This window comes from Candidatus Zixiibacteriota bacterium, from assembly GCA_022865345.1.
Classification (GTDB): Bacteria; Zixibacteria; MSB-5A5; order MSB-5A5; family RBG-16-43-9; genus RBG-16-43-9.
This window is the reverse complement of sequence record JALHSU010000045.1, coordinates 1-46,664: the sequence shown is the minus strand read 5'-3', so window position 1 is coordinate 46,664 and position 46,664 is coordinate 1. Positions and strand designations below refer to the sequence as shown.

The 46,664-nt window shown below is 43.5% G+C and carries 43 protein-coding genes; 36 read left to right on the top strand and 7 right to left on the bottom strand.

Annotated elements, in window-relative coordinates:
• From MUP17_01970 to MUP17_01855, 24 genes are all read left to right on the top strand, one after another.
• A partial coding sequence (locus MUP17_01970; protein MCJ7457742.1) for a tetratricopeptide repeat protein occupies window positions 1–1,462 on the top strand: 1,462 nt, incomplete at its 5' end.
• Between the two features lie 189 nt (window positions 1,463–1,651).
• A complete protein-coding gene (locus tag MUP17_01965) occupies window positions 1,652–2,779 on the top strand; it encodes a glycosyltransferase family 4 protein (protein ID MCJ7457741.1) in 1,128 nt (375 codons plus the stop codon).
• Between the two features lie 22 nt (window positions 2,780–2,801).
• A complete protein-coding gene (locus tag MUP17_01960) occupies window positions 2,802–3,824 on the top strand; it encodes a flippase-like domain-containing protein (protein ID MCJ7457740.1) in 1,023 nt (340 codons plus the stop codon).
• 358 nt (window positions 3,825–4,182) lie between these two features.
• Window positions 4,183–4,941, top strand: coding sequence for a class I SAM-dependent methyltransferase (locus tag MUP17_01955; GenBank protein ID MCJ7457739.1), 759 nt, complete (start codon window positions 4,183–4,185; stop codon window positions 4,939–4,941).
• Window positions 4,942–4,972: 31 nt separating this feature from the next.
• Complete coding sequence (locus MUP17_01950) at window positions 4,973–5,941, top strand: class I SAM-dependent methyltransferase (GenBank protein ID MCJ7457738.1); 969 nt, start codon at window positions 4,973–4,975, stop codon at window positions 5,939–5,941.
• Between the two features lie 10 nt (window positions 5,942–5,951).
• Window positions 5,952–6,689 carry a glycosyltransferase family 2 protein gene (locus tag MUP17_01945; protein MCJ7457737.1) on the top strand — a complete coding sequence of 246 codons (738 nt, stop codon included), beginning with the start codon at window positions 5,952–5,954 and terminating at the stop codon, window positions 6,687–6,689.
• Window positions 6,690–6,692: 3 nt separating this feature from the next.
• On the top strand, window positions 6,693–8,549 hold the full coding sequence (locus MUP17_01940; GenBank protein MCJ7457736.1) for a glycosyltransferase family 39 protein: 1,857 nt from the start codon (window positions 6,693–6,695) through the stop codon (window positions 8,547–8,549).
• Window positions 8,550–8,646: 97 nt separating this feature from the next.
• Window positions 8,647–9,594 carry a glycosyltransferase family 2 protein gene (locus MUP17_01935; protein ID MCJ7457735.1) on the top strand — a complete coding sequence of 316 codons (948 nt, stop codon included), beginning with the start codon at window positions 8,647–8,649 and terminating at the stop codon, window positions 9,592–9,594.
• Between the two features lie 31 nt (window positions 9,595–9,625).
• Window positions 9,626–10,822 carry a glycosyltransferase gene (locus tag MUP17_01930; GenBank protein MCJ7457734.1) on the top strand — a complete coding sequence of 399 codons (1,197 nt, stop codon included), beginning with the start codon at window positions 9,626–9,628 and terminating at the stop codon, window positions 10,820–10,822.
• A 43-nt stretch (window positions 10,823–10,865) separates the two neighbouring features.
• Window positions 10,866–11,753, top strand: a complete 888-nt coding sequence (locus MUP17_01925; GenBank protein ID MCJ7457733.1) for a flippase-like domain-containing protein — start codon at window positions 10,866–10,868, stop codon at window positions 11,751–11,753.
• 175 nt (window positions 11,754–11,928) lie between these two features.
• On the top strand, window positions 11,929–14,376 hold the full coding sequence (locus MUP17_01920) for a YfhO family protein (protein ID MCJ7457732.1): 2,448 nt from the start codon (window positions 11,929–11,931) through the stop codon (window positions 14,374–14,376).
• Window positions 14,373–15,086: a polyprenol monophosphomannose synthase gene (locus MUP17_01915; protein MCJ7457731.1), complete on the top strand. Its 714-nt coding sequence runs from the start codon at window positions 14,373–14,375 to the stop codon at window positions 15,084–15,086. Before MUP17_01920 ends, MUP17_01915 begins: the two co-directional genes overlap by 4 nt.
• On the top strand, window positions 15,083–16,015 hold the full coding sequence (locus MUP17_01910; protein ID MCJ7457730.1) for a glycosyltransferase family 2 protein: 933 nt from the start codon (window positions 15,083–15,085) through the stop codon (window positions 16,013–16,015). Before MUP17_01915 ends, MUP17_01910 begins: the two co-directional genes overlap by 4 nt.
• A 29-nt stretch (window positions 16,016–16,044) precedes the next feature.
• A complete protein-coding gene (locus MUP17_01905) occupies window positions 16,045–17,100 on the top strand; it encodes an undecaprenyl/decaprenyl-phosphate alpha-N-acetylglucosaminyl 1-phosphate transferase (GenBank protein MCJ7457729.1) in 1,056 nt (351 codons plus the stop codon).
• A gap of 26 nt (window positions 17,101–17,126) precedes the next feature.
• Entirely contained in the window at window positions 17,127–18,131 is a 1,005-nt protein-coding gene (locus MUP17_01900) for an acetyl-CoA carboxylase carboxyltransferase subunit alpha (GenBank protein ID MCJ7457728.1), read from the top strand.
• A gap of 106 nt (window positions 18,132–18,237) precedes the next feature.
• Entirely contained in the window at window positions 18,238–18,690 is a 453-nt protein-coding gene (locus tag MUP17_01895) for a PTS sugar transporter subunit IIA (GenBank protein ID MCJ7457727.1), read from the top strand.
• Window positions 18,691–18,871: 181 nt separating this feature from the next.
• Window positions 18,872–19,690: a rod shape-determining protein MreC gene (mreC, locus tag MUP17_01890; GenBank protein ID MCJ7457726.1), complete on the top strand. Its 819-nt coding sequence runs from the start codon at window positions 18,872–18,874 to the stop codon at window positions 19,688–19,690.
• Window positions 19,691–19,702: 12 nt separating this feature from the next.
• Entirely contained in the window at window positions 19,703–20,212 is a 510-nt protein-coding gene (gene mreD / locus MUP17_01885) for a rod shape-determining protein MreD (GenBank protein MCJ7457725.1), read from the top strand.
• Between the two features lie 15 nt (window positions 20,213–20,227).
• On the top strand, window positions 20,228–22,045 hold the full coding sequence (gene mrdA / locus MUP17_01880; GenBank protein MCJ7457724.1) for a penicillin-binding protein 2: 1,818 nt from the start codon (window positions 20,228–20,230) through the stop codon (window positions 22,043–22,045).
• Window positions 22,046–22,048: 3 nt separating this feature from the next.
• On the top strand, window positions 22,049–23,272 hold the full coding sequence (gene rodA, locus MUP17_01875) for a rod shape-determining protein RodA (GenBank protein MCJ7457723.1): 1,224 nt from the start codon (window positions 22,049–22,051) through the stop codon (window positions 23,270–23,272).
• Between the two features lie 133 nt (window positions 23,273–23,405).
• On the top strand, window positions 23,406–24,221 hold the full coding sequence (lgt, locus tag MUP17_01870; protein ID MCJ7457722.1) for a prolipoprotein diacylglyceryl transferase: 816 nt from the start codon (window positions 23,406–23,408) through the stop codon (window positions 24,219–24,221).
• A 244-nt stretch (window positions 24,222–24,465) separates the two neighbouring features.
• Window positions 24,466–25,218, top strand: a complete 753-nt coding sequence (locus MUP17_01865; GenBank protein ID MCJ7457721.1) for a ComF family protein — start codon at window positions 24,466–24,468, stop codon at window positions 25,216–25,218.
• 117 nt (window positions 25,219–25,335) lie between these two features.
• Window positions 25,336–25,767 (top strand): thioredoxin family protein, encoded by a 432-nt coding sequence (locus MUP17_01860; GenBank protein ID MCJ7457720.1) that lies wholly within the window; start codon window positions 25,336–25,338, stop codon window positions 25,765–25,767.
• Window positions 25,768–25,800: 33 nt separating this feature from the next.
• Window positions 25,801–25,986: a thioredoxin family protein gene (locus MUP17_01855; protein ID MCJ7457719.1), complete on the top strand. Its 186-nt coding sequence runs from the start codon at window positions 25,801–25,803 to the stop codon at window positions 25,984–25,986.
• Window positions 25,987–26,165: 179 nt separating this feature from the next.
• Here MUP17_01855 and MUP17_01850 read toward each other — a convergent pair whose 3' ends face one another.
• The 3 genes from MUP17_01850 to MUP17_01840 all read right to left on the bottom strand — a co-directional run bounded on the left by MUP17_01850 (window position 26,166) and on the right by MUP17_01840 (window position 28,422).
• Window positions 26,166–26,714: a 4Fe-4S binding protein gene (locus MUP17_01850; GenBank protein ID MCJ7457718.1), complete on the bottom strand. Its 549-nt coding sequence runs from the start codon at window positions 26,712–26,714 to the stop codon at window positions 26,166–26,168.
• Between the two features lie 162 nt (window positions 26,715–26,876).
• Window positions 26,877–27,830, bottom strand: coding sequence for a WG repeat-containing protein (locus MUP17_01845; protein MCJ7457717.1), 954 nt, complete (start codon window positions 27,828–27,830; stop codon window positions 26,877–26,879).
• Window positions 27,831–27,936: 106 nt separating this feature from the next.
• Window positions 27,937–28,422 (bottom strand): hypothetical protein, encoded by a 486-nt coding sequence (locus tag MUP17_01840; protein MCJ7457716.1) that lies wholly within the window; start codon window positions 28,420–28,422, stop codon window positions 27,937–27,939.
• Between the two features lie 176 nt (window positions 28,423–28,598).
• Between MUP17_01840 and MUP17_01835 the strand changes: the two genes are divergently transcribed.
• A complete protein-coding gene (locus tag MUP17_01835; protein ID MCJ7457715.1) occupies window positions 28,599–29,366 on the top strand; it encodes a citryl-CoA lyase in 768 nt (255 codons plus the stop codon).
• Between the two features lie 202 nt (window positions 29,367–29,568).
• A complete protein-coding gene (locus MUP17_01830; GenBank protein MCJ7457714.1) occupies window positions 29,569–30,516 on the top strand; it encodes a transcriptional regulator in 948 nt (315 codons plus the stop codon).
• A 355-nt stretch (window positions 30,517–30,871) separates the two neighbouring features.
• Here the strand turns inward: MUP17_01830 and MUP17_01825 are convergent, their stop codons facing one another.
• Together MUP17_01825 and MUP17_01820 are read right to left on the bottom strand one after the other, a co-directional pair.
• Window positions 30,872–31,624, bottom strand: a complete 753-nt coding sequence (locus MUP17_01825; protein ID MCJ7457713.1) for a CPBP family intramembrane metalloprotease — start codon at window positions 31,622–31,624, stop codon at window positions 30,872–30,874.
• Window positions 31,621–31,860, bottom strand: coding sequence for a DUF5668 domain-containing protein (locus MUP17_01820; protein MCJ7457712.1), 240 nt, complete (start codon window positions 31,858–31,860; stop codon window positions 31,621–31,623). The genes MUP17_01825 and MUP17_01820 overlap by 4 nt, the downstream gene beginning before the upstream one ends.
• Window positions 31,861–32,276: 416 nt before the next feature.
• Here MUP17_01820 and MUP17_01815 point away from each other — a divergent pair, with 416 nt between their 5' ends.
• The 3 genes from MUP17_01815 (at window position 32,277) to MUP17_01805 (ending at window position 34,044) form a co-directional block, all read left to right on the top strand.
• Window positions 32,277–32,924, top strand: coding sequence for a sigma-70 family RNA polymerase sigma factor (locus MUP17_01815; protein ID MCJ7457711.1), 648 nt, complete (start codon window positions 32,277–32,279; stop codon window positions 32,922–32,924).
• A gap of 49 nt (window positions 32,925–32,973) precedes the next feature.
• Window positions 32,974–33,261, top strand: a complete 288-nt coding sequence (locus MUP17_01810; protein ID MCJ7457710.1) for a hypothetical protein — start codon at window positions 32,974–32,976, stop codon at window positions 33,259–33,261.
• A 234-nt stretch (window positions 33,262–33,495) separates the two neighbouring features.
• Window positions 33,496–34,044 (top strand): NTPase, encoded by a 549-nt coding sequence (locus tag MUP17_01805; GenBank protein ID MCJ7457709.1) that lies wholly within the window; start codon window positions 33,496–33,498, stop codon window positions 34,042–34,044.
• Between the two features lie 209 nt (window positions 34,045–34,253).
• On the opposite strand, the gene MUP17_01800 is transcribed toward MUP17_01805, so the two are convergent.
• Window positions 34,254–35,255 carry a zinc-dependent alcohol dehydrogenase family protein gene (locus MUP17_01800; protein ID MCJ7457708.1) on the bottom strand — a complete coding sequence of 334 codons (1,002 nt, stop codon included), beginning with the start codon at window positions 35,253–35,255 and terminating at the stop codon, window positions 34,254–34,256.
• Window positions 35,256–35,574: 319 nt separating this feature from the next.
• Here MUP17_01800 and smpB point away from each other — a divergent pair, with 319 nt between their 5' ends.
• The 7 genes from smpB to MUP17_01765 all read left to right on the top strand — a co-directional run bounded on the left by smpB (window position 35,575) and on the right by MUP17_01765 (window position 46,051).
• The gene (gene smpB / locus MUP17_01795; GenBank protein ID MCJ7457707.1) at window positions 35,575–36,093 is read left to right on the top strand and encodes an SsrA-binding protein SmpB; all 519 of its coding nucleotides are present in this window, start codon (window positions 35,575–35,577) and stop codon (window positions 36,091–36,093) included.
• Complete coding sequence (locus tag MUP17_01790; protein ID MCJ7457706.1) at window positions 36,090–37,568, top strand: N-acetylmuramoyl-L-alanine amidase; 1,479 nt, start codon at window positions 36,090–36,092, stop codon at window positions 37,566–37,568. Before smpB ends, MUP17_01790 begins: the two co-directional genes overlap by 4 nt.
• A complete protein-coding gene (murI, locus tag MUP17_01785; protein ID MCJ7457705.1) occupies window positions 37,565–38,377 on the top strand; it encodes a glutamate racemase in 813 nt (270 codons plus the stop codon). The genes MUP17_01790 and murI overlap by 4 nt, the downstream gene beginning before the upstream one ends.
• Window positions 38,378–38,705: 328 nt before the next feature.
• Window positions 38,706–39,365 carry an RdgB/HAM1 family non-canonical purine NTP pyrophosphatase gene (rdgB, locus tag MUP17_01780; protein ID MCJ7457704.1) on the top strand — a complete coding sequence of 220 codons (660 nt, stop codon included), beginning with the start codon at window positions 38,706–38,708 and terminating at the stop codon, window positions 39,363–39,365.
• A gap of 434 nt (window positions 39,366–39,799) precedes the next feature.
• The gene (locus tag MUP17_01775) at window positions 39,800–42,634 is read left to right on the top strand and encodes a T9SS type A sorting domain-containing protein (protein ID MCJ7457703.1); all 2,835 of its coding nucleotides are present in this window, start codon (window positions 39,800–39,802) and stop codon (window positions 42,632–42,634) included.
• A gap of 153 nt (window positions 42,635–42,787) precedes the next feature.
• The gene (locus MUP17_01770) at window positions 42,788–44,410 is read left to right on the top strand and encodes an FG-GAP-like repeat-containing protein (GenBank protein ID MCJ7457702.1); all 1,623 of its coding nucleotides are present in this window, start codon (window positions 42,788–42,790) and stop codon (window positions 44,408–44,410) included.
• A gap of 129 nt (window positions 44,411–44,539) precedes the next feature.
• A complete protein-coding gene (locus MUP17_01765; GenBank protein ID MCJ7457701.1) occupies window positions 44,540–46,051 on the top strand; it encodes an FG-GAP-like repeat-containing protein in 1,512 nt (503 codons plus the stop codon).
• A gap of 132 nt (window positions 46,052–46,183) precedes the next feature.
• On the opposite strand, the gene MUP17_01760 is transcribed toward MUP17_01765, so the two are convergent.
• Window positions 46,184–46,664 (bottom strand): tetratricopeptide repeat protein (locus tag MUP17_01760; GenBank protein MCJ7457700.1); only part of this gene is annotated, 481 nt, incomplete at its 5' end.

The window sequence follows — 46,664 nt, the reverse complement described above, 5'->3', positions numbered from 1 at the left end:
TTTCTGGGGAATTTTCCGGGAGCAGTATCTGGACAAGAGCTTATGGTTCATCCCGGTGCTTTTGGGTCTATTAGGGGTAGTAGAGTCGATAAGAAGAGTTAAGGGTATTGGCTGGATGCTCCTTTTCCTGGTATTAATCTCTTCAGTGGGGCTGATTTTATATTTGAATTTCGGCGATGGTACCAGAACTAATCCAGTGACCGGGGAGTTCGAGCGTTTGGAAGTCAGGGACAGAGACTATTTTTTCACCCCGGCATTCGTCTTTTTTGCCCTGCTAATGGGTTTGGGGATTTCCAGACTCATAAGTTATCTGGGCGAAGCTTTTACGAAGTTAGGCAAGTTAGGGAGCAGAAGTCTGGTTTATGGTGCTTCAGCTATTTTTCTTTTAGCGCCTTTGATGCCCTTGAATAGCGGGCTCCATTCGCCTGCCAATCGCAGGAATAATTTCATTCCTTATGATTATGGATATAATATCCTGAACTCATGTGATAAAGATGCCATTCTGTTTACTAATGGAGACAATGATACCTTTCCTTTATGGTTTTTGCAGCAGGTGGAAAAGGTCAGAACAGATGTAAGGGTTGTGAATTTAAGCTTAGCCAATACCGACTGGTATATGAGACAGCAGAAGAATATCCGGGGGGTACCTCTGAGTTTCACTGACCACCAGTTGGAAAACATGAACCTGGTTCAACTGCCGAACGGCAAGGTATTAAGGGTTCAGGACCAGATGATCATCAGTATCCTGGAGACTAACCGTTGGAAATATCCGGTCTATTTCTCTACCACCGTTTCTCCGGACAATCGGGTCTATAAAGGGGAGTCTATAGATGACCATCTGAGGATGGAGGGAATGGTTTATCTGGTAGTTCCCAAAGAGGGCAAGACAGTCAATGTCCAGAAAACTGAGGAAATCCTTCTGCAGAAGATGAAATTCAGAGGTCTTTCTGATCCTGAAGTCTATAAGGATTGGAATGAAGAAAATATGACGGTCAACTATTCCGGAATTTTTCTTAATCTGGCTGACACCTTAAGGCGGGCCAGGGAATATGAAAGAGCAATCCAGATTGCAGAGAAGAATATCGAAATTCTGCCTCAGAACTGGCAACCCTATGCCTTCATAGTCCAGGTATACGGGCAGTCAGGTGAGACACAAAAGGCTTACGAGTTTATTCAGAACTCTAAAGGGATAGAGAAAGAGAGACTTTATTTCAACTTAGGATTTACCCTTAAAAATACTGGAAAGGAAGACCAGGCTATTGAAGTTATGTATAAGATTCTTTCCTTAAATCCTAAATATGTGCCGGCTTTTAAGTTTCTTGAGGCAACCTATTATTTGAAGCAGGACAGAAATACGCTTGAAAAACTGTTAAGGGATTGGCTGGTTAAAAATCCAGAAGATGACTCCTCTGCCGCTTTACTCGGCCAGATCACCAAGCCGGGATTTACATTCCCAAGATAATAAAGTGAAGATTAGAGGATAATACAATTTAAAAAAAGCAGCATCGGGAGAGACTCTGGAGTATAAACCTTCAGGTTTATCAAGAATTAGGTAAAGCTCAAGTCTTCGCCAGGATCCTGCAGACAAGACCTTGACGGCTTTACACTCCAGAATGGGTGCCTCTCATAAGCGTCAAAAAATAGAACGAACTTGCAAATACTCGCGATAAACTGGCAGGACCTTTCCAATCCCAGAGCAGGTGGGGCGGAGATTCATTTTCACGAGATCTTCAGGCGGATAGTGCAAAAGGGTCATAACGTAACTTTACTCTGCTCGCATTATGCCGGGGCAAAAGAATATGAGGAAATCGACGGGATAAGAATCATAAGAAAGGGCTCCTGGTTTGTCTTCAACTTCTCTGCTTTCTGGGAGGTAAGAAAAATATTAAAGCGGGAAAAGTGGGATTTGGTAATAGAGGACATAAATAAGCTCCCCTTTTATTCTCACTTCTGGCACAACCTTCCGCTTTTAGTCATCGTTCATCATTTCTTCGATAAAGCCATCTTCAGAGAGGTAAATCCGGTTTTTGGAACCTATGTTTTCCTTTCAGAAAGAAGCGTTCCATGGCTGTATAGAAACAAGAGATTCTTAGCCGTATCTGAAAGCACCAAAGAAGAGCTTTTGAAAAGAGGTATTCCGGAAGAAAGGATTAAGGTAATCTATTGCGGGATTGACCATCAACTGTTTAAAATCAATCCGTATCTAACAAAAGATCCTTCTCCAACTGTTCTTTACTTGGGCAGGCTGAAGAAGTATAAGAGCGTCGACCTTCTGATCAAGGCTCTACCATTGGTATTAGATAAGGTTCCAGAGGCAAGACTGGTGATTGTCGGGGAGGGCGATTACAAGCCTGAGCTTCAAAATCTGGCGCGGAATTTGGGATTGCAGGACAGAATCGTTTTCACCGGATTTGTCGATAGCCAGATCAAAGTAGAGTGGCTCCACCGTGCCTGGGTCACAGTCTACCCCTCTATAAAAGAGGGTTGGGGTCTGACTAATATAGAGGCAAACGCCTGCGGAACGCCAGCCATAGCCAGTGATGTGCCCGGTTTGAGAGAATCAGTACTTCCAGGAAAAACCGGATTCCTGTTCAGGTATGGAGATGAACAAGACCTGGCTGATAAAATCATCAGAATTATCACGGATAACGAACTGAGGGAGAGATTCTCCAGAGAGGGTATTCTCTGGGCAAATAATTTTAGCTGGGACAAAGTAGCTTCAGAGGTGGAAGCGCTGCTGCAGGACGTGGTCGAGAACCGTAGCAATTCCAAGCCGTAATAAGGGAGAAGAAAGGAAGAAGTTGAAGAAAAGATTCCTGATAGGGCTGATCATCAGTATAATATTTCTATATTTTGCTTTCCGAGGGGTGAACTATCATGCGCTGTGGAGTGCTCTAAAAGGTGTAAACTTCTTTTACCTGCTCCTTTTTATGCTGGCAGTAGTTGTATTGATGTGGGTCAGGGCTTATCGCTGGAAGTTTATGGTCGACCCGATAAAAAAAGTCGGGGTCTACAGTCTATTCTCCTCTGCTATGATAGGTTTTATGGCTAACAACGTTCTTCCGGTCAGATTAGGCGAAGTTGTCAGGGCTTATTCACTGGGCACCAAAGAGAATATCTCCAGAAGCGCTTCTTTTGCCACCATCGTTATGGAAAGGGTTTTCGACGGTTTTGCCCTGCTTTTAATCCTCTGGCTAACCCTGCTTTTTTATCCCTTTTCCCGCTCCTCAGAGAAAGTAGGGGAGCTGGTCAGAAAGGGAGCCAATCTAACCTTAATCGCTAATTTGTTGCTATTCTTAATATTGATTTTACTGGAGCTTAAACCAGAGCCTACTTTGAAGTTTTTCCAGAAACTGTTGAGAATTATACCCGGGAAATTCTCAGAAAAAGCAGAGGGCATACTGCAGAAATTCTCCAGCGGGGTGAGGGTTTTCAGGGACGTAAAAAGAACCGGATGGATCTTACTCTGGTCTTTGATCCTGTGGGTAGGAAGCGGAATCAGCAACTACCTGGTCTTTTTAGCTTTCGGAATTCATCCACCACCGCAGGCATCTTTGATCCTGATGGTCATCGTGACCTTAGGAGTGATGATTCCTTCATCTCCAGGCTATGTGGGCACCATACAGTTCTTCACGGTGATCGCCTTAGGTCTCTTTGGGTATGACAAAGATTTCTCGCTCCCTTTTTCCATCGTACTGCACGCCTGCCAGTACATCCCGATTACGGTCTTAGGTTTGGTTTATCTTAGGCACGAGCATTTCTCTTTAAAAGTAGCAGAAAGAGATCCTGAGACTATAATTGAGAATGAAATAGACTCTGCTTGAAAGAAAAGTGAATCCTGTCGGATCACAAGGGTATCAACCCATTCATACTTTAGCAAGTATAGCATAAATCCTGAATGTAATTTTCAACTGGAGTGTAAAGCTTTAGCTTTTATTTTAATCTCAAGTGACTTGATTCACTTTCAACGAGTTTGGGGATGCCCTTCGCTTTAATTACAAACCTGAGGGTTTATACTCCAGATCATGCTACCTGCCAGAACTTTTAGGTTGACTTTATCTCTTTAGTTAATATTATAATGGCGGAGATGATATCGACATTGGTCAAATTCAATTGTTTTCTTTCAGTAAGCTCCCTTAAAACAAGTTTTAGAGAAGGGGAAGAGGATTAATCGGTGATTTCATGGCGAATTTTCAACCGATGAAAGATTATATGTTCTCCCTTCTGGATGAGTTAATTGTCAAGTATAAGCTTAAACCGCCGTTCTTAGATGCTGGCTGCGGTGGGGGAGATGTCGTATTACATTTGGCGCGCAAAGGGTGGAATGGTAAAGGGATCGACTTCTCGCCGGAGGCAATTAGCATTGCCGAACGGAATTTACAGCCCTTTTCAGATGTCAGGATAGAACGGAGGGATGTGTTTAGCGAACGCGGATCTTACTCCACCATAATCTTGTGGGATGTGCTTGAGCACGTAGAAAAAGACAGTGAACTGCTTTCTGTACTGAGTCAGAATCTGTCTACCCGGGTAGGCGGAGGGTATTTGATCATTTCAGTGCCGACGAACAAGAAGGAATGGAGATGGGATGATAAGTTTTACGGTCATTACAGAAGATACGACCGTCAGGAGATTAAGGATTTGCTGTCCCGGGCTGGTTTTGAGGTCAAGGAGTACTGGGATTTTACCTTTCCGGTTTTCTGGCTTATGCGCAGGCTTTACACGTGGCTGCTCAAAGACAAAAGCTTAAAACGCAGCCAGGAAAAAGAGGAACTTACAAAGATAAGCACCCTGAATGATGCCTGGGACATCGGCAGGATGACCTTTATTGTAAACTGGAAAATCTGGTGGAAGCCGGTTTTTTTTCTCCAGCGGCGTTTCAGGAGAACAAATTTAGGACACGAGGCACTCATTCTGGCACAGAAAGTTTCCACTGAAAGGTAACCAGTTGTGTAGATGATCTTCTGGAGAACGGATGAGCAGGACTTGTAATCTGTGTGGACAGGACAATTTTGCTGTATACCTGAATGGTTTTCCTGAAGAGAAAAGAGGTATTCTTAAGTGCCAGAATTGCGGTCTTTTGGTGACTGACCCTTTCCCCACCAGAGAAGAGTTAGTGTTGGCTTATCAAGACGAATTTTATGGTAAAAAGAGAAGCCAGAGATTTGGGAGCTTATTGGAAGAGGCGGTTTACCTTTTTCGCTGGGCAAGAGCATACAGAATCAAAAAGCTCTTCAAGCCGGGGAGGGTGCTGGATGTGGGTTGCGGAAGGGGAATCACCCTTCATTTTTTGAAAAAATGGGGATGGAATTGCACAGGTACCCAGCTGTCCAGAAATGCCGCTGAGTATGCGCGCAAGACTTTCGGGCTGAGAATACTGGAGAAGGATCTGTTAGAAACCAGATTTGAAGAGGGCTCTTTCGACCTGGTCATTTTAGCACACGTGCTGGAACACGTGCCTGACCCGTTAGCTTATTTACGAGAGATCAGCCGTATTTTGACCAGAAAAGGGGTTTTGATTCTTGAACTTCCTAATGCGGGCAACTTTCTGATCGATATTTTCAGGGAGAAATGGTTTGGCTGGGACCTGCCTCGACACCTGTATCATTTCACACCAGGAACCATAACCCGGATGTTATCTCAGGCTGGGGTTAAAGTGGTTAAAAAAAATAGATTCTCTTTAGAATATGCCCCTTATGTTCTTCTACAGAGCAGTTTGAATATGATTTTTAAGAGTAGAAATCTACTCTTTGAAATAATCAAAGCTCCGGAGATGAGAAAATTCTCCAACCTGCAAAAAAGCAGATTGATCGTTCATCTGAGCGTAGCCATTTTTCTTTTTTTACCGATATTGCTATTTTCTATAGGGGAAAGTCTTTTCGGCTCCGGAGATATAATGGGCTTCTGGAGTATCAAGAAGTCCCATCTTTCAAAAAGGATATGAGTCGTTAATTATGAAGCCTAAAGTAGTTGTGGTGATGCCAGCCTATAATGCGGCGCGAACTTTATCTTTCACCTATCAGAGCATCCCTTCAGAAGTCGTAGATGAGGTTCTGTTAGTAGATGATGCCAGCCGGGATGAGACAGTCAAGATCGCCTTAGACTTTCATCTGAAGGTTGTCCGGCATCCGCATAATGTGGGGTACGGAGGAAACCAGAAGACCTGTTATATGGAAGCTCTGAGGGATGGGGCAGACATCGTGGTGATGCTTCATCCGGACGGGCAGTATGACCCGCGACTGATACCGCAGATCATCGAGCCTATCAAAGAAGGCAAGGCAGACTTCGTGTTAGGTTCAAGGCTTAAGCAAAAAGGAGGGGCACTAAAGGGAGGGATGCCTTTGTATAAGTTCTTAGCCAATAGATTTCTGACTGGGGTCGAGAACTTGATTTTGGGTCAGAAGCTCTCAGAGATGCATACTGGTTACCGGGCTTACAGTCGGAGTTTTTTAGAAAAAGTTCCCTTTTTGCGCAACTCCAACGATTTTGTGTTCGACTCCCAGATAATAGCCCAAGCCGTAGCTTTTAAACAAAGAATTGTAGAGATTCCGGTGAGCACCAAATATTTCAAAGAAGCATCCTCGGTCAATTTCAAAGTCTCCTTAATCTATGGTCTGAAGACGCTCTGGACGGTGTTCAAATTCGCCTTTGACCGTCTGGGGATCATTCATTCCAAACTTTTCAGACCTTAAATTATGGGCAAGAAAAAGAAAGACAAAAAAGCAGAAGTACCTGAGATAAGGAAAAATAAACCCTTTCTGGAGTCCGCCTCAGGCGGATTCAAGCCACCTTTTCTTTATATACTTTTAGGGGTCATAGTCCTTTTAGGCGCGTACTTGAGGTTTTCTCATCTTTCTGCTGATCCTCCGATGGATCTGTCCTGGAGCTTAAGCCTTTACACGGATGAGGGAGCTATTGCCATAAATGCCCGGGATAAAGTATTGTTCGGTCAATGGAAGATGGATGATTTCTTCCGGATGGGGATCTCCTCGCTTCTATCCGTAATTTACTTTTTCATATTCAAGCTTTTCGGAACAGGATTTATTCAGATAAGAGTCCTTCCGGTTCTGTCCAGCTTAGGCTCGATCCTTCTGGTTTTCTTTTTACTCAAAAGAGAAAAGAGCATTTACTCTGCGGTATTTTCCTCCTTCTTCTTATCGATTGCCTATATCTACGTTATGCACAACCGCCTGGCACTGGAGGAGACCAGTCTGCTTTTCTTTCTTTTGCTTTCTCTGTTTTTTCTGCAGTTAGGGAAGGATAAAAGATTATATTTTCTTTTGAGCGGATTCACTTTCGTTTTAGCGGTTCTCTTTGTCAAAATCTCCGGGCTTTTCTTTTTAGCCATTATGTTTCTGGAGTTTGTCCGCTGGATCTGGATGGAAAAAGAGGAGAAAAAGAAAAAACTCTGGCAGAGCTTATCCTATTTTGTTCTGGGATTGGCAGGAGGAGGGATAATCTGGCTACTTTTAGTTTTGCTGCCATATAAAAGTGCTGTGATCGGATATATTCAGGCAGGTGCGCTCAAATCTCCAGCCGGGAATGCGGCGAATTTGGGCGTTTATCTTAGGAGCATTATCACCCTGGGGATAAGTGATAAGCTCTTTCCCAGGCTTTTCTTTATTTTCATTCTCTCCTTTCTGTATATTCTCTACTGGGTCAGGAATATAGGGGAGAAGATCAAATCTGGTGCTTCGATGGAATTTGTCAGCGTTTGCTGGGCCATTTGGGGAATCTTTTTCCTCTCTTATCCCAATTACCATCCGATCCGCTATCAGTTGCTACTGGTTTCGCCTTTGTGCATACTGGCTGGTTTTTTTGTGGAAAAGTTAATCCAGGCGCAAAAGCTCAGGATTTCGAGTGGCATGAATCCTCTGAGATTAATTTTACAATTTCTGATACTGGTCGTTTTCATTTACGGTATCTATTATAGCGTCAGCTTACATATACTGGTGAATTATCAAAGCTTCTACGGAATTGTCTCTTCTTTCTCCTCAGACCCGAATGGCTGGTTTCAAGGGGCTTTTGGTTTGATGCAGGACTATTCTGCCCTGATGGGAAGATCAATAATCCTGGCTTTAATAGTCTTGGGCGCTTTGATAGGGCTTTCGAGGCTTAGGAAACTCAGAGAAGGATTTGCTTTATCCACCGGGCTGAAAGGTATTCTTTTAATCCTGGTGCTCTTCTTAGTTACCTTCAGCAACTTGAAGCAGTATTCAGCCTGGACCGAAAACCTGACTTATGATCTTCCGGATATATCTAAGGATTTAAGTTCACTTCCCAGGGGGAGCATAATTGCTGGTCCCTGGGCGGCCACTTTGAGTTTAGAGACCCCGCATTATGCAATAATGATGCAGGATTTCGCCAATAAGGATAAGGTGATTGAGAGGTTCAGACCTACACATATATTAATCTCCAAGGATGGATGGGAGGACAAATATTTTCACCAAACCTACCCGGAGCTGATGTCTAAAGCAGTTTTGTTGAAGGAATATCCAGTTCGGACACAGTATAACAAGCCTCTGCTTTTGTATCAACTTCCTAAACAATAAAAGATTTCTCTGCATCTGCTATGGATTTGGTTCGGAAAATTTACGCTATATCCAAAGAGGGTTTTAGATTGACTTTTGTGATTTTAGAGATATATTAATGAAAAATTCGAATATGGCTGATAACAGAAAAGAAAACGACTATAAAATCTCCATTGTAGTGCCGGCTTATAATGAGGAGGAGAATATCCCTCCACTACTGGAGAATTTTGAGAAGATGTTCCGGGAATCCAAATTGGAAGGGGAGGTCCTGTTAGTGGATGACGGCTCCACAGATAAGACCTATGAGCTTGCCAGGGAGAGCGAAAAAAAATATCCTTTTTTGAAAGCCCTTACTACTAAAACCCATCAGGGGTTGACTTCTGCCTTGCAAAGAGGTTTCGACAACGCCAAAGGCGACATCTATCTTTTTTGGCCTGCAGATCTGCAATATATGCCAGAGGATATTCCGAAGTTTATTCAGAAAATGAATGAGGGGAATGACATTGTAACCGGCTGGAAAAAGGGAAGTTATGGATTGAAGGCTTTTGTCTCCTTTCTCTACAATATTCTGTCCAGATGGCTCTTTAAAATCAAAGTGCATGACCTTAACAGCGTCAAGGCTTTCAGGAAAGAGGTGCTGGAAGACTTGCCCTTGAGAAAAGACTGGCACAGGTATATGGTGGTAATGGCAGCGGAAAAAGGGTTCAGAGTGGATGAGGTCAGAATTCCTCTTTATCCCAGAAAGTATGGTAAATCAAAATTCGGCATCTGGAGAATTCCAATCGGGGTTTTAGACCTTTTCAGCGTAAAATTTCAGGTCTCCTTTATGCGCAAGCCGATGCTCCTTTTCGGCTCCTTAGGTTTGATCATGGTGCTCTTGGGGGTACTGGCAGGTCTTTTAGCTATTTACCTGAGGATAATTATGCATGAAGGGTTCAGACCCATTTTATATCTGGTCATCCTTTTAGTCTTGTCCGGGATTTCACTTTTCGCCTTAGGGTTTTTAGCTGAAGCGATTGTCAGCTTAAGAGAAGAGGTAGAAAGCTTAAAAAAGAACAGAGAATAGATAATAAGAAGGTTAGGAACTAAGAAATTTTATGCCAAGAGAAAAGATTTTGGTCTTAACTCATAATTTTATTCGATTCAAGGAGGACCTAGCTGGACAGTTTATCTACACCCTGATGAAGGAATTAACGCAGGATTATGAAGTTTTCGTCTTAGCGCCCCACCAAAAGGGATTAAAAGAATATGAGGAAATAGATGATCTGAAGATCTACAGATTTAGATATTGCTTTACGAGATATGAAAATTTAGCTTATCGAGGAGACATGCATGAGCAGGTCCTTCGTCACTTTTCCAACAAGTTTCTTTTCATTTTCTTCTTCTTGGCTTTCTTTTTTTATACATTGAGGATTGTCGAGAAAAATAAGATTAAATTTATTCATTGCCACTGGTGGGTGCCTGCAGGCGTAATAGGATATCTTACATCTTTTTTTGCTCCGGTTAAAATAATTTTAACCACCCATGGTTCGGATGTTTTTATATTGCGCAAATTCAGATGGTTATTGTCATTTGCTTCATTAATCTTCAGGAAGGCTGAGTTTTCGACTGCAGTCTCAAGCTATTTAAAACATCTTCTCATCAAGGAGTTGAAAATTAGAGGGGATAAGATTTTCGTTTTTCCTATGCCTTTCGATGATAAGAAATTTTTCCCTTTGAAAGAGAAAAAGGTCGAAAAGGGAAGCATCCTAAGCATCGGGCGGCTAATTCAGAGAAAGGGTTATGACTACCTTTTAGAAGCCTGCGCCAAGTTGAAAGAAGATGGACAAAAGTTTAAATTGAAAATTATCGGTGAAGGACCGGAAGAGAGAAGATTGAAAAAATTAGCTGATTTATTAGGATTGGATGAGAACGTCGATTTCATTTCTAATCTTCCTCAAAACGAGCTGGTCTATCATTACAATGCCTGCGAAATCTTCGTTCTTCCTTCTATAACCGATTGGAAGATGGAGGCTGAGGGATTAGGATTGGTTCTCTTAGAGGCGATGTCCTGCAGGGTTCCGGTGATTGGGACAGGGTCAGGTGGCATTGTCGATATCGTACAGAATGAGAAGACTGGCCTTCTAATTCCAGAGAAGGATCCCTGCGCTCTGGCTATGGCGATAAAACGTTATCTTTGGGATGAAGATTTGGAAAATAGAATGGCGGAGGGAGGATATAGATTTGCCCAAGAGAATTTCACTCCCAAGGCTACAGCGGGAAAACTTAAAGGGATTTATCAGAGGTTAAAATAAGAATATTTGTGGTAGCAGACCATCTATAATTTGAATGGCCAAATTGGAAACAAAAGTTATAAAAGTTTTTTTAAAATTTTTTATAGTCGCAGTCATCCTTTTTTTCTTCATAAGATATGTCTATGAAAACTGGCGGGTGGTCTCTTTATATCAATGGCAGTTTAAATATGGTCTGTTGGCCGTCTCCTTTGGATTAGTGTTTTTGAATTTTCTTTTTTTTATCCAGATCTGGAGAAGCTTGCTCCAAAAATTGTCTTCCAAGCTACCTTTTAAAAAAGCATTCAAGATCTGGTTCTATTCTAACTTAGGGAAATATGTCCCTGGAAAAATTTGGTCAGTGATGGGGATGGTCTATATGTGCGAAAAGGAAGGGATCCCCAAGGCGGCCACGCTGAGCTCAGCTATTCTAAATCAACTTCTGAATATCATTGGCGGGTTGATCCTGGTTCTCATCCTTTCAGGAACGAAGTTTTTAAGCGGGATGTCCAAGCTTTATTATTTACCTCTGATTTTGGTTTTTGTCATATCTTTATATCCACGGGTGATGGAGAAGATTTTGAATTGGGGATTAAAAAAGCTGAAAAAGGAACCTGTAAAGATTAATTTGAATTTCAAGGAAAACCTGTTTTTTACCCTTCTTTTTATGTTAGCCTGGGGAGTCTATGGAGTTGCCTTCAACATCTTCATAATGTCTTTAACCGATTCCCCTTTAAGCAATTGGCCCTTTTTAACCTCGATTTTCGCCTTTTCGTATATCATAGGATTTTTGAGCATATTCGTACCGGGAGGTTTAGGGGTGAGGGAGGGGATTTTAGTCTATTATCTTTCCAGCTACTTCCCTTTGCCTGTGGCTACTCTAATTGCCCTGCTTTCAAGATTATGGATGACCGCAGTTGAGCTCTCAGGACTTTTGGTTGCCTGGAGGTTTTGAGTTGAGTTTTTTAACAGGTGTGCGATTTTTTAGGCTGGAGTGTAAAGCTTTAGCTTTACCCTTAATCTGACCTGAAAAGAGGGGGTTTTGGCAAACCTGTCCTGAAACGGATCCATAGAAAAGGTCGGCACTCCAAATACAAATTTTGAGAACTCTTGATAGGAAAAGGAATTTTATGAAAAAGAAGGAAAAGAAAGAAAAACCAAAAGAGGCAGAGATAAAAGTCAGAATAAACCAGGAAAACAAGATATTCAAATATCTTCCTTTTATTCTGTTTGCCGTTCTGACTGTCATTATGTTCAGGGAATTTATCTTTTCTTACCAGATGCTTTACGGAAGCGACACCATTGAAGCCGGGGTGTTTATGCGTCAGCTTTACGTGGATTATTTTAAAACTCATCATTCATTGATCCTCTGGGATCCTTTTATTTTTGGCGGAATGCCATATGTGGATGCCATGCACGGTGACACCTTTTATCCCCTGGCAATCCTGCAGTTCATCCTGCCTCTATACAAAGCATTAGGCTGGAAGCTGGTTTTGACGATTTTCTTTGCAGGAATTTTCACTTTCTACTGCATGCGCACCCTCGGGTTCAGCCGGGGTGTCTCCATAATCGGAGCTTTAGCCTATATGTTCTCAGCTAATTTGGTTTCCTGGGTCTATGCCGGACACGACGGCAGGATGTATGTCACCAGTCTTTTGCCCTTAAATTTCCTTTTCCTTGAAAAAAGCCTCAGGTCCAGAAAACTTATCCAATTTATCCTTTTCGGCGGCACAATCGGGCTTTTGATTTTAGCCAATCATCCCCAATTAGCTTATTTTGCCATGTGGAGCTTGGGGCTTTATTTTCTGGTGAGTTTAATCTGGGATTATAAGGATAATAAAAAAATTACCCGGTTGATAAAACCTGTGAGCTATTTTTTGGTCGCGCTCGTTTTAGGAATAGCATTGTCTCTGGTGCAGATACTCCCGCCTTATATCTACGTTAATAAATATTCTCCCAGAGCAGAGGGCGGTAAAGGGTATGAATATTCTACCTCCTGGTCTTTTCATCCTGAGGAGCTGGTCTCGCAGTTCGTGCCGGAGTTTACCGGGTTGAATCTGGAAACCGAAAGTAGTTACTGGGGAAGAAATCCTTTCAAGATAAACAGCGATTATGGGGGAATTGTCCCCTTGCTTTTTGCCATCATAGCTTTGGTACTGGTTCGTAATCGTAAAATCTGGTTTTTCTCCGGTCTGGGGTTATTGGCTTTGATCTATTCCCTGGGCGCACATACGCCTTTGTTCAGACTTTTCTACTATTTTGTTCCTCAGGTGAAAAGCTTTCGTGCACCCGGGCTGATACTTTTCCTGCTGGTTTTCTCGGTCCTGGTTATGGCTCTTTTCGGGCTGGAGAAGATTCTGCAGAGAGTTAAAGATTTAAAGGACAAGAAAAAAATTAATAAACTTCTTTTAGTTGTGGTTCTTATTTTCTTTGGCTTTGCTATTCTTTTCAGTGTAGCTGGAAGTGGGCTACTCTCTTTGTGGAATGGGATTCTTTACTCTGATATCCCTGCTCAGAAAAAAGATATAATGCTTTTGAATCTGCCCAATATCACCAGAGGGTTCTGGATTAGCTTCCTTCTGGTGGGTGGAGTCGTTGCAGGGATCTATTTGTATCTTCAGGGGAAGTTAAAGAGAAGCTATTTCCTTTTCTGGATCGGTGCACTTCTATTTTTAGACCTGTGGAGATGGGATGCAAAATTCATCCAGAATTTCGATTACCAGACCTATTTCCAGAAAGACCAGGCCATCGATTACCTTAAGCAGGACAAGGAGCCATATAGAGCTTTAGTCATTCCAGGCACCTACCCGATGAGCAATTTCTTAGCCCTTTATGGAATCGACGAAGCGTTTGGCTACCACGGGAACGAGCTTAAGAGGTATGACGACTTCACTGAGAAAAGCTATCTGGAAAGCGCCAGAACTCAAGCTGAATACGGTCAGAGGTATTTGGACTTCCTGTTTGGTCCAAAGCCAGACCTCCTGAACGTGAAATATCTCCTGTTCAGAGGTGTTTTTCCTGATACCTCTAAGTATAAACTGGTCTTGAAAGCAGGGGATAAGAACCTATACCGAAATTCAAATTACCTGCCAAGGGCAAGGATGGTTTACAAATATGAGGTCATTAAAGACAAAGATAAGATTTTACAGCGATTGAAAGAGCCGGACTTTGATTATCGAGGCTCTATTGTCCTAGAGGAAGAACCGGGAATCGAATCTTGTAGAGACGCATCGCTATGCGTCTCTACGCCAGCCAGAGTTACTGAAAATAAAATAAACTCTCTGACAGTTGAGGCTGAGACAGATAAGCCCGGCTTATTGGTTCTGTCTGAGAATGCCTATCCTGCCTGGAAAGCACTGGTTGATGGCAAGGAGACCAAAATCTATACCGCAGACTATATCTTCCGGGCAATTCCCTTAGAGAAAGGGAAACATAAGATCGAGCTGGTCTACAACTCGAAGCCATATAATATAGGTAAAACCAGCAGTATATTGACAGGGCTGTTTTATCTTTTTATATTGGGAGTTCTGGGAGTGAAAACTCTTTCTGGAAAAAAAGGAGAGTTGAAAGAAGAATGAAAATCTTAGTCATAATACCAACCTACAACGAAAAAGAGAACATCGGCACGATCCTTCCTCTGGTTTTAAAACAAGATCAGGGAATAGAAGTCTTAGTGGTGGATGACAACTCTCCTGACGGAACCGGTAAATTAGTGGAAGAGCTTAAAGCCTCGAATCCCAGAATAAAACTTATCAAAAGGGAGAAAAAATCAGGGCTGGGCACTGCCTATATAGCAGGGTTCGACTATGCCCTGCAAAATGGCTACGATTATATCTTCGAGATGGACTCAGACTTCTCGCATGACCCCAGTTATATACCAGATTTTCTTAAAGCTATAAAAGATTCGGACCTGGTTTTAGGCTCGCGCTATATCAGGGGAGTCAATGTTGTCAACTGGCCCATAACCCGCTTGCTTCTTTCCTATTTCGCGAATGTTTATGCCCGCTGGGTCACCGGGCTTCCGGTGAGAGATTCCACCGGTGGTTTTAAATGTTTCAAAAGGGAAGTCCTGGAGAAGATTGGCCTGGATAATATCCACTCCAATGGTTACGCTTTCCAGATAGAGATGAGCTTCCGCGCCTGGAAAAAAGGTTTCAAAATCAAGGAGATACCGATTATCTTCGTGGACCGCAGAGCGGGCGAATCAAAGATGTCCAAAAAGATAGTGCGGGAAGCTATCTGGATGGTCTGGAAGCTTAGGATCCTGAGTATTTTGGGAAGAGTATGAATAATAGGGAAAAAAGTGCAGGGGCACGGCATGCCGTGCCCCTACACTCTGGTAATCAACTTGACCTTTCAATCATAATCGTAAACTACAGGGCAAAAAGATTCTTAAAAGTATGTTTGGATTCAATTTACAATACAAAAAATAATTTAAGGCTTGAAATCTGGTTAATTGATAACTCTTCTAAGGATGATACAGTCCCTTGGGTCAGAGAGAACTTCCCACAGGTCAACCTGATAGAAAATGAGTGGAACTCAGGTTTTTCCAAAGCCGCTAACCAGGGGATAAGAGAAAGCCAGGGGAAATACCTGCTTTTGCTTAACCCGGATACGAAAATCACAGAGGGGAAAATAAACCAGTTGCTCAAGTTTATGGACGAAAATCCAGAGGCTGGAATCTGTGGTCCAAGAATGATTGACGAAAAAGGCGAATTGCTTTATTCCTGCCGCTCTTTCCCTGACCTCCTTACCTCCATCTCCTCCTCTCAATCGGTTCTCAATCGCCTGTTTCCGCACAATTCCTTATCCCGGAAGTATCTGCTCAAAGATTTAGACCGAACCGGGATAAAAGAGGTGGACTGGGTGTCCGGCTCCTGTCTTTTTGCCCGAAGGAAGATGCTGGGAGAAATAGGACTTCTGGATGAAAACTTTTTTATGTTCTGCGAGGATACAGACCTTTGTTTAAGAGCAAAGAAAAACGGCTGGAAGGTATTCTACTTTCCCTTTTTGACTGTGACCCACCAGCTCGCGGGGTCTACTTCCTTAAATCCTTTGCGAGCTAAGCTGGAACATCACCGCAGTATGTATTATTTTTTTAAGAAACACTATCATCCAAATCCTGTCTTCAGGCTTCTGGTTTATCTTTCTTTGCTCGGGCGATTGATTTTCTTATCTTTTGTCTTCAGCTTACCTGGGACATTTAAAAAGAAATAGGATCATATTCCAGATTCACAGGAGTTAAGTTGGATCAGTATATTTTCATCCTAACTTTTTCGTTCAGTTTGGGCTTACTTCTTACGTTTCTGGTCAAGAATTTCAGTCTGAAGTACCAGCTCTTGGATTATCCGAACCACAGGAAGATTCACCTGAATCCAACTCCTACCCTGGGAGGGATCGCCATATTCTTATCATTTAACCTGGTTTTCTGGACGGCCTTAATCTGGGAACGAACGATACTTTCATCTGACCTGAGATACCTTGCCGGTTTTACTTTGGGAGGGGTTATAATTTTCGCCACCGGAATTTATGATGACCTCAAAAACCTAAGGCCCAGGTGGAAGCTCCTTTTACAATCGCTGGCGGTTTTGGTCTTAATCCTGTTCGGATTGAGAATCAATCTGCTTTACATTCCTTTTTTCAAGGCAGTGAGTCTTGGGTTCTTCTCTTACCCGGTCACGTTTGTCTGGTGTCTTTTGATCATCAATGCCTTTAATTTGATAGATGGGCTGGACGGGCTGGCGGCCGGCCTGTCGGTAATCGCCTCCTTAGCTCTTTTGGGTGTGGGGATTTTCCTGGAGGTGAAGCTCATCTCCTTTATCTCTTTAGGCGTCATAGGTGCCTGTCTGGGCTTTTTACGATATAATTACCCTCCAGCCAGGATTTTTATGGGAGATTCTGGTTCTCAATATTTAGGATACATCTTTGCGGCGGAGGGGGTAATCTGTCCGATTAAAAGCTACACCGCCCTGGCACTTTTCATTCCCCTCTTAGCCCTGGGATTACCAATATTTGAGACTTTCTTTTCGTTTTTCAGGAGAACTTTAAACAATAAAAGGTTTTATCATGCTGATAAGAGGCATCTTTTTCATTTCCTGCTGGAAAAAGGGCTAAGTAAGAAATTAACCATCTGGATTTTTTATATTGTTTCCATTATATTAACCATAATAACCTGGGCTATTCTTGTCCGGGAGAATAAACTGGTTTTTTCTTTTCTGCTATCCTTTTTAGGGATACTGGTTTTGATCCTGGCATTTTACCTGTTCCGGATAGGGATGACTGATCAAGTAAAAAAAAAGTAGCCGGTTAAAGGATAATATTCAAAAAGATGAACGGACAATATTTAGATTTCGAAAAACCGGTCCTGGATCTGGAGAAGAGGATCCAGGACATGAAAGATTTCGCCTCTGGCGAAAGTCTGGAACTTACCCGGGAGATACAACTATTGGAAAAGCGCAAGGATAGATTGCTGCGGGATATATATTCTAATCTTACTCGCTGGCAAAGGGTCCAGTTAGCCCGACATCCACTCCGGCCCCACAGTTTAGATTATATCAATTTGATAAGTACCGACTTCGTGGAGCTGCATGGAGACAGGGGATTTGCAGATGATAAAGCGGTAGTGGCTGGATTTGGCAAAATCGATGGTCGAGCAGTCATGTTCATTGGTCAGCAGAAAGGCAGAGACACCAAGCAGAAGCTTTATCGAAACTTCGGGATGATGCACCCAGAGGGTTATCGTAAGGCTTTAAGATTGATGCAGCTTGCCTCCCGCTCCGGCAAGCCCATTATCATCCTGGTAGATACTCCTGGAGCCTTTCCAGGAATTGGAGCCGAAGAAAGAGGACAGGCAGAAGCCATCGCCAGAAATTTAAGAGAGATGTTCAGATTAAAAGTCCCCATCACCATAAATATAGTCGGAGAGGGAGCAAGCGGGGGTGCTTTGGGAATAGGGATCGGAGACCGGGTGCTGATGTTAGAGAACTCCTGGTATTCGGTCATCTCTCCGGAAGGATGCTCTGCCATTTTGTGGAGAGACAGCTCCAAAGCTCCCCTGGCAGCAGAAGCCCTGAAGTTATCCTCCTTTGACTTAAAGGAGCTAAAAGTCATAGACAAGATTGTGCCTGAGCCGGTGGGTGGGGCGCATCGAAATCCGAAAGAAGCAGCGGATATTCTAAAAAAAGAGATCATTAAAGACTTAGACGAGCTTATGAAACTGGGAACAGAAGAGCTTCTGCAGAAAAGAATTGAAAAATTCAGAAGAATGGGCGTATTCTCCACTGAGGAATACCATCTGCCGGAAAGAGGAGAAGCGTCTGAGAATATCGGATAAGGAGTTTGCTGAAAAGCTGGATAAGGTCATGATCCAGTTTAAGTCCGGTGATTCTTACTGAGAATGCCGGGCAGTCGAAAAGAAGAATATCAAAAGGAGGTAAAGGATGAAGCTTTCTAAATTCTGTGCAGAGGACTTGATTTCTTTTGATCTTAAAGGGAAGACGAAAAATGAGATCATAGAGGAGTTGGTAAATATAGCCTCCAGGTCGAAACTGGTCAAGGATAAAGACGAGGTTCTTAAGGCGGTGCTGGAGCGAGAGAAATTAGTCACCACCGGCGTGGGTTATGGAGTTGCCTTTCCCCATGCCAAGACCAAAGCCATCAAGGGGATAGTAATCGCCTTTGGTCGCTCTAAAACCGGTATTGATTTCGACGCAATGGATAAAAAGCCGGTTCACCTTTTTTTCCTGATAGCGGCACCTGAAGATGCAATCGGCGCCCATCTCAACGTTATGGCTCGTCTTTCCTATCTTATGAAAAGTGAAAAAAATCGTGATGTTTTGATGAAAATCTCAAATCCCAAGGAACTCTTGGAGCTTTTGGACTCGGTGGAGTGATAATAATAAATTTCCAGAAATCACTTGAGAGGTCTAATAATTAAAGAGATTTTAGTCGAGTATTATAAGAGGGGCAGATAAAATGCTGTTAAAACGGCCATGAACTGTGCAACAGGTCCCAAGGAACTATGAGGACCTCTGAGTGTTTGGGAATGACAAGTTTTTCTCCAGAGGGGAGGAGATGCCATTTTTATCATTTAACATCTTGACTCGCGGAAGAGGGTCATTCTTAAAAGAGAAAAGCTCTGCCACCTTTTTCCTTTTTCTGTCTTTATCCTTACTTTTGTTCTTATTGCCTATCAAGGTCAAAAAAAGTCTTTCCGAGGTAATTTTCAGTTTTACCTACGCTCCCTTTAATTCTATAGCCAGGCGGGTAGACGAATTATACAATGTCCATCAGGCCAATAGAGTTCTGAATGAAAAAGTAACCAGGCTGACCCTGGAAAACATCCAGCTACAAGAGGAGAGCAAGGAGAACCAAAGATTAAGGCAGATGTTGGAATTCGAGTCTGGGAGCACCTATCAACTTATTCCCGCAGAGATCGTCTCAACCGAACCGGGAAGATTTCCCAGTACGATCTGGATAAATTTAGGGGAGAAAGATGGAATAAAAAAGGGGATGCCGGTAATCAATATGGACGGGCTGATCGGCAGGGTAAGCGAGGTCCTGATGAGAAAATCAGTAGTTCAGTTGCTCTACCATCCCAATTGCAGGGTGCCGGCTTTAGACTCCAGAAGCAGGGTCCAGGGGATCGTAAGGTCAAAAGGAGGAATCAGGTTAAACTTAGACAACATTCCTTTAGAAGAGGATGTCAAACCCGGCGACGAAATTTATTCCTCCGGCTTAGGCGAGATATTCCCTGAGGGTTTGAAAATTGGCCAGGTATACAGAGTATCACCGGAAAGAGATTCCGTTTTTAAAGTCATAACCCTTAAGCCCGCGGTCAATTTTACGCGGTTAGAAGAGCTTTTTATAATTAAAACCTTAACTCAAAAATAATGGATACTAAAAATGCCCATCCGTAACCTGAACTTGTCAAAAGCAGCCAGAATGCTCCTTTTGATTCTGATAGTAATAATCTACCAGTCTTTATTCTCCGGGCTTTTAACAATTCAAAAGATAAGTCTGGATTTGCCTTTACTCATTCTGGTTTTCGTAGCTCTAACCCAGGGCCCAGTTTCCGGAGCGATATTTGGATTTCTGGTTGGGTTTTTATTAGATCTGGCCAACCCTTCTTTTCTGGGGTTGGGGGCTTTCATTAAAACCTGTCTGGGGTACCTGGTCGGAAATTTCAAGGATAATCTGTATTTAGAAAGCAGTCTTACCAAAGGAGTGGTGGTCTTCTTCAGCCTGCTCTTTAACGATCTGGTTTATTATTTTTTTTCGAGCGGATTAAATCTGAGCTATGCTTTTTCTATTTTTTTTAATTATAGCCTGCTCTCCGGGCTTTATACAGCCTTGGTGGGATTGATATTTTTATGGTATCTTCAAATCCGTAAAGCTAAAATTGTCACGACTTAGTTTCTCAACCGTGGTATGACCAGAACTGGAATCTTAGATTGTAACCGGGAAAAACTCACTTTTTATCTGGTGGGATTCTTGGCTTTTATCCTGACCTTAAGATTATTTTATCTACAGGTTATCAGTTTTTCTTATTATCGCCAGGTATCTGAGGAGAATAGGGTAAGGCTGGTCTCTGTCCCCGCACCCCGGGGGTTGATCCTGGACCGTAACGGAAAGAGAATGGTTACTAACCGCACTTCCTATGCCCTTTTTTTGATCCCTTCTCAAGTTCAGGATATAAAGTCAGTAGTCAAGAAAATCTCTCTAATTTTGAATCTGGACGAGGATTTTCTTGAAGAAAAAATAAGAGCCGGCTGGGTTAACAAATACACGCCCATAAAATTGTTGAAAGATCTTGATTTCAAAACTATTTGCATTTTAGAGGAACAGAATGAGGAGTTGCCCGGGGTCAGCTATCAGGTAGAAAAAGTGAGAAGTTACCCACCGCTTTACTGGTCAGGTCATCTTTTCGGATACGTGGGCGAGGTCTCGCAAAAAGAAATGGACGATTCGAGGGAAAAAGGACTGACTTTAGGGAGCAACATAGGGAAGGACGGCCTGGAAAAACAGTATGATGAGGTCTTGAGAGGGGAGGATGGGATGAATTACCTAGAGGTAAGCGCGAGCGGAAAAATCTTGGGATCCCTGAAGGATAAGAAGTCTCAACCTTATACGGTAGGCTCTGACCTGGTTCTGACCGTTGACTCTGACCTTCAGGTGGAAGCGGAATCGGCTCTGAGCATGTTTAATGCCGGCGCAGTGGTGGCTCTGGATCCTCAAAATGGAGAAGTTTTAACTCTGGTGAGCAAGCCCGGGTTTGACCCCAATCAGTTCTGCTCTTTTCTGGATGAGGACACCTGGGAGGGCTTGGTTAATGATCCTTCGCATCCTCTACTCAACCGGGCAATTCAGGGGTCTTACCCCCCTGGTTCAACTTATAAACTGTTAACTGCAGGCGCAGCTCTGGAATCAAAAATCGTAGATCGAAATACCACTTTTTCTTATTGCAACGGTGGTTTCCTTTTTGGAAACAGGATTTTCAAATGCTGGCAGCCTAAAGGGCACGGCAGGCTGGATCTGATTCAGGCAATAGCCCAGTCCTGTGACGTCTACTTTTATCAGCTCTCGTTAAGGTTGGGACTTGACCGCTGGAGCGATTATGCTCGTCAGTGCGGGCTGGATAAAAAATACAAAGTTGATCTTCCCGACGAGATCGCGGGAATGATTCCCAGCCGGACTTATTACGAAAAAAGATTTGGGCAGGAGGGATGGATTAAAAACCTGGTGATAAATCTGGGAATAGGGCAGGGGGAGGTTCTGACCACTCCCTTAGGACTTGCCGTCTTCTATTCCGCTCTGGTTAACGGTGGAACTGTTTACCAACCACATCTCCTGAAAGAAATAAGATCGGTAGAGGGAAGGTCCACTCCAAAAGGAAAGACAGTTTTGTCTCATCTCCCTTTTTCAAATTCTACCCTGGAGATTCTCAAAGAAGGGTTGGTTGAAACGGTCAATTCCCCTTCCGGGACAGGAGGTTTAGCCCGCATCTCTGATATAGTGGTTGGGGGAAAAACTGGAACCGCGCAAAATCCGCATGGCAGGGAGCATGCCTGGTTTGTGGGTTTTGCACCGGTTGATCATCCGAGGATAGTCGTGGCAGTTTTAGTGGAGCAGGCTGGTCACGGTGGTACCTATGCTGCGCCAATCGCCAGGAGAATCATAGAGAGGTATCTCAAAGGGATAAGCACAGAATCGAGCGGTGAAAAAGAGAGTAATTTTCAAACCGATTAGGCAATGAAGTTCTTCAGACTGAAAACCGAGGAATTCGATTTTAAGCTTTTAGCTTGTGCCCTGCTTTTATCTTTAATAGGGGTGCTCCTGATTTATAGCGCCAAACATTCCACTCTTAATGAGAAGGGACTTTTTTTAAAACAGATATTCTGGCTCTTTTTATCTTTAATAGTTGCGGTAATTATCTTCATAACGCCTTTAAGGCTGCATGAGATTTTCTCATACCTCTACTATCTCTCAGCTATCTTGCTTTTAGGAGCGGTGCTTTTCATCGGGGCTACCCGGCTGGGTGCAACCCGCTGGTTTGAGTTAAGTGGGTTTACCTTTCAACCTTCTGAGTGGGCAAAGATAGCCACAGTTTTTGCGCTCTCGCGCTATCTGGCTTATTCCAAGCGCTCTTTTGAATCGATTCTATGGATCGGAACGATCATAGTCATAGGAGTGGTTCCGCTTCTTCTGGTTTTAAAACAGCCGGATTTAGGGACTTCCCTGGTTTTTTTAGCCTTAATCCTCTCTATGCTTTACTGGGCTAAGGTGCCTTTACTTTTCATCCTTTTGATCTTCTCACCTATGATAAGTCTGGTGGCTGGCTTCCACTGGATCTCCTGGGGAATATTCTTTTTGTTTTTAATCTACATGTTATACCTTCTCAGGCCAGGCTTTTTCTTCTCCATCTGGGTGCTGGTATTAAATTTAGGATTTGGAATTCTCACTCCTTTGATCTGGAATAGGTTACATGATTATCAGAAACTCAGGGTGTTAGTATTTCTAGACCCGAATCGGGACCCTTTAGGCGCTGGCTATCAGATAATTCAGTCCAAAGTAGCCATAGGTTCAGGAGGAATTTTTGGCAAGGGATTTCTGCACGGGTCCCAGACCAAATTAGCATTTCTGCCGATGCAGCATACAGATTTTATCTTCTCGGTAGTGGGAGAGGAGTTCGGCTTAATCGGGTCTTTGATCTTTTTAGCTATTTTCTTTTATCTGATCTTTCGGGGTCTTTCCATAGCTTCCAAGTCCAGAAACAGTTTCAACAGTTATGTGGCTTTCGGGCTCACCTCGATTTTTGCTTTTCAGGGAATGGTGAATTTAGGCATGGCTATGGGACTTCTGCCCGTTACGGGAGTCCCTTTCCCCCTGACCAGTTACGGCGGATCGTCTCTGCTTATAAGCTGGATTTCAATCAGCATCCTTTTAGCCATACATTATAAATGGATAGAATATTGACGTATAAAAAAAGTAATGACGGATAGCGAATGACGAATGACCGATAACAGACTCAAAAGGTCTGAGGGTGTTGGCTGTTCTGAAAGGTCGTTTTCCTTTCACTTGAATCCTTGAACTCTTGATTGATTAATCTATGTGTCGAATCCTTTTCCAGATTGGACCTTTTGCCATCAAATCCTACGGGGTAATGCTGGTGCTGGCTTTTGTAGCAGGCACCTTGCTGGCTTTGAGCCGGGGTAAAAAGCGTGGGTTAAAACCTGAGAAAATCCTTGATTTGACTTTGCTGGTCTTAATAAGCTCACTTATCGGTTCAAGATTTTTTTACGTGATTTTTCATTTAGACGAGTTCAAGGGTCACTTCCTGGATGTGATCAATCCATTCCAAAGCTCAGGCGAGATAGGAATTGGGGGGCTTTCCATGATGGGCGGAGTGGTCCTTACAGTTGCAACTGGACTGGTTTACCTTTTCTACAAGAAATTACCTCTCTGGAAAGTTGCTGACATCGTCTCTCCATCTTTTGCTTTAGGTCTGGGGATTGCCCGGATTGGGTGTTTCCTTAACGGATGCTGTCCGGGAAAACCCACCAGCAGTTTTTTAGGAGTTATCTTCCCGCCGGATTCTTTTGCCGGGTATTTCTTTCAAAATACTAAACTTTTGCCAACCCAGATCTTTGAGTCCGTGGCAGGATTTGTGATTTTTTTCCTCTTGATTTTCCTGGAGAGATTCAAGAACTTCGAAGGATTCACTTTCTGGCTGATGCTCTCTTTTTATTCTGCCTGGAGATTTCTGGTGGATTTTTTCAGATATTACGAGGAGAGCATGGTCTTAGCCCGCATCGGAAATGTGCAGTTTTCAATGAACCAAGTCTTATCCTTCTTGATTTTATTGGTTTCGCTTTCGATGTGGTTTTATTTTAAGTCCAAGAGAATTGGCGTTAAGACGGGATGAAGTGAAAAAAAAAACGTAGGGGAGGGGCTTGTTGAGCTTGCGAAATCCCGCTTTGCGGGGTCCCCTCCCGTTTTCATTAAGTTTTCGTAGCGTCGGGCTTTATGCCCGACGAGGTAGATTGTGAGATTATAGAAGTGCCTTGCTTATGGCTGGACAAAAAAAACCTCACCCTAACCCTCTCCTGGGAGGAGAGGGAATGTAATCAGTCAGGGATAAATCCTGACGCTACCAAAAAAGAAGGAAGATGGAGTTCTTAAATGCTTTTATAGGATTAAAAGATTCTCTTTTAGATTTTGTCTTTCCTCCTCACTGCCTGCTGTGTAACTCATCAATCTCTTCAGATGAGATGCAAGACGATACCTATCCAAAAAACCTGGTCTGCAGGAATTGCTGGGATAGTCTTAACATTCTGCCCCATCCCTTTTGCCCAATTTGCCGTTCTTTTTTGGACCAGGAGATGAGAAGATGTCCAAAATGTCCACAATCTTCATCTCTCGGCTTAAACAGGTCCTTAGGGATTTTTGACCCTTATTATCAAACCTTGATTCATCATTTCAAATATAACCGGAAATTCTCAATTGGCAAAAATCTTGGCAGGAGATTGGGAGAGATTCTGAAAAAAGAGGAATTTTCAAAAGGTTTTGATTATATTATCCCGGTTCCTTTGCACCCCTCAAGAAAAAGGGAAAGGGGATATAACCAGAGCAGAATCTTAGCTGAGGAGGTCTCCAAAACTATTTCTGTGCCCTTAGCAGAGAAGGTCCTGATTAGGAAGAAGAAGACGAAAGATCAGACCCATCTTTCTCCTGAAGAAAGGGAGAGGAATGTGAGAGGTGCTTTTGTGGTACGAGATAATTCAGCCCTTCATGGAAAAAAGGTAATCCTGGTGGACGATGTTATGACTACTGGTGCGACTTTGAAGGAATGTGCAAGGGTCTTAAAAGAAGCGGGAGCAAGGGAGGTCGTTGGGGTCACTCTGGTCGTGGTGAATCCGTAGGGTATGAGTTCTGTTCTAACTGACTTTAGTCAGGGCTGGCACGCCACTGAAGTGGCTTGGAACTTAAGTAACTTAAGTTTCTTAGTTTAAAGTAACACTTTAAGTAAGGAGGGAATTGTGGCTTTGCTTAGTGAAGAGATTAAAAAAGATGTCCAGACCGAGTTGCAAAGTTTGAAGAATGAAGTCAAGCTCATTGTTTTCACCCAGGAAATAGAATGCGAATACTGTAATGAAAATCGGCTATTAGCTGAGGAAATAGCCTCTCTTTCAGATAAGATAAAGGTTGAGGTACATAATTTCACCCTGGATAAGAACAAGGTTGAGGAGTATAAGATCGATAAAATCCCGGCTATTGCAGTGTGTGATGAGACAGGAAAAGATTACGGGATAAGATTCTACGGGATCCCGGCTGGATATGAGTTTACCTCTTTGATGGAAGCTATGAGGATGGTATCCTCAGGTGAGTCCGGCTTATTGGAAGAAAGCAAGAAGGAATTACAGAAACTCAACAAGCCGGTGCACATTCAGGTTTTCGTCACCCTGACCTGACCATACTGTCCCCAGGCAGTTGGCCTGGCTCAGATGTTAGCTTTAGAGAGCAGCTTTATCACCGCAGATATGGTAGAAGCAGGTGAGTTCCCACATCTTTCGCATAAATATGACGTATATGCAGTCCCCAAAGTAGTAATAAATGAAACCCACAGCTTTGAAGGAGCTTTGCCAGAGGAAAGTTTTATTGCAGAGGTGTTGAAAGCGGCTGAGGTTTGATTATTATCCTCTCCTTTTTTCCTAAACGGATCCGTAGGAAAGGAGAGGGAAGGGAAAGGTTAAAAACGTAGAGACGCATCGGATGCGTCTCTCTTTTTTGCTACGGAGTACGGTAGGGGCACGGCACGCCGTGCCCCTACAAATTCTATTATCGACATCAGGTTGAAAAATTTGAACCCCTACGATCTCTGCACCATCTCAATGCACTCCAACGGACAAACATCCCGGCACAAGCCACAGCCGTAACATTTATCTTGGTCTATAAGAAGCTCCTCGGAATTCATTTGTCTCGCCTTGAAGTAGCAAGCATCGGCACAATCACCACAGTTGTTGCATATTTCCCGGTCGGTTTTCTCGATCAGCTTTCCCTTGTCACATTTTTCCTGCGGGTTTAGAAAATAGCCGCAGCAGTCATCACAGCAGAAACAGATGCCGTCGGTTTCAGCCATATTCTTTTCATTTCTGAAAGGTCTGGTTACCAGATGTTTGTCTTCTGCTTCCTGTAAAATCTCGTCTACTTCTTTTCGGGTAATTTCCCTGAAGCCTGAACCAGTGGGTGGAAAGTCATCGCGGAACATCAGGCAGACGTCCATCCGCGAGCGATCGCACTTTCCTCTGCCTTCCCTACATCCGCAGTTGGATACCCAATATCTCTCAAATTTTGTCACCAGATCCTTTGCTTCTTCTCTGGTGCAGACGTAATGTATGGTAAAATCCTGTGGGCTCATATTATCTCCAGCGAAATTTTGGGCGAGTCCGCCTGCGGCGGATCGCCCCTACAGAAAACCAAAACGTCAGACAGGAATGTCTGACCTACCTACGTGCCCGTCGGGTCCCCTGACCCGATGGAGAAATCTAAAAAAATTCCTGCTCTCGAAATCAAGCAGACTTCACTCCGTGGGTTTCCAGATATATTTCCCAGTCTTATCAATGTAACCGTATTTGTTTTCTATCCAGACTTCAGCCAGATCTTCAAAAAAAGGTTCAGCTTTCTCGAATTCGAAATTTATCACCACTTTTTCGCTCTGGTCGATATACCCCCATCGGTTACCTTTGCTCACCGGTGCCAGTCCTTCGGAAAAATTTTTAGCATTGCTGAACTGAGCTCTTATCGCCATCTTCCCCTGTTTGTCAATGTAACCCCATTTACTTGCGCTCTTTACTATTGCCAATCCTTCGGAAAATTCTCCTGCTTCGTCAAAGTTTGGACTGACAATCGAATCACCGTTCTTATTAATATAACCCCATTTCCCGCCAATTACGATTCCTTTGCCTTTATGCAGCTCACCACCGATGTTTACCCTGGCTAACTCTTCAGAAAAATCGCCCGCATCGTCGAACTTCTCCTGGATGACAATCTTACCCTTCTTGTCAATATATCCCCACTTTTTGCCGACCATCACCTTTGCCAACCCTTCAGAAAAATCTCCAGCTTCATCGAACTTCTGAGGGATGACCAGCTTGCCCTTCTTGTCGACATAGCCGGATTTCCCGTCACTTTCTACGGCAGCCAGCCCCTCGGAGAAATCCACAGCGTAGTCAAAAACCGGGGCAAGCAAGTATTTGCCTTTCCTGTCAACATAGCCCCATTTTCCGAGATACCAGACTGCGGCAAATCCGTCAGAGAAATTTCCAGCCTCATCGAATATGGGCTCGATTACCACTTTTCCTTTTTTGTCTAAATACCCTTCCTTATCTCCGATCCAGACTACTGCTAACCCTTCAGAAAAAGGACCTACGTAATCGAACTCCGGCTTTATAACCATCTTTCCGGTTTTGTCGATAAAGCCATACCTGCTGTTTTTTCTAATATGAAAAAAAGGTTTTGAATCTTTAGCTTTCACTTATTACCTCCAGCTATTATTAAATTTGTCAAGTTGTTTTGAGCGCTTCCCTGAAAAAACTGATTGTCATACAGACTTTTTACTTTAAACGCATATGCCGGGAATATTATGTTTTCAGCTTTGAAAGAAAATAGGAATAAGCTTCTTCCAAATGGGTTTTTAATTCCTCAGGGCTGAATTCTTTCAGGGGAATCTCCTTTTCCGTGTGTGAATATAAAATCTTTATTTTATCCTCAAACCCTTCCAATCTTCTTATGGCTTCCGGATGAGGGAATTCGACTTGAAAGATAAGTTTTTCCTCAGGCTCTTCTGATTTAAGCCAGTGAGAAATAGAACTTTTTCGTTTGAAAACCTGCAGGACAACTCCCCCGCTGTAATACTTTTTCCCGGTAACTTCATCTATCTCCTTGTGTCTCTGATTCAATAGTCGCACTTTTGCCTTGCTTACCGAGGCAAACTCTCTGGCTAAATCCTCAGATGCATCTATCAGAAGGCTCACCTGATTGTGCAAAGCCAGAGCTTCCTCCTTTTTTCTTTCTCTGGAGGTTTGGGCTTCGGTCTTGATTTTTTGTAATCTGTCTTTCCAGCTCATCTTTATTCCAGGTTCACTTTTATATATAGAGTTAAATTCGTTTTTGTCAAGTCAAATCGGATTCGGGAAAATCGACTCCAGCGTTTTACAAAAAATGAATTGACAATTCCTTTAAAAGCTTTATTTTACTTTTAGTCTGGCGGGCGAAAAAGTATTCCTGAGAAGAGGTTTTGCATATGAATGATGAGAGGTGGAAAACTTCTATTTCTGATATTAAAAAAGGGGAAATCGGGGTCAGGGGATATGATATAGCCGAGCTGATGGAAAAGCTTACCTTTAGCCAGGTAATCTTTCTCATCCTCAAAGGCGAACTTCCCAATTCAAAAGAAAGCAAGATGATGGAGGCGATTTTAGTCTCCTCCATCGACCATGGTGCTACTCCGCCATCCTCTCTTGCTACCAGGACAGTTATCTCCGGTGGTAACCCCCTAAACGCCGCGGTAGCAGGCGGGGTTTTAACCATTGGGGATTCACACGGTGGGGCTATTGAACAGTGTGCTAAGATTTTTCAGGAGCTGGTAAAAAAGAACGGAGACCTCGGCTCTCTGGCTTCCGAATTAGTGAATGATTATTCAGTCAAAAAAAAGAGAATACCTGGTTATGGCCATCGCCTGCACGAGTCTGATCCACGTACAGTCGAGCTTTTTAAGCTGGCACAGGAGTTGGGTTTTTCAGGTAAACACTTGAAATTAGCTCAAGTCATAGAGAAAAAATTAGAGGAGAGATCAGGCAAGAAACTCCCACTTAATGTCGATGGGGCAATCGCGGCTGTAATCTCGGATATGGGTTTTGACTGGAAATTGGGAAAGGGTTTTTTCATCATCTCAAGGGTGCCGGGTCTAATTGCCCATGCTTATGAAGAACTTACCAGGGAAAAACCTATGAGGAGGTTGGGGAATACCGATTTCGAATATGATGGTCCTAAGCCCAGGAGGATTCCTTAGTCCAACCTGGTTTTGAAACATAAAGAAGGTAGCCGCAAGTCCTACGGATCCGCTACCAGGACTTCAGCTTGCGTAGTAACTACAGGACGCAGACTAAAGTCTGCGGCTACAAGAGGTAAGGACAGGATAAACCAAGACTTTAGGGATTGAAGTTAATTCACTGAAAACAATGGACTTACTATGCATATGAACTTGAGGGCAAATGAGTAAATATGACCGTTTGCTTCATCTGCTTAATCTTCTCAGATCAAGACATAATCTCAAAGCATCAGATTTAGCCAGAGAATGCGAGGTTACTGAGAGGACGATTTATAGAGATATAATGTCCCTGTCGTCAGCAAACATTCCGATTTATTTTGATGACGGTTACAAGCTTCTGACAGATGCCTTTCTTCCACCTTTGAATTTCTCATTGGAGGAGTATCTACTTTTGAAATTGGGTTTGAACTCGTCTCCTATGTCTGTCAACACGCCTCTGGGGAAATCAGCCAAAAGGGTTTTAGCCAAAATAGATGCGAGTTTAAGCCCGGAGGTAAAAAACAGGCTGGGTGACTTAGGAGACCCTTTGAGAATAAACCTCAAAACAACCGGGGACTTCTCCAAGCTGGGTTTGATCTTTAATCTGATCGAGCAGTCTATTTTAAACAAAAGAACTGTAGGATTAGACTATGAATCTCTGGAATCGGGCAAGAGCACAAGGGACGTAGACCCATATGCCCTGGTATTCAAACGTCACTCCTGGTACCTTTTAGGATTCTGTCACTACAGACAAGAGACAAGAACTTTCAGGCTGAACAGAATCAAAAAAGTCACCTTAACTGACAGGAATTTCGAGAGGAAATCTGATTTCTCAGTAGAGGAATTTTTCAGGGATAGCTGGGAGATCTATCAGGGTAAACTAACTGAAGTCAAGTTAAGATTTTTAGGCAAAGCAGCTAAGGTGATCGAGTCTGGACCGCACCATCCCTCTGAGATTATAACTAAGGAGAAAGACGGCGCGCTTCTTTATTCCGTAAAAGTAAAAGGAACAGAAGAGATCTCCAGATGGATTTTGGGCTTCGGGGAGATGGTAGAGGTTTTGGAACCTGTGGATTTCAGAGAAAATATAAAAGACACGATTCAGAAGATGCAGAAGCTTTATTCTGGCTGACCGAAAAGATTAATTAGTGGTTTAATCGTCCTGTCTTTTTGTAGGGGGTGGGTTTGCTCTTCGACTTTGCTCAGAGCAGTGAGCCTACCGAACTGAAACCTGCCCCCTACTTTTTTATGTAGCGGAGGTCTTCAGACCTCCGCTTTTTTGTAGGTTGGCCCTTTTAGGTTAAGTCAGGCAAGGATGAAAGCCTTGCACTACGCTCGGAAATCAGGGTGAAGTCCTTTGCTAGGAGCCACCACAGATTCACAGCAGATGAAGCGGATTAAGCTGATTATCAAAGCGGATAAATCAAGGTGCGGTTTTATCCGCTTAATCGTAATAATCAGCTGTGATGCAGGTTTTTCAAATGGATTTAAGAAAGCGGGGCAAAAAGGGGCGTGACATCCTGCAAAAAGTGAGCGGTCATACATGGAGCCAGACTCTTTCTCCAGAGGAATAGAAAAGAGAAGAGAACTCCGTAAATCCCTGCAAAGATCGTTCCGGCTGTGCCTTGATAAAGATGTCCCAGGCTGAAAGATATTGAAGCGATAAGGATTGTGAGCCACCAGTTCTTCAGATAAAGGTTAAGGCGGGTGAGGACAAATCCTCTGAATGCGCTTTCCTCAGCCAGGGAAGCGCTCAGTGCCATGATTATCCAGAGAAATTTCTGGGGGGCGGTTCGAGGTAGAAGCTTCAACACGTCTGGCGGTGTAGAGAGATTGTATGATCTCAGTAGATAGCTCACTACCAGAAGTAACAAGCTCATTCCGAACCAGGAGAGAGCGCCTATCAGCAAATTTCTTAAGTCGAACCCCTTGAGTCCAATGCTGGAAAAGCTCTCCCTTTCCAGACGTAATACCAGGACGATCAACAAGAATACCAAAAGCTGGATAAGTATGGTAGGAAGATATATCTGGGTCGATAGATTAATTCCCTCAAAACCCGAGGCAGACAACTGGGGCTGCTGTTCCTTCATCAGTAAATAAGAGGAAAGGGGCCAGATTATCAGAAGGAAAAAAAGCAGAAGGATTGAACCAATCCTCCCTGGATGGATCCCTTTATTTGCATAAGTTTCATCCGGGATATGGCTTTCGTCAGATACAGAGGATTGCTTTTCTTCCATCATACGGGAGTTCCGGGTCCTTCATCCTTGGGTGACTGCTGGGATGAACACTTGTGTTTTCTTCCCGCCCCAAAAAGGAAAGCTAATCCCACTACTATAAGGATTAAGGGCCAGGCGTGATGCATAGAAGGTATTATTCCCCAGTTAGAAAGAAGGAATATGACGCCCACACCTAATATGATAATCCCCACAAAAGCCCTGCCAGAATCCCACTTTTCATCTGATGTTGATTTCTCCATTTTCTCCTCCTTTTAAGAAAATTTATCTAAAATAAATTTAGGATAATATAAGAGTTAGCTCTTGTCAGGGCAACTATTTTTTTAATCCTGTTCTGATTCGTGTGTGGATGACCTGCTATCAGGAGCGTAGGGGCAGGTTTGAAACCTGCCCCTACTGGATCCTCAAGAATTATGTGAACTCTCACTTCCTGTCATTCTGAGTTCGAAGAACGAAGAATCTATCTCAAGCATAGATTCGATAGATTCTTCGGTCGTCCCCGTAGGGGACTCCCTCAGAATGACATATAAAATACTAAAGTGACTAACATGTGAAGATCAGGTGAAACTGATGTGATTGCTTTTTAGAACATCTGTGTAGAAATTGGCTCACCTTTAATTTGTCCTGAGATAGACAAATGATGAAGAGGGAGGAGCCAATGAAAAAGAAAAATACTGGGGACAAATCGGCTGATCTGCCCCTGTCCGGGGACCAGCATAAAGATAAAAGAAGGAAAGACCATTTTGTAGATTACTATGCTTGTTCTTTAGGATACGGTAGGAAGAAGGGAAAGAGGATTCGGGCTTTGAACTGGGTCGAGGGGGTGGAGGAGCCGGAATCAGTCTCTGAGGAGTCAGACTTAATAGAGAGGATGAAGGAGGAAAAAGCAAAAGTAGAGTTAGAGGAAAAAGTAGAGGACTCCCTGGATAGGCTGGAGAACGCTGAAAGAGAATTTATCAGGCTTTTTTATTTCGACTGCAAAAGCTATGACCAGATTTCAGAGATTATGAACAAGACCAAAGATCGGCTTGAGCGGATTCACCGTTCAGCCCTGGAAAAACTTAAATTCATCCTGAAGGGATTCGTGTCCCAGCGGTATAAGATTAAAATTTCCCCAGAAAGGAAGTGCTTGATCTGCTCTCATCCGGAAAGGGAAAAATTAGATGAGTTGATAAAAACTAAGAAGGAGGAAGAGACCTGGAAAAAGATTTTACGAACGTTCAAGGAAGAGTTCAATCTGGAGATTAAGACTCCGCAGACCATGATAAATCATCAAAAGAGACACATGGTTAATTTGGAAACTTAGATTCTTCTCCCCTACGGGGATCAGAATGACAAAAAATGAAGGAGGTTTTATGGAGAATTCGCCTGCTAAGCTAAAAGGAGAGCACTGCATCAACATCTTCATCTCCTACGAGCTGAAAGACAAGATAAGCCAACTGGCGAAAAGGTATGACCGGACTATGGCTGATGTGACTAGAACTCTGATTAAGATCGGGATTCCGATACTGGAAAGCCTGACCGAGGCAGAGGAGAGGATGCTTCTGGATTACATCCAGGTCCTGAGGAGATGGAGAAAGGTTAGAGAGCTGAAAGAGAATGAAGGGACTCTCGACAACGAGGGAAAAGAGATTAAGAAGTAAGAAAAGCTTAAATGCTTAAAGGCTCAAACGCTCAAAGAAATGTAGGTCAGGAGCCCCCGGCTCCTGACCTAATAAATTTGTCTCTAACAAAGTAATCATGTAGATCAAGCATGACGAAGTCCGCTTGATAATTAGCTAATTTTCTTGCGAAAATTTCAAAATTTGATTTGACATAACCCCGGGGTTTTGCGTAATTAATATAGAATTGGGATTAACCTTAAACCAAAAAATAAAATGAACATTTTTTTGACTGGATTACCGGGCATTGGTAAAACTACGATTATTAAAAAGGTAATCGAGAAATTGAACCGCTCAACCTGTGGATTCTTCACCACAGAGGTAAGAGAAGGAGAAACCAGGGTCGGTTTTTCTGTGGAAACTCTTTTTGGAATGCAAGGGACTTTAGCGCATAAAGACCTGAGAAGCAAATACCGGGTGGGAAATTATGGCATTGCAGTAACCGGCTTTGAGAAGATCGTCTCCCGGGAACTGGAAAGGTGCTTGAGAGGAAGCAGCATCATAGTCATCGACGAGATAGGAAAGATGGAGCTTTTCTCCAGAAGATTTCAGGAGCTGGTCCTGGAATGTCTGGATGCCCCGAATCCGGTGCTGGGCACTGTTATGTTCGGGCACCATCCATTCGTAGAGCGGATTAAAAAAAGAGAAGACGTGAAAATCTTCGAGGTGACCAGGAAAAACAGAAATCAAATGGTGAACATTCTGGTCAACGAGCTTGCTGGCGAGGGCAAGTCTAAGGTCTCTTCAGCGGGTGAAAAAGTTTGATTTCTTCAGTTGTAGTATTAAGAAAAACAGTGGTCAGTGGCCAGTGATCTATACTCCGTAGCGTCGGGTCCTGCACCCGACGAGTGAATGAGCAGTTTCCTGTAGGGGTTCAAAATTTTGAACCCCTACAATTTGATTAAATCATAATTGTTTTTCTGGAGAGGCAATTCATGTCCATTTGGATCCATTTGGAAATTGCCCCTACCTGTCTAAGGAATCTCTAACACTCCTGCCCCGTTTATCTTCCCCTGTTTGAGCAACCGTAAAGCACAATTTGCCTCCCTTAAGGGAAAAACAGTTACCTGTGTGCGGATGGGGATTTCTGAGGCGAGCTTGAGAAGTTCCTTTCCATCTTTTCGAGTGCTGTTAGCCACGCTTCTCAGCGTCTTCTCAAAATATAAATGCTGCATATAGTCCAACTGCGGGATCGGAGTCATATAGATTCCAGCTAAGGCAAGTGTCCCACCACGGTCAAGAGTTTTTAAAGCGTGTGGGACTAATTCGCCTGCTGGTGCAAAGATAATTGAGCTGTGAAGCTTCTTTTCGGGGATTTGCTCAGCTTTTCCTGCCCAGACCGCACCTAAATCTAAAGCTAATTTCTGATGCTCCGGGCTCCGGGTAAAAACGAAGACCTCACATTTCCAAAAGAGAGCTATCTGGATGACGATATGAGCTGAGGCGCCGAAACCATAAAGGCCCAATCTTTGCCCGGGCTTGATTTCGCTAAGACGCAATGCTCGATACCCTATGATTCCCGCGCAGAGTAAAGGGGCAGCCCCTGTTGGCGAAAAGGTTTCTGGAACAGCATAAGCGAAATTTTCAGAGATTGCTGTATATTCGGCATACCCTCCGTTTGAATGATAGCCGGTGAATTTTGCCTGTTCACACAGGTTTTCTCCTCCACTCCTGCAGAATTCACATCTTCCACAGGTTGAGTTCAACCAGGCGATTCCGGCCCTATCCCCAAGGTTGAAACGACGGACTTCAGTTCCTTTTCTCTCAACTGTTCCGACAATCTGATGACCAGGGATTAAAGGTGATTTGGGCAAAGGAAGCTCCCCTTCGACTGTGTGCAGGTCAGTATGACAGATACCGCAAGCCTGTACCCTAACCAAAATATCCTTAAGCCCAATTTCAGGGTGCGGGACTTCCTGGAACTGAAGAGGGTTTTCCTCGATTTTACCTGGTTTTTTCAGGACCATTGCCTGCATAAGTCCTGTCTTTCATTTATAGAGACGCATGCTATGCGTCTCTACGTCTCGTGGGGTTATGTAGAGGAAGGCTTTAGCCTTCCATATTTCAAAAAAACAAAGCCTGAACTACCTGCTGAGTCTAACATAATTTATCCTATTAGGAATTTTTTGCAAGTTATTTTTCATCATTGTCTGTCGTAGGGGAGGGGCTTGTCCCCTCTCAGGTTTCGGGAGCCCACAAGGGGCTCCCCTACAAAATCTTATCGTAGGAGCATATGGCAATATGCCTCTACTTTTCCCTTGCCACTTTTTTATTCTTCTGATATATTCATCCAGTATGGAGAAAAAAGAGAAAAATATTCGCGAGCGTAAAGCCGATAAAGGGTCTGTGAGCGACAAAGAAGAGATAAAGATAATCGCCACTAACCGAAAAGCCCGGCATGAATATAATATAATCGAAACCTACGAAGCCGGTATGGTGCTTCGCGGGACAGAGGTAAAAGCATTAAGGGAAGGTAAGGCGAACCTGAAAGATTCTTATGCTAAAATAGACAAAGAGGAAGTAGTTCTTCTGAATATGCATATCAGCCCGTATGAAAAAGGGAACAGGTATAATCAGGACCCGACCAGACCAAGGAAGCTTCTACTGCATCGGAATCAGATAAGGAGATTAGTGGGTAGGGTTGTCGAAAAGGGGTTAACCCTTGTCCCCCTCAGGCTCTATTTCAAAGGAAGTTACGCCAAAGTTGAATTGGCCCTGGCAGTGGGAAAAAAACTGTATGACAGGCGTAACTCTATAGCCGAAAGAGAAGCAGACCGTGCTTTAAGAAGAGCTTTAAAGGAGAGGAATAAGTGATTAAACTAATTAAGGTTATCCTGTTGTTCATCTTTTTGTTTTACCTTCATTCTTTTTCTTACAGCTCCACGATCATCGTAGAAAAAGGTGACCAGAAATATGAATTGGAAAGTCTGGATATAAACAATTATCAATATATCGAACTTACAGGTCTAAAAAAGATTTACGGAGGAGAGCTTTTCTGGGAACCTATGGGCAAAATCGTATTCTGGCAGGTCAAAGAGCATCAATTTAAATTTACTTTTTTCTCCCCATATATAATTTTAGATCAGGATATTTATAACTTGACCCTGCCGGTTGAATTTAGACAGGGCAAGGTCTTTCTTCCTTTCAAAACCTTCTGGCCTATTCTGGAAACTATTGAGCCTCCGGAAGAAATTGTAAAAAAACAGGGGGAATATAACATTCTGGATCTCAAGGTCAGCCAGAAGCTAAACGGGATGCTGATAGAGATATATCTTTCCCAGCCCCTTAATTATGAGCTTTTCAAAAGCGAGAACAACTGGCTGATAATAAATTTCTTAGAGGGGAAAATAGATACCCTTTTCTTCTCAAATTTCAAGATACCGGACATAATCTTAGAGAGCAAAGCCTATCAATTTCAATCTGCCTCCGGGGGCTCAGCCCAGCTTTCCTTAAGGCTTTTCATGGATTTTCCCAAGCTTTATTACTTCCTTAAATCCACACCGGATGGGCTTTACCGCCTGCAGATAACCTTAGAGGATACGGCTACAGTCGAACATTCCCCCCAGGAAAACGAAGAACCGGAAAAAAATCCGATTGACATTATCATAATAGACCCTGGGCATGGCGGAGAGAATTCCGGCGCAGTTGGGCCCAAAGGAACAAAGGAGAAAGATATTGTGCTGGATATAGCCTTGAGACTGGAGAGCCTGCTGAAAAACTCCAATCAAAAGGGTTTGCAAGTATACCTCACCAGAAGGGATGACAAGTTCATGCCTCTGGAAGAGAGGGCATTATTTGCCAATCAAAAAGGAGGGGATCTGTTTATCAGCATTCATACCAATGCTGCCAAGAGAAGGGCAGCCGCCGGCACGGAGATCTATTTTTTAGCCCAGGCGAAAAACGATGAAGCCCGGGCAGCTGAGGCTTTGGAGAATTCAGCCATTTTATTTGAGCGTCCCAAAGGAGCTCCAGCCGACACCTCCGAGCTCAATTTCATTTTGATGGATATGCTGCAAACAGAGTTCTTAAAAGAGTCAAGCGATTTAGCCCAGATCATACATGACCGGATGAAACAGAGGCTGGATATACCCAGCCGGGGGGTTGATCAGGCAGGATTTTTCGTGTTGAACAAAACCTATATGCCTTCGGTTTTAGTGGAGACTGCCTTTATCTCTAATCCTGAAGAAGAAAAACTTTTAAATAAAAGCACGTTCCGGCAGAAGATAGCTGAGGCCATCTGTCAGGGAATTTTAGATTTTAAAAATAAATATGAGGGCAAAGGAAAATGAGAGTTAGATCTAAAGCAATAGGAATCTTCGATTCAGGTGTGGGCGGTCTGACAGTGGCAAAGGAAGTTTTCAAAAAGCTTCCTTCAGAAAACGTCATCTATTTCGGAGACACTGCCAGAACCCCTTATGGACCCCGCTCAGCCGAAATCGTCAAAAAATTCTCCGTCCAGAACATCAGCTTTCTTTCCACCCAGGGGGTGAAGCTGATCGTGGTCGCCTGCAATACCGCCTCAGCCGTGGCTTTGGATTATCTGAAAAGGATTTTTCAGCTCCCCTTAATGGGGGTAATCGAGCCTGGCTCCCGGGCTGCAGTCAAAGTCACAAAAAGCGGAAGAATAGGGGTGATAGGAACTGCAGGGACCATCCGTTCAAAATCATATACCAGGGCGATTCAGAGGATAGATAAAAAAATAAAAGTCTTTGACTATCCCTGTCCTCTTTTTGTCTCTTTAGCTGAGGAAGGTTACATTAATAAAAAAGCTACTTACTTGATTGCTCAGGAATATTTGACTCCATTGAAAAAACAGAAAATAGACACTTTGGTCTTAGGATGCACTCATTATCCTCTGTTGAAAAAGGTCATCTCGAAAGTGATAGGCGAAAATGTCACCCTGATCGATTCGGCTGAGAAGACAGCCCTGGAGGTTAAAAGGATATTGGAACAGAGGGATATGATGAATACGGCTAATGCTGAACCTGAATACAGATTCTATGTCTCGGATTTTCCCGAAAAGTTTATCCAGATAAGCGAAAGATTTTTAGGGGAAAAGGTCAAAGAGGTTAAGAAGATAGATATTAACAAATACTGAAAACCGTGACCGTTTCTCCTGACAGAATTTAATCTGTCATTGCGAGGAGGTCATTTGACCGACGAAGCAATCTCTCCACAGTGAATGGATTGCTTCGTCCGCCTGCGGGCGGACTCGCAATGACGGTCTAAGTGCAAGGGTAGGTCAGACATTCCTGTCTGACAGGTAGAATGTGCCCGTCGGGTCCCCTGACCCGACGAAAAAAAAACGAAAAAGGAATTCAGTCTGAGGTAGTGAACAAACAAGAACGTCTGTTCTACCGATTTAAAGGTTTGAAGGTGTAGGGGCGACCCGCCGGGTCGCCCCTACCAACACAGCAAAGTCGTAGATGAAACTAATCTTAGCTACCCACAATCAGCATAAGATAGAAGAGATCCAGAAAATTCTATCTCAATCGACAGAGTATGACCTTGCCAGGTCGAGGGACCTGACAAGCACTAATATTGCGGCTCAGAAGTTAGAAATTCTCACTTTGAAAGATTTCCCGAATGTGCCTGAGGTCGAAGAGACCGGGAAAACAATGCAGGAGAACGCGATTATTAAAGCTGTGGCAGTATATAATGCTACTGGAATACCTGCATTAGCTGACGATTCAGGTCTGGAAGTTGATGCTTTGAATGGTGCTCCCGGAGTAGTTTCTGCCAGGTTCGCAGGACCGGGGTGCACATATAAAGATAATAACGTAAAACTACTGGGTCTTTTGAAAGGGATTCCTGAGGAGAAGAGAGGCGCGGCTTTCAGATGTGTGGTGGCTTTAGCTTTGAGTCAAGACGACGTAAGGATAGTCGAAGGGAAAGTCAAAGGAATTATCACAGACAAAGAAATCGGGAAAAACGGTTTTGGTTATGACCCGGTTTTCTATGACACAGAATTGGGGAAGACATTTGCCCAACTTTCACAGGAGGAAAAAAACAGGGTAAGTCATAGAGGGATAGCTTTCAGAAAGGCAAAAGAGTTAATAAAAAGATTAATGACGGATAACGAATGACGGATGACGAATGAAAACCTTCAAGCGAGCGTAGCGGAAGGCTTCAGCCTTCCAGTTTTTTTAAAAGTAGGGGCGTATTGCTCTTCGACTTCGCTCAGAGCAGTGAGCCGGTCGAACTGCAATACGCCCCTACGAGATCTCGGCAGGGTGATGCAGCGAAGAAAAGTAGGGGAGGGGCTTGTTGAGTTAAGCGAAATCCCCTACGGGGGTCCCCTCCCATTCCTCTGAAACCTACGGTAGGGTGGCACCCTCAAACTTGTTTGAGGGAGAAGCATCCGTACTCCTTGCACTTTTTTCGAGATTTTGAGCCTTCCAATATCCATTTTGGGGTTGACGTAAATCAAAAAAGGGGTATATTTATATGGGTAGGGGGAGTTCTGAATTAAGAATCGGTGGAAAAGAGCCGATTTCTCTATTAAAAAAAGGAGAAGATTATGAAAAAGTTAAACCTTGCCTTTTTTCTTATCCTTCTCTTGCTTTCCACCTCAACAGCCTGGACTACTGAGGTCAGTAAATCGAGTTATTATAAAACCCTTTTGGAAAGCAGGGCAAATCTGGAAAATTCAGGGTTTACCTCTCTGAACATTTTACGACAAAGATTGAATCAGGATGAATTCATCCATAATTTCGCAGGGGCAGGTTTGAAACCTGTTTCTCCTTTGCTTCCTGCGGGAAACTCCAAAGCTACTTCACTGCTCGGGGATTTCAGAGTTAATGAAGAGAACTATTCAGCCACTTTTTCTCAGCGCAGGCCGGATATAGCTTTGTTTAAAGACGGTAGCTTCGTCACCGTGTGGCAGGATGAGAGAAACGGGGACTGGGATATATTCAGCCAGAAAATCAACTCATCAGGGACAATAATTGGCACTAATCTTAAAATTGTTGCGGATAGTCGGCATACGGATCAATTAGAGCCATCTATTTGCAGGACACTGGACAGCAATCTCGTCCTGGTCTGGGTGGATGGTGCTGAGCTGAACATCTATGGTCAAAGATATTCTCCTGATCTTTCGACTGCGGGGGATACCTTCAGGATAAACGACAGCAATATTCCTAACAGCGCTTTTGAACCTAAAGTGAAATCTTTCACTGATGGAAGCTTTGTAACTGCCTGGGTGGATATAAGCTCAGGAAATAATCTTTATGCCAGAAGATACAATTCCTCTGGAAATCCTCTTGGTCCGAGCTTCAAGGTCAACAGCCAGGTCGGGATTGCTCCACCCAAATCACCTTCAGTCTCTTTTGACAAAAATGGTCGATTTGTAATTGCCTGGGAGGATTATCGAGACTTAGATGCTGATATCTATTTTCAGAGGTACGATTCCTCAGGTGCTGCTGCAGGCGGTAATGTCTTAGCTAACATAGATTCGCTGAGCGAAGATCAGTATTCTCCTTCTATGACAAAGAGGGTGAACGGAGACTTCATGATAACTTGGGTAGACACCAGGGGAGGAAAAGTCAACATCTATGCTCGACTTTTTGATTCTTCAGGAAATCCCAAGACTTCTCCATTTAAGGTCAACTCAGATACCGGGTCTGCTCAGCACTGGGAGCCGAAAATCGATTCGGACACTATGAAAAATTATGCTATAGTCTGGGGGGATTACAGAAATGAGCCTGCGATTTACTTCCAGAAATATGACTCAACAGGCACAGCCATCGGCTCCAATACCAAGCTGAGCGACAACGGGGTGCAGGGATTCAAAGACAATCCAGCCCTTTCAGTGAGAGTGAACGGTGATTTTACCTCAGTCTGGAGCGATCACAGAGGAAAAAGCTATGATATCTATTCTCAGAGGGTAATCTCCGGGACTCTTTCAGGCACGAATTTTAAACTGAATGACGATTCAACCGGGGCTATACAGAACGAGCCAGCAATCGCGAAGGACCTGGATAAGAACTTCATCCTTGCCTGGACTGATTACAGAAATGGATATGGCGACATCTATTTAAAAAAATACTCCCGTTTCGGGGATCTGATCTTTTCTGATCGGAGAGTTGATACCAATAACTCTTCTGCCCCCTGCGCCCAGCCTGATTTAGCAACTGACGGCTCCAGGAACATACTGGCAGTCTGGCAGGATTTCAGAGCCGGCTTGAATATCTATGCCCAGAGATTCGATCCTTCAGGTAATCCTGTGGATACCAATTTTCAGGTGAACAACTCCACGACCCTGAATAATTCCCCAGCCTGCGCCAAATCCTATGATGGAAAATCGATAATAGCGTGGTCTGTTACCCAATCCGGAATAAAGAATATTTATGCCCGTCCATACAATAGCAGCGGCAGCCCGGTTGATACCAGTTTTAAGGTGAACGATGATCTGCAAGCTGTTGACCATCTGAATCCAAAAGTAGGAATGGACAGCTCAGGCAATTTTACAGTTGCCTGGTATGACAAAAGAAACTCGCAGGAAAAAATCTATTTGCAGAGGTACAATTCCTCAGGCGGAAAGACAGGCTCGAATTTCGCATCCTATACTGATTCTTTGAACGCAATTCAGAGAGATTTTGATTTTAGCGTGAACAGTAAGGGGAATATGGTTCTTGCCTGGATTCAGCTTGACGGAACAAAGAACAATCTTTATGCTCAGAGATATTCCAGCTCAGGGACTCCCCTGGGGAATAATTTTCTGGTCAACGACCCTGCAGGAACACCGGCTGAACCCTCGGTCTCAATTGATGATGATACCTTTTTCGTGGTGGTCTGGACTGACTACCGTTCCGGCAGTCCGCAGATCTATTCTCAGGTCTATTACTTCAATGAAGGTCTTCCTTCTGGAGGAAACTCCGTAGTTGACAATGACCTGACGAATGCTCTTCATTTCAGCCCGGATGTGGCTTTATCCCCTCCCAATATTTACACTGCCTGGGTAGATAACCGGACTCCCGGAGATGGGTTTGATATTTTCGCCAATACGATAAAATACAGGCAGACCAGTGTTCAAGAAGAAGAAGCAACTCGACCAGTGGCCTTTGATCTGGGGCAGAATTATCCGAATCCCTTTAACCCCATAACCTCCATTGCCTTCAGTTTAAGGGTTCAAGGTTCAACGTTCAAGGGACCACTCCACACCACCCTGACTATCTATAATATCAAGGGGGAAAGAGTCAAGACTCTGGTGGATGAAAATAGACTGCCGGGTAATTATAAGGTAATCTGGGATGGGAAGGACGATGCAGGTAGAAAAGTTGCCAGCGGGGTTTATTTCTATAGATTGAAAGTCGGGGATAATTCTATTTCAAAGAGGATGGTTCTTTTAAAGTAATTGTTTTTTGTAGGGGTTGGGTTCCCCAGCCCAAATCAGTAAGGCACAAGGGCGAGGAAACCTCGCCCCTACAAAATGGTTTTTTTTTTAGAGCAGTAAAGACGCATTGAATGCGTCTGTGGTTTATAAATGTTCCAACAAAAAGGAGATAATTTGTTAAAGCTTCAGTTGAATCGATATTCAGTTATCATAGCGAGTTTCCTCCTTTTCCTCCAGCCCGTTTTTGCAGTCATACCTCTGGAAACCTCTCCTTCCTGGCGCTCTCTGGAGTCGCGGGCACCTTCGATAAATTATTACTCTACTGGTGCGGTTTTCGGGGATGTTGACGGGAACGGGTTTCTGGACCTGGTGATCTCGAACGGGAACGATATGTCAAAAAAGCCTAATCTGGTCTATTTCAATTATAATGGCAAGTTAGACACCACTGCTGGCTGGGTCTCGGCTAATTCCGAATATTCCGGGCATTGTGCTTTAGGGGACATAGATAAGGATGGTTATCCTGAGCTGGCAGTCTCGAACTACATCAACTCCTTCTGGGGGAAAACAGTTATTCAGCTTTACGACAACGTAAACGGCTCTCTTTCCACTTCACCTATCTGGTCGTCTGCAGATTCGATGCATACTTTCTCCTGTGCTTTTGGAGATCCCGATGGTGATGGGTATCCGGATTTGGCAGTTGCCTGCGGAGAGGCTTATAACAATTTCAACGAAAAGAATAGGATTTATTATAATCAAAGCGGAGCCCTAGAGACCACTCCTTCCTGGGTCTCTGGAGATTCCGGGGCATGCTATGATGTGGACTGGGGGGATGTGGATAATGATGGGGATTTAGATTTAGCTTTTGTCTGCTCACAAGGACGAATCAGGGTATATAAAAACTATGGTGACTCTATTGAAACTTTTCCTTCCTGGAGGTCTAAAAACGTAGATGATGGGAACACCTTAGCCTGGGGAGACTTGAACAATGACGGTTATTTAGACTTAGCTGTAGCCAATAATTTCCAGCTATACGGAAACGGGTATTTTGAAGTCTATCTGAATCACAACGGGATCTTAGATACAATTCCTGATTGGGTCTCCTCTACCAATGGTTATGGTTCGGCAGTATCCTTTTACGACGTGAATAATGATGGATATAAAGATTTAGCCGCTGGCAGGTGGTGGGGGTATTCGACGATGTATGAAAATAGCGGGGGAAATTTGGGAACAACTCCTGCCTGGACCTGTAATCTCGCTTACGAAAGCGTGGTGGAGGAGATGGTCTGGGCAGATTTGGACGGAGATGGTCTGGTCAGAATAAAAAATGAGACTCATCCGGCTGACGGGTCAAAAAAAGTTTTCTACTTGAGCCACTATCCCGCTCATAAACTGGAAAAGGTAGTGGCGGACGGTAATGTTCTATCCTTAACTGACTACTGCTATAGCTTAGCCTTAGGCTGGGTTTCTTTTAAGGTTGCTCCCGATTCTCAGGTTTCATTCGATTACAAATATTCACTGAAACAGGATCTGGCAGTCAGTAATTGGGACCGGGAGAATTACGTTTTTTTCAATCAAAATCAGTTGTATGTGAAGGGAGACGTAAACCAGGATAATAAAGTTACAATCGCAGATGTTGTTTTTCTGGTCAATTGTCTTTTTAAAGGAGGGCCTGAGCCTTACTTTTTAGCCTCAGGCGATGTTAACCGTGATTGCCAGACAACTACCGCGGATATAGTCTATCTGGTGAATTATCTTTTCAAGGGAGGACCTCTGCCTTTATCTGGATGTGCTAAATGAATAAAAAAATGGAAAATGGAAGATGCAAAAAGGAAGATGAAAAGAAAACACAAGAGGGATGGCACTCTCAAACTCGTTTAAGGGTAACGCAGGTATTCGATGACTAAATTCTAAATCAGGACGTACAATATGCTGAAGATAACCCAAACAATTATACTGCTTTGTCTTTTTTTAATTTTGACTTCACAGTCTTTTTCACAATCTGGAGTTCCTACACTTAAAACCGGCTGGCCTAAATCAGCAGGGGAGAGGGTTTTTTCCTCCCCGGTGATAGGCAACATAGACGCAGATGGGAATTTAGAGATAGTGGTAGGCTCATACGATAACAAGGTATATGCTTTTAAAGCTGATGGCAGTTTAGTTCCTGGTTGGCCAAAACAGTGTGCAGGGAAACTTTTTTCCTCTCCGGCTTTGGGAGATTTAGATGGAGATGGGGTTTCAGAAGTTGTGATTGGCTCCTGGGACATGAAAGTTTATGCCTGGAAGTGGAACGGGACTTTGCTCCCCGGTTTTCCGGTGTCGTCTGAAAACATGTTTTATTCCACTCCAGCCTTAGGTGATCTGGACCAGGATGGAAAAGATGAAGTAGTGATTGGCTCGCTGGATGGTAAACTATACGCCTGGAACGGAGATGGCACACCAGTGTCTGGTTTTCCAGTCCAGACTGAAGGGGCGATTTTTTCCTCTCCTGCTCTGGGGGATATTGACCAGGATACTGCCAGAGAAGTCATAATACCATGTTCTGATCACAAGGTTTATGCTTTCAAGAAAAATGGGACTCTGGTTTCCGGATGGCCCTTTACTGGAACAGATGCTTTCTATTTATCTTCTCCGGCTTTAGCCGACCTGAACGATGATGGGAAATTGGAAATAGCAGTTGGTGATCTGGGTGGAAAGCTATATGTTTTACAAAATAATGGAAGTCCACTTACCGGCTTTCCAAAGAGCTTAGTCGGATCGATCTTATCTTCTCCGGCAATCGGAGATCTGGATGGAGATGGATTTAAGGACATGGTGATAGGCACCGATTCTGGCAAGGTCTATGCGATAAAAAAAGACGGGGCATTTCTTTCCGGCTGGCCAGTTCAGGTAACAGGTCAAATTATCTCCTCACCCATAATAGCAGATATAAACAACGATAGTTCGGCTGAGGTTTTGGTCGGGACTTCAGAGGGTAGAATTTACGCCTGGAATAAAAACGGTGTTTTGCTTACTGGCTGGCCCATTATTTTAAACAACTGGGTTAACTCCACATTAGCTCTGGGCGACTTAGACAGGGATGGCAAAGCAGAGTTAGTAGCTGGTGAGGGTGATTCGCTGGTCTATGTATGGGAATTGGGGAACAGCTCTTATAATCAAAACCTTCTTTACTGGCCATTATACAGGGGGGATGCAAAGAGGACTGGACTTTTCTTTGTAAAAACTGGGGCTAACGTTTATGGGGATGCGAATAACGACGGGCTGGTGACTGTAGCCGACGTGGTCTTCCTGATAAACTTTCTTTTCAAGAGAGGTCCCAGGCCGTCTGACCTGACATTAGCTGATGCGAACGCGGATTGCAAGGTGACAGTTGCAGATGTAGTGTACCTGGTAGCATATCTTTTCAAGCTCGGTCCCGTGCCCAAGGTTGGTTGCGCATAACAGGATTGAGTAGGGGGCAGACCCCCGTGTCTGCCCTTTTAATTTGATTAACTTAATAGTTTCTCACGTGACCGTCGTGTCCCCTGACCCGACGGAAATAGTCATCTGCTTTTTTGTCTGGCAGGTCGTTATTCATTTACTTTTACAGAAATCAATTAATCTTCTAAGATTGCTCTCTACTAACGGGTAAGTTTCAGGAAATTCATCTTTAGTAAATACTTTAAGTGCTTCTTCATAAGCTCTCATCGCCTTTTTACAGTTGTCAGCCTTAGCCTCAACCTCTGCCAGGGTTCTGTATGCATTCCCGAGATTGTTCTGGGTCATGGCATAATCCATTGAGAAGCGTTCAAAAGTATAGACATTAAGAGCTTCCTCACAGGCTTTGATTGCCTTTGTGCAGTTATACGCTTTAGCGTCAACCTCTGATAGGGTTCTGTATGCATTCCCGAGATTGTTCTGGGTCACGGCATATTGCATAGGGAAACGTTTAAGAGTATAGACTTTAAGAGCTTCCTCACAGGCTTTGATTGCCTTTTTACAGCTTTCAGCCTTAGCCTCAACCTCTGCCAGGATTCTGTATGCATTCCCGAGATTGTTCTGGGTCATGGCATAA

What these genes read in the sequence shown, in the direction of transcription:
- MUP17_01955 (MCJ7457739.1), top strand. Translation starts at nt 4,183, where the DNA reads ATGGCGAATTTTCAACCGATGAAAGATTATATGTTCTCCCTTCTGGAT.
- MUP17_01950 (MCJ7457738.1), top strand. Translation starts at nt 4,973, where the DNA reads ATGAGCAGGACTTGTAATCTGTGTGGACAGGACAATTTTGCTGTATAC.
- MUP17_01945 (MCJ7457737.1), top strand. Translation starts at nt 5,952, where the DNA reads ATGAAGCCTAAAGTAGTTGTGGTGATGCCAGCCTATAATGCGGCGCGA.
- MUP17_01940 (MCJ7457736.1), top strand. Translation starts at nt 6,693, where the DNA reads ATGGGCAAGAAAAAGAAAGACAAAAAAGCAGAAGTACCTGAGATAAGG.
- MUP17_01935 (MCJ7457735.1), top strand. Translation starts at nt 8,647, where the DNA reads ATGAAAAATTCGAATATGGCTGATAACAGAAAAGAAAACGACTATAAA.
- MUP17_01930 (MCJ7457734.1), top strand. Translation starts at nt 9,626, where the DNA reads ATGCCAAGAGAAAAGATTTTGGTCTTAACTCATAATTTTATTCGATTC.
- MUP17_01920 (MCJ7457732.1), top strand. Translation starts at nt 11,929, where the DNA reads ATGAAAAAGAAGGAAAAGAAAGAAAAACCAAAAGAGGCAGAGATAAAA.
- MUP17_01915 (MCJ7457731.1), top strand. Translation starts at nt 14,373, where the DNA reads ATGAAAATCTTAGTCATAATACCAACCTACAACGAAAAAGAGAACATC.
- MUP17_01910 (MCJ7457730.1), top strand. Translation starts at nt 15,083, where the DNA reads ATGAATAATAGGGAAAAAAGTGCAGGGGCACGGCATGCCGTGCCCCTA.
- MUP17_01900 (MCJ7457728.1), top strand. Translation starts at nt 17,127, where the DNA reads ATGAACGGACAATATTTAGATTTCGAAAAACCGGTCCTGGATCTGGAG.
- MUP17_01895 (MCJ7457727.1), top strand. Translation starts at nt 18,238, where the DNA reads ATGAAGCTTTCTAAATTCTGTGCAGAGGACTTGATTTCTTTTGATCTT.
- mreC (MCJ7457726.1), top strand. Translation starts at nt 18,872, where the DNA reads ATGCCATTTTTATCATTTAACATCTTGACTCGCGGAAGAGGGTCATTC.
- mreD (MCJ7457725.1), top strand. Translation starts at nt 19,703, where the DNA reads ATGCCCATCCGTAACCTGAACTTGTCAAAAGCAGCCAGAATGCTCCTT.
- mrdA (MCJ7457724.1), top strand. Translation starts at nt 20,228, where the DNA reads ATGACCAGAACTGGAATCTTAGATTGTAACCGGGAAAAACTCACTTTT.
- rodA (MCJ7457723.1), top strand. Translation starts at nt 22,049, where the DNA reads ATGAAGTTCTTCAGACTGAAAACCGAGGAATTCGATTTTAAGCTTTTA.
- lgt (MCJ7457722.1), top strand. Translation starts at nt 23,406, where the DNA reads ATGTGTCGAATCCTTTTCCAGATTGGACCTTTTGCCATCAAATCCTAC.
- MUP17_01865 (MCJ7457721.1), top strand. Translation starts at nt 24,466, where the DNA reads ATGGAGTTCTTAAATGCTTTTATAGGATTAAAAGATTCTCTTTTAGAT.
- MUP17_01855 (MCJ7457719.1), top strand. Translation starts at nt 25,801, where the DNA reads ATGTTAGCTTTAGAGAGCAGCTTTATCACCGCAGATATGGTAGAAGCA.
- MUP17_01850 (MCJ7457718.1), bottom strand. Translation starts at nt 26,714, where the DNA reads ATGAGCCCACAGGATTTTACCATACATTACGTCTGCACCAGAGAAGAA.
- MUP17_01840 (MCJ7457716.1), bottom strand. Translation starts at nt 28,422, where the DNA reads ATGAGCTGGAAAGACAGATTACAAAAAATCAAGACCGAAGCCCAAACC.
- MUP17_01835 (MCJ7457715.1), top strand. Translation starts at nt 28,599, where the DNA reads ATGAATGATGAGAGGTGGAAAACTTCTATTTCTGATATTAAAAAAGGG.
- MUP17_01830 (MCJ7457714.1), top strand. Translation starts at nt 29,569, where the DNA reads ATGAGTAAATATGACCGTTTGCTTCATCTGCTTAATCTTCTCAGATCA.
- MUP17_01825 (MCJ7457713.1), bottom strand. Translation starts at nt 31,624, where the DNA reads ATGATGGAAGAAAAGCAATCCTCTGTATCTGACGAAAGCCATATCCCG.
- MUP17_01820 (MCJ7457712.1), bottom strand. Translation starts at nt 31,860, where the DNA reads ATGGAGAAATCAACATCAGATGAAAAGTGGGATTCTGGCAGGGCTTTT.
- MUP17_01815 (MCJ7457711.1), top strand. Translation starts at nt 32,277, where the DNA reads ATGAAAAAGAAAAATACTGGGGACAAATCGGCTGATCTGCCCCTGTCC.
- MUP17_01810 (MCJ7457710.1), top strand. Translation starts at nt 32,974, where the DNA reads ATGGAGAATTCGCCTGCTAAGCTAAAAGGAGAGCACTGCATCAACATC.
- MUP17_01805 (MCJ7457709.1), top strand. Translation starts at nt 33,496, where the DNA reads ATGAACATTTTTTTGACTGGATTACCGGGCATTGGTAAAACTACGATT.
- MUP17_01800 (MCJ7457708.1), bottom strand. Translation starts at nt 35,255, where the DNA reads ATGCAGGCAATGGTCCTGAAAAAACCAGGTAAAATCGAGGAAAACCCT.
- smpB (MCJ7457707.1), top strand. Translation starts at nt 35,575, where the DNA reads ATGGAGAAAAAAGAGAAAAATATTCGCGAGCGTAAAGCCGATAAAGGG.
- murI (MCJ7457705.1), top strand. Translation starts at nt 37,565, where the DNA reads ATGAGAGTTAGATCTAAAGCAATAGGAATCTTCGATTCAGGTGTGGGC.
- rdgB (MCJ7457704.1), top strand. Translation starts at nt 38,706, where the DNA reads ATGAAACTAATCTTAGCTACCCACAATCAGCATAAGATAGAAGAGATC.
- MUP17_01775 (MCJ7457703.1), top strand. Translation starts at nt 39,800, where the DNA reads ATGAAAAAGTTAAACCTTGCCTTTTTTCTTATCCTTCTCTTGCTTTCC.
- MUP17_01765 (MCJ7457701.1), top strand. Translation starts at nt 44,540, where the DNA reads ATGCTGAAGATAACCCAAACAATTATACTGCTTTGTCTTTTTTTAATT.